The sequence below is a fragment of the Desulfovibrio intestinalis genome (assembly GCF_014202345.1).
GTDB classification, from domain to species: domain Bacteria; phylum Desulfobacterota; class Desulfovibrionia; order Desulfovibrionales; family Desulfovibrionaceae; genus Desulfovibrio; species Desulfovibrio intestinalis.
The window spans coordinates 115,344-171,893 of sequence record NZ_JACHGO010000003.1 but is presented as its reverse complement, the minus strand read 5'-3'; the positions used below and the strand labels follow the sequence as shown (position 1 = coordinate 171,893).

Here is a 56,550-nt window from a genome sequence, read left to right as displayed (position 1 = left end):
CCTGTTTACGCTGTTAAACACCGCAATATATGCTGTAGGTTTTGAAAATACATATTCGTAAAAATACTGTGCCCATAAGTGCAGATCGTCTATTGAGAATCGCATCTCCACAGGGCTACAGTTAACGATTACTTGGGTAAATGCGGTATGCTCTGGCAAAAGGCATATTCAATTTTAAATTGCAGGTACTGAAAAATGCTCCGGTCAATCAGAATAATACGCGATGCTACCCGTAAAATCGGCGCAAATGGCTTCACATACCGCCGCGCGGCCTGTCTTTTACAAAACGGGCTCAGGTAGAAACCATGCGAGCCTGTATCGTCTACTCATCCTGCACTGGCAATACCCGTAAAGTGGCGGAAGCCATGGCCGAAGCGTCCGGCCTGCCGTGCTATGCCTTGCGTCATGCCCCGGACCCGCAAGACTATGATTTGCTGGCTGTGGGCTTTTGGGTTCGCAAAGGCCTGCCCGACGCACGGGCCCAACGCTATATACAGAGCATTCATGGCAAAAACATCTTTTCTTTTGGCACTCTTGGCGCGTGGCCCCAGTCAGAACATGCCATGCGTTGCCAGCGCGCCGCCAGAGCGTTACTTGAAGAAGGCGGCAATACTGTGCTGGATGATTTTTTATGCCAGGGCAAGGTGAATCCCCAGGTTGTAGCGGCCTCGCAACGCAAGGGAACCCACCCGATGACCGCAGCCCGGCAAGAGCGGCTGCAAGAAGCCGCCCGCCATCCCGATGTAAACGATTTACAGGCGGCCAGCCAACGCTGGCTGAACTGCCTGACAGCGGCCCGCGCCGCCTTTCACCAATAAGGAGCTACTCATGCGCAGATCAAAAAGCGAATGTAACGAACCAGCCTTTTTTGACGAAGTATTCACCGCTGCCGACGAGCTGTTTCTCGCCATGCACGATGGTGATTATCCCTATGTGCTGCCCCTGAACTTTGTCCGTCAGGGGCAGGCTCTCTATCTTCACTGCGCCCTTGAAGGTCACAAGATGGACTGCATCCGGCAGAATCCCCGTGTGGCTTTTACCGTGGTTACGGATGTGACAATTCACCGCGAAAAATCCACCACCTATTTCAAGTCACTTTGCGGCAAGGGACAGGCCTGTATTGTTGAGGACGAAGCCGAAAAAGGCCGCGCCCTGGACGCCATTGCCCAGCGCTACGCCGCCCTGTGCCCACAACCAACCCCAACGGCCAGCATACAGCGCACAGCCGTTGTGCGCATAGACATAGAAGAATTGGTGGGCAAGCGTAGACTGCCTTCTGGAACAGCTTAAAAGGTGCCGTCACGAGCGCCGTTCCGGTTGTCTCTGCGTCGAACCTTACCCTTTGTTCCGGTCAGGCCCCCGAGGGCAACTCCCGTCATAAAAGGTCTGTTCCCCTGCAGTGACAAGGAAATGCAACTCGTGACGGCACCGTCCAGAGCAGATAACCTTTGAGATACACATATTCTCAAAGGTTACGAAGCGCCGGTTACTACGCCTGACCGCGCAAATGCGGACCGGGCTGTTGCAGCAGCGTTTACGCCTCTACGGCAGACGCTTGAGGGATGACAGCACGGCGGTAGAGGCAGCCCGGCAAATCGCAACGCACTGACGAATTATCATAACAATTTGTTTTTAAAGGAAGTCTGACATGGGCGGAACTTCCCGTCTTATCCCCTTGCCAAGTTTTCTGGCTTTCGTGCTGGCTGGCGCGCACTTCTGGCGTGCAGACTGGCCTTCACTGACCGTCGGCTGCGGCATAACGGCCCTGCTGGCCTGGACGCGGTTTGCCTGGGTGCGCCAACTATTGCTACTGACCCTGCCCCTGCTGGCTGCCCGCTGGATATGGACCACGGCGCAGTTCGTACAGATTCGGCAACTTTTGGAGCAGCCCTGGCAACGCCTTGCCGTCATCCTCTTGTCGGTTGCCCTGTTTACTGTTCTGACCGCCCTGCTTTTGCTCCGGCAAAAAACGCTTCAGTGGTATTGCCGCAAAGAAGACACAGCAAACGCGCAAACAGGGGCCATGATCGTATGTCTGGCCCTGCTGCTGCCCGTGTGGTTCATGAACCCGCAACTGCTGGTGCTGGAACGCTTCATTCCTCAGGGCGGCTTGGTACAGATCATACTGGCCGCCTTGTGGGCCGTACTGGCGGCAGGCTGGCTTGCCGGCCGTCAGCAGGCTCCCCGCGCCCGCATGCGCCTTTGGCGATTGTTCTCTCTGGTCTTTTTCGGCCAGTTGGTGTTGGGCCTTGCTGTTGAGAGCCGCTTTTTGCTCACAGGCAGTCTGCACTTGCCAGTGCCGGGCCTCATCGCGGCAGGGCCGATCTACCGGGGCGGCGGCTGGTTTATGCTTGGCCTTTTTGGCCTCTCTACCCTGCTTGTAGGCGCGGCCTGGTGCAGCCAGCTGTGCTACTTCGGCGTATGGGACGCCACAGCGGCGCAAAAATCCAAAAGCAGCCCGGCCCCGGTCTGGTTGCCCCGCCTGCGTCTGGCCATACTGGCCCTGACCTTGATCGCGGCCCTGGCACTGCGGTTTACGGGCGCGTCCACTGTAGCGGCCCTTTCATGCGGCCTTTTGCTCGGCTTGCTACTTCTGCCCTGCGCGCTCCTGATCAGCCGTGCCCGCGGGTATGCATCCTACTGCCGCGGCCTTTGCCCATTGGGCCTTCTGGGGCAATGGCTGGGGCGCATATCTCCCTGGCGCATACACCGCATTGGCCCGTGCTGCAGGTGCCACGCCTGTATCCGCGTATGCCGCCAAGGCGCAATGACTGAAAAAACGCTTGAAAGCGGCACACCCACAATGGCCTGCCATCTCTGCCGTGACTGCGCGAATGTATGCCCCAAGCAAGCTTTGGCAGTAACGTGGTTTGGGCGTGCATCAAGCGCGGCCTGGGCCGGAAGCGCTTTTACCGCCTTGCTGGCGGGCCTGCACGCGGCCTTTCTGTTCATGGCCCGCATCTGAACGCGGGAATGGTAAATAACAAGGATATGCAATGACACGCATTCTGAACCGCATTCGCACAAGCCAGGCTCAAGCCCGCGTGGGCTGGAATGAAATTTTCTGGGCGTGGTCGGGCAGTTGTCTTTCCATCGCCTGCCTTGCCCTGCTGGAAAAGGTCTGCGCGCAGGAGTGGAACCTGCCCCTGCTTATCGGTTCCTTCGGAGCGTCCGCCGTGCTGGCCTTCGGCGCGCCCCACAGCCCGTTGGCACAGCCGCGAAACCTTGTGGGTGGCCACGTTTTTTCCGCCTTTGTGGGGGTAAGCAGCCAGGCCATGCTGGGCGCAGAACCCGTGCTGGCTGCGGCTCTGGCCGTTTCCACCGCCATCGCCCTCATGCATATGACCCAGACCCTGCACCCTCCAGGTGGAGCCACGGCGCTTATTGCCGTTATTGGCGGCCCCGGCATTCACGACATGGGCTACTGGTATGTCTTGCTGCCCTGCGGCGCAGGAGCCGTATGTATGCTGGTGCTGGCCCTGGCCGCCAACAATCTTGCAGCCAGAAAAAAATATCCTGTTTTCTGGTGGTAAAGCATTCGTGTTTTGCCGTTGAACTACAAAATGCGTTTTCCGTTAAATAGCATCAGTAATACTGCCTCTGTAACAGAGGCGACCACACTTGCCACACCTCACCAAAAAGAGTAGCCATATATTTTTTCAGCATTTGGTGAGGTTGCAACACATGTCGAGCAATTCCCCCGCTTCCCCCCTGGCGGAGGGCCTGCGCCGCGCACTGCCCATTGTACTTGGGTACACGCCAGTGGGCTTCGCTTTTGGCGTTCTGGCAGTCAAAAACAACATTCCCCCGTCCCTGGCTGTGGCCATGTCCGTACTCATGTTTTCCGGGTCCGGCCAGTTTGTTTTTGCGGGCATGTGGGGCGCGGGCGCGGGCACGTTGTCCATTATGGCGGCAGTTTTTATAGTGAACCTGCGGTATTTGCTTCAATCAGCGGCGGAATCTCCATGGCTGGCAGGGCTGCCACAGTTTCAGCGCTTTTTGCTGGGCCTGGGCATCACGGACGAAACATTTGCCGTACACGTTACAGCCTTTCAAAACGGCTGGAAGCGCAATCTCACCACACTCTTTGTCTGCAATCAGACAACACAGCTCGCCTGGGTGGGCGGCTGCGCCATTGGCGCTTTTTGCGGCGAGCTTGTTACCGACGTCAAACCGCTCGGCCTGGATTACGCTCTCACGGCCATGTTTCTGGCCCTGCTGGTGCCGCAGTGCGTCAGCCGCCTGCATGTGCTGATCGCTCTCTTTACCATGACGCTTTCCATCGCCCTCAAGGTTTCGGGCATGAGCCAGTGGAACATCGCAGTGGCCACGGTGGCGGGCGCGAGCCTTGGCACGGCCCTGCTTTTGTACAGGGATAAAAAAGAAGCCGCGTATACCGGGCATAATAAAGCCAGCACGCCGCAATACGATCACACCGCTTCGAACGCAGACCAAAAGAATATTGAGCGGAACACGGCGCGGGATGAAAGCCAAAACAATTCAGGCATGCAGACCGAAACAGGCCGGATGACGGCAAATCCTGACGAGGCAAACTCATGACCGAAGCAGGCTGGCTCGATAACCACCTTGTTCTTATTTTGTGCATTGCGGGCAGCACCATCGTGACCCTGTTGCCTAAAATTCTGCCTGTGACCTTTCTGCGGGGCGACAATCTGCCCCCGGCACTGCGGCATTGGCTGTCATTCGTGCCGGTGGCCGTTATGGCCGCTCTGGTGGGTCCTGATGTTTTTATTTATGAAGGGCAGTTCAACCCCGGCCCGTCCAACCTCTTTCTTATGGCGGCCCTGCCCGCTCTTGTGGTGGCATGGTGGAGCAAAAATTACTTTCTGACCATTGTTGTGGGCATCGGGCTGGTGATACTGGCCCGCTACACGGGCCTGTACTGATGAACGCCAGCGGAACAAGCAACCCTTCGTCTGCGCAGCCTCCGGCTTTGCGCAAGCGCCGCAAGCCTGCCCCGGCTTTTGCCGCACCGCAGCACAGTGGCCGTCTGTTGGTTCGTCTGGCCCCTCATGACACCGCCATGTTTCGTTTTTTGCTCGAAGCCTATGACCACACAGCCTATTTTACAGTGCTGGAACCCAAAACTGCTTTGCTCAAAATTGTCTTTTCGCCGCACCTTGAAAAAGAAACGCGAACAGCTCTTGCCGAAATGGTCCAAAGTCTGCCCTTTAGCATTGAAGAGTGGCCCGTTGCCTGCCGCCCCCAGGAGTGCAAAAAGGCTTTGAGATAGCCGCGTTTTCTGTTATGACTGCCCTGTTGCGGGAGAACGGGCCCGGGGTGGCCCGGTCCCGTTTTTTCGCGCCCGCGCAGTGGGCGCTCCCTTGCACAATCCCCGGCAAACAGGCCGGTTATCAAGACGAAGGCGGACAAATGTCACCGACATACAAGAGAGTTTTGCTCAAACTGAGCGGCGAAGCCTTGGCGGGCACCAACAAAACTGGCATCAGCCCCGACACCGTGGCCGAAATCTGCCGTGAAATCGGCACGGTTCTCGCTATGGGCGTGGAGATGGCCCTGGTCATAGGCGGGGGCAATATCTTTCGCGGGCTTTCGGGTTCCGCCAAGGGTATGGAGCGCTCATCAGCCGACTATATGGGCATGCTGGCCACAGTGCTGAACGCTCTGGCCGTACAGGACATGCTGGAAAAGCAGGGCTATCCTACCCGCGTGCTTTCCGCCATCACCATGCAGGAAGTATGTGAACCCTTCATCCGCCGCCGTGCCCTGCGCCATATGGAAAAAGGCCGCGTGGTCATCTGCGCGGCAGGTACGGGCAATCCCTACTTCACCACCGACACCACGGCAGTGCTGCGCGGCATGGAACTGAAGTGCGATGCCATCATCAAGGCCACCAAGGTGGACGGCATCTATGACAAAGACCCTGCCAAGTATAGCGACGCCGTAAAATTTGAAACCATCACGTATGATGAAACCCTGGCCCGCCATCTTGGCGTTATGGACGCAACGGCCTTTGCCCTGGTACGCGACAACAATATACCCATCATTGTCTGCCGCATGTTCGGCGGCGACATCAGGCGTGCCGTCATGGGCGAACCCGTGGGCACCATAGTACGCAACGACTAGGCTTGCCGATCATAACAGGCTTATCTAGCAGTAAAAAATCTGCTGTCACGCAGCAATTGCTCCGCCACATTTTGCCCCGCAGGAGCCTTTCAATGAAAGACGCGGTGCAATGGTTGAAATGCCACAGAATATTCAGCGGCGTGGATGTGTAACCGTTCGTGCCGCAATGTCTGACATTTCAAAAGTCAGACGTACAGATCTTTCGCAAAGGGAGGCGCAGCGCCATCCCCACAGGAACAGGCCGCAGGCCGCAGCCCCAAGGAGAATATTTATGGATATCGACAGCATCCTTTTTGATGCCGAAGAACGCATGGAAAAAGCCCTTGCCGCTCTTGACCGCGAGTTTACCAAACTGCGTACGGGACGCGCCACCACCGCACTTGTGGACGGCATCAAGGCCGACTACTATGGTACCCCCACCCCCATCAGCCAGATGGCCTCGGTTGCCGTGCCCGACAGCCGCACCCTGACCATTCAGCCCTGGGACAAGGGCGGCATCGCCCTGATTGAAAAGGCCATTCTGAAGTCAGATCTGGGGCTTACCCCGGTTAACGACGGCAAGGTCATTCGCATTGTCATGCCCCCCCTTACCGAGGAACGCCGCAAGGAACTTGGCAAAGTGGCCCGCAAGTACAGCGAAGATGGCAAGGTGGCCGTGCGCAACGTACGCCGCGACGCCAACGACAGCCTGAAAAAGCTGGAAAAAGACAAGACCATTACCGAAGACGATCAGAAGCGCGCTACCGAAGACGTGCAGAAGCTCACGGACAAGTACGTGGCTGATGTGGACAAAAAATGCGCCGCCAAAGAAAAGGAAATTATGGAAATCTAGCCGTGAGCGGAAGTTTCCGCCACGGGCCGCCGCCTGCCACGCCCGAAAGGGCTCGGCAGGCGCGGCGCTGCCAGCCCGCGCGCATCTGGTTTGCAGACGTGCATCGGGCAAAACAACACCGCAGGGACACTTTTTGTACAGGCTGAAAGCATGACGCAACAAAGCACGCCCCCATCCGTCCAGCCCATAGCCAGAAATTCCGATACGGATCCCGAGCCTCAGGCCGGGCCGCAAACGGAACTTTCGCTGGAGCAGTTGCCCGTCCATCTTGCCATTATTATGGACGGCAACGGACGTTGGGCGCAGGCCCGCAACCTCCCGCGCGAGGCTGGACACAAGGCGGGCGCCGAAGCCGTGCGCGCGGTGGTGACAGAGTGCCGCAGAATAGGCATTCGCTACCTGACGCTCTACACCTTTTCCAGCGAAAACTGGAACCGCCCCAAAACGGAAATCAGCGCCCTGTTCACCCTGCTGCTTGATTTTTTGCGTCAGGAACTGCCCCGTCTTGAAGAGCAAGGCATTGCCCTCAAGGTGCTGGGCAATCTGGACGGTCTGCCCCTGGCGCAACGCACGGCTTTACGCCACGCCATAAAGCGCACCGCTGCCGGGCCGCATATGACTCTGAATCTGGCTCTCAATTATGGCTCACGGGCAGAGCTGATCCGCGCGGTTCAGTCTTTTCTGCGTGAAGGCGCACGCCCCGAGGACGTTACCGAGGAAAGCCTGGCCCAACGCCTCTACACAGCCGGACAACCCGACCCGGACCTGCTCATCCGCACCAGCGGCGAGCAACGCCTGAGCAACTATCTGCTTTACCAGTGCGCCTACAGTGAATTGTATTTCACCCCCACGCCCTGGCCCGACTTTGACGCCACGCAATTGCGTATGGCACTGGAAGCCTATGCCGCGCGATCGCGCCGTTTCGGCAAAACACAGGAGCAAATTGATGCCCATTGAACCCACCGCCAATCCCATCGACATCCGCCGCATTATAACAGGCGTGGCTCTTGCCGCAGTGCTGTTGCTGGTGCTCTGGCTGCGGGGCTGGCCCCTGCTGTTCGTCATTCTGCTGGTTTCCGCTCTGGGACTTTGGGAGTTTTTTTCACTGTTCTGGGGGCCCACCGGGCGCATTCCCAGCCGTGTTTGCGCCATTGCGCTGGGGTGGGGCATGCTGAGCCTTACCTGGATGCACCGGCCGCAAGACGCCCTTGTGTTTCTAGGCGCGGGTTTCGTGCTCTCAGCCATGAGCTTTCTCTTCAGGTGGGATGTGCTTGAAGAGGAAAACGCCTTTGTTTCCAGCGGCATTTTTATGGCAGGCCTGGCCTATGTGCCCCTGCTGCTGCTGCCGGCAACCTATCTTTCCACCACCAAGCTCATCTTTGTCATTGCTGCCGTTGCCGTGTCAGACACCGCAGCCTATTTCGTGGGCACACGCTTTGGGCACCACAAACTGTGGCCCCGCGTAAGCCCCAAAAAAAGCTCCGAAGGCGCGGTGGGCAGCCTTGTGGCCTGCGTTATATTCTGCGCCATTTACGGCGAAGTGTATGGCAAAACTGGCTGGTTTTCCTTTGCGCTTCTGGGTATCGCGGTCAACGCCTTTGCCCAGGTGGGCGACCTTTTTGAATCCGCTCTCAAGCGCTCGGTCAATGTAAAGGATTCAGGCCATCTGCTGCCCGGGCATGGCGGCGTTCTGGACAGGGCTGACAGTCTGCTGTTCGCCATGCCGATGGTGGCTGTTGTAGACCAGTGGTTTTTCTTCTTTTAAACGTCTTTGCCTGCGAGACTGCCCTTTCATGAATGGCCTTGGCCGCATTGAACGGCAGTCTCGCCCGGCTTTGCCAGCTCTAGCGGTATATGTTCGCCTTGGGGAAATGAAGCTGCCTTTCAGTTAAATGCCTCAAAACCTGCTGCCTCCCGCTGACGCGGCATGCCAGTACGAATATCTTGCCAGCCCCGCTGGAGCCGCAATAAAATTTGGCTTCCGGCGTGGGGCGAACAGTACTCTGAGGCGGCCCATAAACAGGGCCGCTTGAGTTTTCCAAGAGCAGACTTATTTTATTCACTGGTGCAAGCCGCCTGCCCATGCCCGCAGGATACAAACACGGCGATAACCCACAGGATGCAGACATGGCAGAACTCTGGCCGGGTCAAGGCGGCCCATCCACAGACTATATTTCCGGCTCGCCAAGCGCCACATGGAGCAACACTTGGCCGCGTGGTCTGGTAATACTCGGATCAACGGGCTCCATCGGACGCAGCGCCCTGGCCGTGGTTGAAAGCCATCCAGAAGCTTTTCGTATTGAAGGTCTGGCCTGCGCCCGGCAGGTGGAACGCCTGGCCGAACAGGCCGCCCGCTGGCGTCCGTCCCATCTGGCAGTGCTGGATGAAGAAGCCGCCGCCAGGTTGAAGCCCCTTCTGCCGCAGGGCTATGCGCCCACGATTTTAATAGGCCGTGAAGGCTATGCCCAACTGGCCGCCCTGCCCGAGGCTGGCACAGTACTTTCCGCCCAGGTGGGCGCAGCCGGACTGGACGGCACCCTGGCCGCCGCCCTGGCAGGCAAGGTCATTTGCCTTGCCAACAAGGAATCGCTGGTTCTGGCGGGCGACCTGGTGCGACGCGTCTGCGCCAGCACCGGAGCCGTCATTCTGCCCGTGGATTCTGAACACAATGCCATATTTCAGTGCCTGGCCGGACGCGGGCAGGAAGTAAGCCGCCTTATCCTTACGGCCAGCGGCGGGCCCTTTCGGGGGCGCAGCCGTGAAGACCTGCGCAACATAACCCCGGCGCAGGCGCTCAAGCATCCCAACTGGAGCATGGGCGCGAAAATTAGCATCGACTCCGCAACTCTTATGAACAAAGGCCTTGAAGTTATTGAGGCCTATCATTTGTATGGGGTGCCCGCCGAGCGCATCAAGGTGCTTGTACACCCGCAGTCGGTGATCCATTCGCTGGTGGAGTTTAAAGACGGAACCCAGCTTGCCCAGCTTGGCACGGCAGATATGCGCCTTGCCATTGCCAGCTGCCTGCTCTGGCCCCGCTGCCTGCCTGTTGGCGTGCCGCCCCTTGACCTTACGGCCACGGCTCTGACCTTTCACGAACCGGACACCGGCGTTTTTCCCTGTCTTGATCTGGCGCGCCAGTCTCTTGCCCAGCGCGGAGGCCGCTGCGTTGTTTTGAACGCGGCCAACGAGGCCGCTGTAGAGCTTTTCCTTGAAGGCGGCTGTGCCTTCCTTGACATTCCCCGGCTGATAGAAGCCGCTCTTAAGGCGCACGACGCCAGCGAGCCCGGCCATCAGTCTTTCTGTGCCCCGTTGAAGCAGGACGCGCCCGTGGCTTCTGACCACATGGCCGCCCTGAAAAACGAGGCCCATACCCTGGCGGAGCGCCTCACGCGCCTTGACCGCCAGAGCCGCGAGCTTGTACGCAATCTCGCCCGCGACGGAGAACCCGCATGCTGATTACCGTTATAGCTGTATCCCTTGTTCTTGGCGGCCTTATCTTTTTCCACGAGCTGGGGCATTTTGCCGTGGCCCGTAGCCTGGGCATGGGTGTTTCCACCTTTTCCCTCGGCTTTGGTCCCAAGATTCTCAAGCACAAATGGGGCAAGACGGAATATGCCCTGTCCCTGGTTCCTCTGGGCGGCTATGTCGCTCTGGTTGGCGAACAGGATGACAGCGAACTGCCCGAAGGCTTCACCAAAGAAGAAAGCTTTTCCTTGCGCCCTGCCTGGCAGCGCCTGCTTGTCGTCGCAGCCGGGCCTGTGGCCAACATGCTGTTGGCCTGGCTTTTGTGCTGGATACTGGCCTTTGGCTGGGGCACGCCCCAACTGCTGCCCCAGGTGGGAGGTCTGGTGGAAAACGGCCCTGCGGCCAAGGCTGGCGTACAGGCCGGCGACACCATCGTGAGCATTGACGGTCAGGCCATTAATGACTGGGGAGACATGACCCACGCCATTGCCCGCAGCGACGGTCAGCCACTCAGCATTGTTCTGCAACGTCCGGCCAAGATTGCCGCTACGGCCCCCGAAGGCGGGTCTCAGGCAGATCACGACACCGCCCCCGTGGATTCCGCTGGAGTGGCATCAGGTCATGGCAACGCGCCAGCCACCATGCTGACGGTTGAAATCACCCCCGAAATGTCTGTGCGCAAAACCATTTTTGGCGAAGATGAAAAAGCCTGGCTTGTGGGCATTCGCAATACAGGCGCGGTGCGGCTTGTGGAACACGGATTCTGGGGTTCGGCCAGTGCCGGAGCGGCCCAGGCTTCCGACATGCTTGCCCTCACATGGAAAAGTTTTGTAAAGCTTATAGAAAGGGTGGTTCCTCTTGATCAGGTGGGTGGCCCCATCATGATCATGCAGATGGTGAGCAAACAGGCTCATGAAGGTATTGCGGGAGTGCTGGCCCTGGCGGCGCTCATCAGCATCAACCTTGGGGTACTGAACCTCCTGCCCATCCCCGTGCTTGACGGCGGCCAGATCGTCTTTTGCCTGTGGGAAATGATCTTCCGCCGCCCCATCAACGCCAGGGTGCAGGAATACGCCATGCGGGCTGGTCTGGCCCTGCTGGTTGGCCTCATGCTGCTGGCCACCTACAATGACATCTGGCGCATCGTAAAGGGTGCGGGCTGGTTTGGGAGCGGGTCATGAGCGCATACTCCACCGGACTTGAGCTTATTCTCAATGCGGCTGAAGGCGTACTGCAGATTGTCGTTACCGACGACGAAAAGCCGCTTTGCTCCCAGCAGTGGCACAGAGCCGACCGCGCCACTGAAATTCTGGCTCCGGCGCTGGAAAACCTTTGCGCCGCACTGGACATAAAGCCCAACAGCTTTCGGCGCATGGCCTGCGTGCGCGGCCCCGGTTCCTTCACAGGCATACGCCTTGTGCTGGCAACAGCTGCGGCCCTGCGCAGAACAGGAAATGCCCAGGTGGCCGGGCTTGATTACATGCAAGCCCTTGCCACTACAGCAGTGCTGCGTGCCCAGCTTCTTTTCGGCACAACCATCTGGGTGCTCACCCATGCCCGACGCAACCTTGTGCACTGCCAGTCTTTTCTGTCATACGGGCCGATGATTCCTGCGCAGGCACTGGCCCCTGTGGACCTTTGCACCCCGCAAGAAGCCCTGGATCGCATCTTGGCCAGCCGCACGGCCCCCCTGCCCGCAGGAGTGCCCGAAGGCAGCCGCGTCGTATGGGTCTGCGGCAGCGGTCTTGAACGCAATGCCGCTGTTTTCAGCCCGCTGGATCTTCTGCGCCCGTCGCCAGACGGCACACAGCACCAAACCGATGGCGGCGCCCCGGTCACGACACTTGATGATCTCACAATTCCTGATATCAACGCCCTTTGCCTACTGGCCCGGCATGGTGATTATGCCGATGCGGACATAGAACCTCTTTATGTGCGCCCCTGCGATGCGGTGGAAAATCTGGCCCAATTGGCACCGCGTCTGGGCCTCACAGGCGAAGAGGCCACCACAACGCTGGAGCACATGCTGCAGCGCCCGCCCAAAAGCGACATCTAGCTCTTCCGATTTAGAACATTGTTACGTTAAACCGCCTTATGGGGAGGGGTCCTTTTGCCAAAGGGTCTCCGCCCCAACATCCCCTCCAAAAACTCCTGTTTTTATTCCTGTAAATTTCAGGAAGTTTCTTCATTTGAAGCGGGCATTTCACATACAAGGGGTTCAGACGTTACCCTGCTTCAGGCAAATCTGCACTTAAATTACAAGTAGTTATATAATTGCTATTTTACAGTTCAAGCCTGTCTGCGCCAGGCCTTTGCTCTTTGGCGAGATGGACGGTAAAAATCGCACGCAAGCGCGACGCAAACCATCAGCCGCGCACTTTCTTTGAATGTAAACCTGAGATTGCGGCCATCTTTTGATGGCATCATTTCAAAAAATCCACATAATTAGATGAAATATTAATGTATTCATAAAAACAGCGTTGCTTCATCGGCCAGTACCATACCAACATACCCCACCAGTTTGTTTTGTTGCCCGGTTGATGGTTCGGGTAGTTAGCCCGGTGCCATTTTATTAAAGCAGCATGCGGAACCATCCTGTTGCACGTGGCCCGCTTTACCAGAAAAAGTTAGGTATTTAGCCGTTCGGATTTCAACCCGTTTTGGGCGTCAATCGGATCTCCTAATTTCAACCGTATAGACGATAAATTAACCCGATATTGTCTTTTTAGTGTTTCTCTAGAAAAATATTGCTGCTAACTGTGTGTAATAAAAAATATTATCAGTTTGACACAGAAGTTTTTATTGCGGTATATTCTCCGCACCAAGAAAAGGCATCCCCTGACAGAGGCTGACAGGTTCAGTGCGCAAGGCGCATTTACCGTCATTGGAGGGTCTCCAGGGTCAGGACCACGGGCGTGGTCCGTTCGCACCGCGAACAGCCTCGAACAGTAACCAAGGAATGATCATGAAGTATTCACGCTGGCCTTCCATGCTGGCTGTTGCGGTTGCATGTATGTTGTTGACCGCCCCCATGAAAGCCGACGCGGCTTCAGCAAGCTCTCCTTCTGCCAATATCTCTTCCAGCTCTTCCTCGACTGACGCGTCAAAAGCTTCACGGAAATCCGAGTCGCGCTCTGCCAAGTCTGAGAAGTCGCAGAAATCTAAAAGTTCCGGCAAATCAGAAAAATCAGCAGTATCTGGCAAATCGTCCAAATCTGAGAAATCGTCCAAGTCTGCCAAAAGCAGCAAATCCTCAAAGTCTTCAAAAAAAGACCAGCAGGTTTCTGAGAACAGCACCGACAGCCGCGACATCTGGCTCAAGCGCGCTCAGGAAAGTGAAGTTTTCACGGGCAAAGCCTCCTGGTACGGACGCGATTTCCACGGCGGCTCCACTGCCAGTGGCCTCAACTACGACATGTATACCTTTACTGCCGCTCACCGCACCCTGCCTATGGGCACTGTTGTGCGCGTGACCGATCAGGAAAATGGCAAGAGTGTCATGGTTTGCGTAACGGACCGTGGCCCCTTTGTGCGCGGACGTATCATCGACCTTTCCTTTGCAGCCGCCCAGCAGCTCGATCTTAGCAGACGCGGCGTGGGCAAGGTAGAACTGGAAGTGGTCAGCGATGAAAGCGGCACGCCGCTGCATGCCGATCAGGCCTACTATGTGCGCTACAATGCGGCTATGGGCGATGAACGCATTGGCCCCTTCCGGGCATTTGCTGACGCCGCGGCCATGCATGAAGCCTTGCGCCAGGCTCACCCCGAAGCAGAAGTTGTGCTGGACCAATCCCGTTAGCGCAGCCTGACATAAAGGATGTAGCGCCAACGGCGCTCAGCTTGGCCCACCGACGCAATGCGGCCAGGATTCAGCCCAAAACCAAGTTTTGGATGGATGCCGACGGTGGATGAAAAACATCAACGCCAATCTGCTCCGGTACGGCTAACTTCGGCCCAACATTTTTTGGCATTGACGCGGCACAGCTCTGCCATTTCAGGGGGCAAACCTCTTCGGCCCATTTTTGACCGACGCCCCAAAAAACCAGAATAGCCCGCGTTTGCCAGCATACTTCTACGGCCCGCCCTGCATTGCAGGAGGCGGGCCGTATTTTATCTTTCATTCCAGCAGGCAACCCTTCGGAAAAGCAGAAGAACAATCATAACGAATGTTTTTTCCTAACCTCCTTGCCCCGCTTACCTTTCTTCGTTATTCAGGTGTCAGCGCACCTGCGCATAAAGAAGGATGTCATGGGTTTCTTTTTCAGTCTGCTGTCGTCGGCCACCTTCGGACTCATCCCCCTTTTCAGCCTGCCTCTCATGGCTCAGGGGCTGTCTCCCGCCACGGTGCTTTTTTACCGTTTTTTTATCGCCACCATAGTTCTGGGAATACTGCTTTTGCTGCGCGGCGAGCGCTTTCACACATCAGGCCGCAACTTGCTCAAACTGGCGGGCATGAGCCTCATGTATTCACTGGCTGCCCTGCTTTTCATGCAGGCTTTCAAGCATTTGCCCAGTGGTGTTGTGGCCACGCTGCACTTTTCCTATCCGGTCATGGTCATGCTCATCATGATAGCGTTTTTTCATGAGCGCTTCTCTACTGTCACAGCCATAGCCATTACTCTTGCCATTGCCGGGGTATATCTGCTGGGCAATGGCGAAGCCACAGGGGCCAACGGGGCGGGATTTGCAGGCATGAGCATGCTTGGCCTTACGCTGGCCCTTGTGTCGGCCTTGTGCAATTCGCTGTACATCACAAGCATCTATACTGCTGGCCTTACCAATATCACGGGCCTGATGCTGACCTTTTACGTTATGGCCTTTGGCGCGCTGTGTTCCCTGATCAATTCACTGGCTACCAATAGTTTCCAATTGCTGACCAGTTGGCGCGAATTGCTGTTAGCCGTGCTGCTGGCGTTGGTCACAGCAGTGCTTTCCAACTTCACCCTTATTCTGGCAGTGCAGCGCATTGGCTCAACCCTTGCCTCGGTTCTGGGTGTTATGGAACCCGTCACCGCTGTTATTGTAGGCATACTGGTTTTCAACGAACCGTTCAGCCTGCCTCTGGTTATGGGTATTGCTCTTATTGGTTCTTCCGTGGTGTTAATCATGCTGGGTGAGCATATTCGCCAGCTGATGACCAAACGGAAGGCCGCAAAACAAACCGGGGCTTCTTCAGATAAAACAGATTAACTTTGGGAACATATATTCTCAGAGGTTACGCCACGCCCGTTACGGCGTGTAACAGCGCAAATAACTGACGCAAACAAATTGCGCTTACACCTCCAACGGCGGGCGTCTGCTTACGCAACGACCTGAGCTCTTGAAAGGTAAAATGCCCTAGGGGGCTATTTCTAAATAATTCTTTTGCCCAACTGGCTGCGTCAAAAGGCTGTTTTTCGGCGCGTTACTACAAAACGAAGCCGCCTCCGGCATTCAAGGGTGTTCCCTGAATGCCAGAGGCGGCCATGCATACTTCAATAGTCTCGCAATATCAGACCAAGCCCGCCGTCTTTGCTTCTTCAAACCAGTTGCCAAAACTTTCCAGCGCCCGAGCCGAATAAAGGGCTTTGCGGTCTTTTTTGCGCGCTCTTTCTCCCAATTCCGGCATAAGGCCAAAATGGGCGTTGGACGGCTGAAACCGCTTCACTGGGGTGCTCAGGTGGTTGAGCAAAGCGCCAAGGGCGCTTTCAACCGGGGGCCGGGGCAAAGCAATGCCACGAGCACGCGCGTCCAGCAGCATGGCCAGCCACAATCCGCTGGCTGCGGATTCCACATAGCCCTCCACCCCGGTGATCTGCCCGGCAAGATAAACCCCCGGCATGGCCTTGAGCGACAGGTCTTCCGCCAGAATCTGCGGCGCATTCACATAAGTATTGCGGTGCATGCTGCCAAAACGCGCAAATTCCACATTCTCCAACCCAGGCACCAGACGGAACACACGCCCCTGCTCGCCCTGGGTCAGTTTTGTCTGGCAGCCCACAAGATTGCATGTGTCGCTGTTGGCATTTTCGGCGCGCAACTGCAAAATGGCCCAAGGGCGCCGCCCTGTACGCGGATCAACAAAGCCCACTGGCTTCAGAGGTCCAAAGGTCAATGTGCGGGGGCCACGCTCAGCCAGGGCTTCCACAGGCATGCAGCCTTCAAAATGCTTTTCCTGCTCAAATTCATGAGCAGCCACTTTCTGCGCGTCCAACAAGGCCTGATAAAAAATATCGTATTCTTCCCGGCTCATCGGACAGTTCAGGTAGTCGCCCTCGCCTTCGGCGTCACCGCTTTCCTGCCCATAGCGGGAAGCGCGAAAAACCACATCCATATTCAACGAATGCGTCCAGACAATGGGCGCAATGGCGTCATAGAAATAGCAGTGCTTCTCGCCCAGCACGCTGGCCAAAGAGGCTGAAAGCCCCTCTGAAGCCATAGGCCCAGCAGCCAGAATGATGGCGCGGCCTTCACCCTTGAAGGGTTCCAAGACCGCATCATCCAGAGACTGTACCTGATGGCGCACAAGGCGAATATTGCCCTCGGCCTCCACCATCTGGCTCATACGGCGGGCAAAGGCTTCGCGGTCAACGGCAAGGGCCTTGCCCGCTGGCACGCGGCAAGCGTCGGCAGCTTCCATAAAGCGGCTGCCCAAAGCGCGCATTTCAGCCTTGAGCAAGCCCACACCGGAAGTAACTTCGTCCGACCGCAATGAGTTGGAACATACCAGCTCCGCCAGGTCATCATTGACATGAGCCTGTGAGCGGTGATGGGGTTTCTGCTCAAACAGCACAACTTCATGTCCGCTGCGGGCCAACCGCAGGGCGCATTCACAACCAGCCAGGCCGCCCCCCACCAGGGCTATGGACAATTTCTGCATATGATCTCCTCTGCACGGCAGCTTCTTAGAAAACCCGATTTATGGCAAGTGCCGAGCAACTTGCTGCAACAACGGAACTTCTTGCACCAACCTGCGCGCAATTCGCAAAAAACTACACACGTAGATTATTTTTTTCACACAGGCAACTGCTCTTCCCTTTGATAGGCAAAAAACGTATTATTAAACGATTAGTCTAATGCAGGAAGATTCATGGCCAAACCGTCAAGCACATTCACAACTATCATCTGCATAGCGATGTTTCTCATCGCATTGCTCATAGTCGTGCGCGAATACACCTCGGAAACGACCGGGCATTTGTCGCAGGACATCACCACCCGGTTGGCCGAAGTAAGCCGCCGGGTTGCCGACGACTTTGACCGCAATATCGATAGTCAGCTCATTGAGCTACAGAATATCACCAGTTTTATGGCGCAGGAAGACTGCAGGCAGTTTAAAAAATGCGTTCTTTACTATGCGCCCCTGCTGCGTGCGGCAGGCCTTAAAAAATTCGCCCTTGTCGACCTGGATGGCAAAGGTTTTTGCTCAGACAAGGGCGAGGCATTTGACCTGACGAGCACTGGAAAAGAAGAACTGTTCTACCATGCGCTCAGTGGTTCCGCCGGCTTTGCCGCCATTTCCGACGGCAAGGGAAGCAAGATTGCCGTTGCCATTCCTCTTAGCCGAAATGGCAAGGTAGTGAGCATTCTTCTGGGCGAACTTGAAGACAGGGTCATGAAGAAAAACCTTGTCACCAGAGCGTTTGGCGACAGAACCTGCAATATGGTTTTTGACGACAAGGGCCGCATGCTGTTCTGGGCCGTTCCCCCAGGCAATGACATTGAAAAAGTGTTTCCGCAGATGGAAGAAAAAGGCTTGCCTCCGCCGCTGCGCGAATATCTGAAGACCGTATTCTCCGACACGCAAAGTCAGACAAGCCGGTTCATCAAAGACGACAAGCACGCCTACTACCTGACACACATTCCCCTTGAAAAATATGGCTGGCAAATTGTTTCCCTGTTGCCAGAAGAAGTCGTGAGCCACCTGGTGGACAGGCAGAACGCCATCACCTCCACATTGGCGTGGCGTATGTCTGTACTGGCCGGGCTGGTGCTGCTTTTCATCATTTTCATTCTGCAACGCTACAACCGTACCATCCGTCGCCAGCAGGAAGACTACCGCTCAATTATTTCAAGCATCTCTGGCGGCGTTATTAAGTTTGCCGGCCTGCACGGCAACTTTCAATTTATCAGCCCCAATTTTCTCAAAATGCTTGGCTACCGCAAGGAAGAATTCCTGCAGCGGTTTGGCATGAGCTTTGCCCATTCCATCTTTGAGGCGGATCGGGAAAGTGCGTTACGCACCATGCAGCAACAGCTGGATTCTGGCATTCCCATTGACGTGGAATACCGTACCCGCGCCAAAAACGGCAACCTCATCTGGCTGTACCACAAAGGTTCACTGGTGCAGGCCGGGCCGGGGCAAACCTATATCCAGAGCATTGTTTTCGACAGTACCCATAACAAGGAAGCCGCCCAAGCCAAGCGTATTTCCGACGAGCGCTACCAGTTTATTCTGGAGCAGCACGACATTATCATTTTCGAACAAAATCTCATAAGCGGCCATTTTTCCTGCTCCGCACGCTGGATCCAGACTTTTGGCAAGGTATTCAACATCCTTGAGCCGGATACGGACCTGAGTCTTATTCCTGTTCATGTGGACGACAGGGAACTGCTGGAAGATTTTCAGAAAAACGTCCATCACAATTTGCATGAAAGTAAGCTTTTTGTTGAATTGCGTTTGCGCGACACCAGCGGCCTGTACCACTGGTACCGCATCGAGGCGTCCAACCTCATCAGCGCTCAGGGCAAGCCCATATATATCATTGGCATTATTACCGACATCGACAAGCAGAAGCTGCTTGAACTGCGTCTGCGCACGCAGGCCACACGCGACAGCGCCACGGGCATGCACAACAAGCGCGCCACAGAACAGGCTATTTCACGTTTTCTTGGCATGCACAACAACCTCGGCCCTGACGTTTATGCAATGTTCATGATTGATTTTGATAATTTCAAAAGCATTAACGACAGGTTCGGTCATGCCGTGGGCGACAAGGCCATCTACCAGATGGCCCAGATAATCCGCCGCAACTTCCGCAGCACTGACATTGTAGGCCGTGTGGGCGGGGACGAATTTCTGGTTTTCTGCACAGAACCCATGCCCATGCAAAAGATACGTGAACGAGCCACAGTTCTTGTTCACCAACTGCACCTGCAATGCGGCAATCATGACGCAGAAGACGTGCCTCTGACCGCCAGCGTGGGCATTGCCTGCAACCCCAGTGACGGGCAAGACTTTACAGACCTGTACAAGCATGCCGACATGGCCACCTATGAGGCCAAGCGCCGTGGCCGCAACCAGTGCGTCTTTTATGCGGAACTGACCGTCAGCGAGCAGCAGAACGCCCGTGATTCGCTTTTGGCTGAAGAAAATAGAGACTGATGCCAACGGCGCTGCAACGCCCCGGCTCGCATGCTTTTTTCAAAATCACCGATTCTGCCAGCAATCAGAAAGGCCCGCTTGAAGCGGGCTTTTCTGATTAGCACAGAGCAACGTTGATAACGTACACTCTCAATATTTAACGCATCTTACCTTTGAAATACTTCGCATTTCAAAATTAGTCTGCTCTGGCACCAGTTACAGACGCTCTACCACCTTGTCGCCCATGCTCTTGCAACCCAGAAGATCCTTGCCGGGTTCCATAATGTCAGCGGTACGGTAGCCGTCAGCCAGCGCCTTGCGCACGGCTTTTTCAATAAGATCGGCCTCTTCAGCCATATCAAAGCCCAAACGCAGCATCATTGCAGCGGAAAGGATGGTTGCCAGAGGGTTGGCCACGTCCTGCCCGGCGATGTCCGGCGCGGACCCGTGAATGGGTTCGAACAGGCCCGGCCCTTCGGCACCTGTGGAAGCCGAAGGCAGCATTCCCAAAGAGCCTGTGATAACCGAGGCTTCGTCAGAAAGAATGTCGCCGAAGATATTGCCCGTAAGAATCACGTCGAACTGCGAGGGATCACGCACCAGCTGCATGGCGGCGTTATCCACGTACATGTGGCTCAGTTCCACGTCCGCGTATTCGCGGTGCATTTCCATGACAACTTCTTTCCACAGGCGTGAGCATTCCAACACGTTGCTTTTTTCTACCGAGCAGACCTTGTTACGGCGCTTGCGGGCCGTTTCAAAGGCAACCCAGGCAATACGCCGGATCTCTTCTTCATTATAAATCATTGTGTTGTAGCCTGTGCGCAGGCCGTCACGAGTTTCAATGCCGCGCGGTTCACCAAAATAGACGTCGCCCGTAAGTTCGCGCACCACCAGCAGGTCAAGGCCCTTGGCGGCGATATCAGACCGCAGCAGGCAAGCGCCAGCCAGTTCCGGCAACAGCATGGCCGGACGCAGATTGGCAAAAAGCCCCAGCTCTTTACGAATGCGCAACAAGCCCTTTTCAGGCCGCAGCTCGGGGGTCAGGTTGTCCCACTTGGGGCCACCCACTGCGCCCAGATAAATGGCGTCAGCGCCGCGGCATTTGCTCACGGTGGCTTCCGGCAGGGGGTCGCCAGCGCCGTCAATAGCCGCACCGCCGATCAGGGCGGTTTCAAAGGTAAATTCATGGCCGAACTTTTCAGCCGTGGCTTCCAGAACCTTAACGCCCTGAGCGATTATCTCCGGGCCAATGCCGTCACCAGGCAGCAGGCAGATGGACTTTTTCATGCAATATCCTTGTGGCAGTTTGTCGGCTGTTCTTTTCAGCCTTTTCTGACGCGGCTTTTTCCGAAAGGAGGCCCGCAGAACACAGGCCCCTCTCGGGTTATATCCCTCAAAAAATCGGCCTCCAGCCTGCCGCCAGAGCTATAAAAGGCACGGGGAAAATGAACGTAATCTGGTCTGCGTTTACGCGATTCTTTCTTTTACGTATTCCACAAGACCGCCCTTGTCCAAAATTTTGGCCATAGAGGCTGGCAATGGCGGGCAGGTGATCTCTTCACCGTTGGTCAGATTGCGGATAACGCCAGTGGCCGCATCAATTTCCAGCTCGTCGCCGTCATTGATTTTGTCAACCTCATCGCCAACTTCCATAAGCAGCAAGCCCATATTGAATGAGTTGCGGTAGAAGATGCGCGCAAAGCTGTGGCCAATGACCACGGGCATGCCCGCGCCCAAAATGGCAATGGGGGCGTGCTCACGCGAAGAACCGCAGCCAAAATTGCGCCCTGCGACCATAATATCGCCAACCTTGACGCGCTTGGCCCAGTCAGGTTCAAGACCGGACATGCAGTTTTCGCCAAGCTTTTTGGAGTCTGTGGTGACCAGAAAGCGGGCGGGAATAATGGCGTCCGTATCAATATGCTCGCCCACTTTGTGGGCCTTGCCTTTGTAGTTCATATGCTTGGTCCTTCTTACCCAATGCGGGACGTAGAAGAGTTTTCTTTTTTCCTTACAGCGTTAGCAGCGTTACGACACCCCGGCTCGACCACTGCCGCCTAGCTGGCGACGGTTCCATGCCACAAAGCGGGCGGCGTAAAGCGCGGCGGCCTACAGCTGGTCGGGGCCAGCCACAAATCCGGTTACGGCTGTGGCAGCGGCAACCAGGGGGCTGGCAAGATAGACTTCAGAATTCAGGCTGCCCATACGGCCCCTGAAGTTGCGGTTGGTAGTGGCCACCGCGCGTTCGCCGTCGCCCAAAATGCCCATATGGCCGCCCAGGCAGGGGCCGCATGTGCAGGGGCCAACAATGCAGCCCGCTTCCATAAATGTTTCAATAAGGCCTTCTTTGAGGCACTGCTTCCACACCGTGGGCGTAGAGGGCAAAACGATGCAGCGCACATTCTTGTCCACCTTGCGGCCACGCAAAATTTCGGCTGCGTCGCGCATGTCGCTGATGCGGCCGTTGGTGCAGGAACCGATGACCACTTGCTGTACCGCCGTATTGCGCACCTCGGAAACAGGCTTCACATTGGAAGGAATATGCGGACAGGCCACCACGGGCTCTTTGCCCGTAACGTCGATCTCCACCACGCGGTCATAGTGCGCACCGGGGTCGGCAGCCATATTTTCAAGCACGCCCGGACGCTTGTGTTCGGCACAGTAGGCGCGGGTTTTGGCGTCCACAGCGAAAAGGCCCACCTTTCCTCCGGCTTCAATGGCCATATTGGCCATGCTCAAACGGCCTTCAACAGAAAGATCGTCCACCACGGGCCCGCCAAATTCCAAAGCCTTGTACAGCGCACCGTCAACGCCAATGGCGCCGATGAGCATGAGCATAAGATCCTTGCCGCGCAGCCACTTGGGCATATTGCCCCTGATGTTCACGCGGATGGTGGGCGGAACCTTGAGCCAGGTTTCGCCAAGGGCCATGCCCGCTGCGATGTCGGTGGAGCCCATGCCTGTGGCAAAAGCGCCGATGCCGCCGTAGGTGCAGGTGTGGCTGTCTGCCCCAATAACGAGATCGCCGGGGCCAACCAGCCCCTGTTCGGGCAGCAGGGTGTGTTCCACGCCGCAATCGCCGCCTCCGTAGTAGTGTACGATGCCCTGTTCCTGGGCAAATTTACGGCTTATCAGCACCTGATTGGCGGAATCAATGTCCTTTTGCGGCGTAAAGTGGTCCATAACAAGAGCGATCTTGTTGCGGTCAAAAACCTTTTTCGCGCCCATGCCGTAGAAGGACTTGATAGCGAGAGGGCCGGTAATATCATTGGCAAGCACCATAGACACGCGGCACTGAACAATCTGTCCGTCCTGCTCCACGGCTTCGTCCGTATGAGCTTGCAAAATTTTCTGCGCAAGCGTTTGAGCCATGTTGAACTCCTTTCTATCCTGAAGCGATTCCACAGATAAGTGTTTTTGAAAGCGGCGCAGAAAAGCTGTCGTGTCAGCTTTCCAGACCACCGGTGTTTTTTGCGAAGCAACATTCAGCCAGGCAGACTCTGTCTGTCCCAACCGCCTTTGGGGCGGATGTGCCGACGTTAAAACATTTCTGCCCGGCAGGAGGCCAAAAACACGGCCTCCTGCCAGAAGCATTCAATCCCAAAGCATCTTCATGCTGAAACACTCTGACGGCTGCATGAGCAGACGCCAGCCCTGAAGACGTTAGCACTCCTTGGTGTGTAGCGAAGCGCCGTAACGAGCGTTCCTCAACCTTTGAGAATACGCATCCTCAAAGGTATTCTGCCCCGATCAGTTCAGGTCGTGCTGGCAGTGCAGCCGCGGCCCTTCCTTTTCCTTCTTGAAAAGATGGTTCAGCGCGTTGACGTAAGCTCTGGCGCTGGCCACAAAGATATCAGGATGCGTGCCGCGTCCCACTGCGCTGAACTCGCCCTCACGCAGGCGCACGGTCACTTCACCCAAAGCATCGGTACCGCCCGTAACTGCGTTGATGGCATACTGCTCAAGCTCTGGTTCACGCCCCACCATATCGGCAATGACGTTGAAAAGGGCGTCCACCGGACCAACGCCAAAACCTGCGCTGCTGCTTTCCATACCGTCAACATCCATAATGACGGCAGCCGTTGGCGGTACGCCGCCAGCGTCAGAGCTTTGCACGCTTACATGGCGCAAGCGGAAGCGGTCGGGCGTGCGGTATACTTCTTCCTGCACAAGCGCCATGAGGTCGTCGTCGTGCAGGGTTTTCTTGCGGTCAGCCAGCTGCTTCACAGCTTCAAACACAAGGTTGAGCTGCTCGTCTTCCAGCGTGTAGCCCATGCTCTCAAACTTGTTGCGCACGGCATTACGACCAGAGTGCTTGCCGATCACCAGGTTGCTTTCAGTACGGCCCACAGACTGCGGTGTCATGATTTCGTAGGTTTCGCGGTTCTTGAGCATGCCGTCCTGATGGATACCCGACTCATGCGCAAAGGCGTTGGCGCCCACAATGGCCTTGTTGTTGGGAATGGGCTGGCCAATGGTCATCGAAAGCAGGCGGCACGAAGGGTAAAGCTGCTCGGTGATAATGTTGTGATCCAAACCAAAGTAGTCGTGGCGCACGCGCAGATTCATGACAACTTCTTCAAGGGAAGCATTGCCCGCACGTTCGCCTATGCCATTGAGGGTCACTTCGGCCTGGCGCACGCCCACCTTGAAGGCCGCCAGCGTGTTGGCAACGGCAAGCCCAAGGTCGTTGTGGCAGTGCACGCTGAAGATGGCCTTGTCGCTATTGGGCGTGTTGCGGATCACATGATCAATAAGGGCCGCGTATTCGGCAGGCTGCGCATAGCCCACGGTGTCCGGCAAATTGACGGTGGTAGCCCCGGCATTGATGACAGCTTCCACAACCCGGCAGAGAAATTCCGGTTCGGAGCGCGAAAAATCTTCGCACGAAAACTCAACATTGCTGGTGTGCTGCACGCAACGCTTGACTCCCTCAACGGCCATTTTCAGAACGTCGGCGGGGTCTTTGCGCAGCTTGTGCTGCATATGCAGGGGGGAGGTGGAGAGAAAAATGTGGATGCGGGGATTTTTGGCAACCTTGATGGCATCCCAGCAGCGGTCAATATCGCCAGCCACGCAACGGGCAAGGCCCGCAACCTGGATGTCGCCAGCCTGCGCCGCAATACGCTGCACAGACTCAAAATCGCCGGGGCTGGAGGCGGGAAAGCCCGCTTCCATAATGTCCACGCCCAGCACTTCAAGCTGATGGGCCAGACGCAATTTTTCCTGTAAATTCATGGTCGCGCCGGGCGATTGTTCGCCATCACGCAAGGTGGTATCGAAAAAATAAACGCGGTTATTCATGACTATCTCCTCTGGGTATGACAAGTGGTATATTCTTGCATAACGGCCACCGGCAGGGCGGCGGTCCAGAGAGCGTCATTCCGCCCAATGGGCGGCGAACCGTTACGCAACCTTAATCGCTCTGAGGCGATAGGGCGCGTAGTAGCTGACGGTCGCGGCGGGGAAGGATGACAAAGGTGTAGACAAGGCCACCGGCAATGTAAACGGCGCAAAGCATGAAGCCCATGACGCGCGGGAAGGAAATGACGGTGGCAAGGATGAGCAGAAAAGCCAGCATGGTGCGGATGGGATGAGCACGCAGGAAGTCATACTCCTTGAAGGAGAAATAACGCACCCGGCTCACCATCAAAATGCCCACGCCCACGGCCAGCAAAAGGGCCATGTACGGCTTTGCAGGCTGAAACACGTCAGGGAACAAAGCGGCAAAAAATACAAAGGTCACAACGGTGCAGCCGCCAGCCGGAATGGGCAGACCGATAAAAAAGCGCTTGCCCGTTGCGGCAGTGCTGACATTGAACCGTGCCAACCGCAAAGCTCCGCAGGCGGCATAAATAAAAGCCGCTGCAATGCCCATGCGGTTGAGGTCATGCAGCTCCCACTGCCACAGCAACATGGCAGGGGCAAGGCCGAAGGCCACAAGGTCGGCAAGCGAGTCGTACTGAACGCCAAATTCACTGGCGGTGTTGGTAAGACGGGCCACCTTTCCATCAAGACCGTCCATAACGGCAGAAAGCAGAATAGCCATGCAGGCCGCTTCAAAGCGCCCTTGCCCGGCCCATACCATAGACAAAAAGCCAAGAAACATGCTCAACGTCGTGATCATGTTTGGCAGGAGGTATACTCCCTTGCGTGGCTTTTTAACTTCTGTGGTCATGCTTCACCATTATGGCCGTTTGGCCTTATGCAGCGAGACAAAAAAACCTATTCCTGTCCTGCGCGGGCAACAACACACTGCCCTGCAAAAACCTGCTGTCCCAACTGCGCTGCAGCAACATATCCTTCAGGAAGGTAAAGGTCAACTCGTGATCCGAAACGAATCATGCCATAGCGTTCACCGCGTTCAAGCGTATCGCCGATGGCAGTGCGGCAGACAATGCGCCGGGCCACAAGACCCGCAATCTGCACCATAGACCACTGTTTTCCGCCAGCATCACGCAGGCTGTAGGCGCAACGTTCGTTGTCCGTGGCAGCCTTGTCAAAGGCCGCGTTGACAAACTTGCCGGGGAAATAACGAATATCTTCCACCGTGCCCGCCACGGGCGAACGATTCACGTGCACGCTGAACACATTCATAAAAATGCTGATGCACAGGCGTTTTTCGCCACTGAAAGGATCGAGCTTTTCTTCAATGCGAATAACTTTGCCGTCGGCAGGGCTGATAGCAAGCCCCTCGCCCTGCGGCGTCACGCGCTCGGGATCACGGAAAAAATGCATGCTGAACCAGCACAGGGCCAGAAATACCAGGGCCAAAGGCCACCAGCCCAAGGCTGCGAACACAAGGGCCGAAAATCCGGTAAGGCCTATGCAGGGCCATCCTTCAGGGGTAATACCGCAGTGGGCGGGACGCATGGCATCTCCTGTATGTAGTGCGCGGGCTCGCCGCACCGTTACTTAATCAATGCAGCAGCATAGCCTGACACCGACCGCATGGCAAGCACAAGTGCGCCTGCCCGCCTTTGAAAAACCGCCTCTTGCCGTAAGCCGCGCACGAGACTATACTACAGTCATGAAGACTCCGTTCGCCCACCGTCCGTTCCGTTATGTCCTGCTGTGCAGCCTTGCCCTGGCAGGACTGCTCTCTGCATGCGGCCCCAAGGACATCGGCGCAGGCACCTCTTCTGATAATGAATCACGCCCTCTGGGCGTGAGCGCCGAAGACCAGATGCGCTACCCCATCATGGGAGCCAGCAGAACGCAACAATTGCTCTATCTGCAAAACCGCCCGGATGTTATGGCTAACACGCAACAGTGGCGTATGCAGCAGTTCAACCGGGCCCACGGCCTGGATAAGGACGTCAGCCCTGAAGACCCGGCATACAGAGCCGTGCCCAAACAACGCAGCCCCTTCAAGCAGTAGCTACCTATGGACCCCATTACCCATGCCGCCAGCGGCGCTGTAGCCATGCTGGCCATGCCAAACCGCCCCGCCACCCGATGGGCCGTTCCACTGGCTGCCATAGCCGCAGCTTCACCCGATATTGACGTCACCCTTTGCCATACGCCTCTGGAATTTCTGCTCCTGCACCGGGGCATCACGCATTCTCTGGCGGCGGCTCCGCTGCTGGGGCTGCTTCTGACGCTGCTGGCGCGCCCCATGTGGAAATCCGGCACGCCCGGCCACTGGAGTTTCCCCAAGGTCTGGCTGTTCATGGTCTGCATGGTGCTGCTGCACATCTGGCTGGATGTCGTCACCACCTACGGCACAATGATCTATCTGCCCTTTTCTTATGACAGGGTGCGGCTTAATGCCGTATATATTATTGACCTGCTGCTGACCCTGCCCCTGCTCTGGGCCGTGTTGCGCTGGCGGGCCAAACGCGGCCTCATGCGTTTGGCCCTGGCCTGGATATTTGTTTACCCGGCGCTGTGCATAGGCCTCAATGCCTGGCATACGGCCCAGACCGAAAGTCGCCTCGCCGCTGAAGGCCAAAATACGCAACAGACCGTGCGGCAGGTTGTGCTGCTGCCCGACGCTTTCGGCCCCCTGTTCTGGCGCACATTGTATGAAACGGACGGCCCCGAAGGCAGAATGGTCTACAGTCAGGGACTCAACGCCCTGGGACAGCCCCGCAACGCCGCAACAGCCCACAGAGCCGCACCGCCAGAACTTCTGGCAGAGCTGGCACGGCAGTCCGTTGCGGCGGAAGCATTTTTTGGTTTTACCCTGCTGCCAGTCATAAGTCCTCTGTCCGACGACTTTAAGCCTGCGGAAGCTCTTGCAGGGGCGGCGGCCCCTGCCCTGCCGGGGACTGGAGACGCGACAGCCGCAACGGGCGCAACGACCACTGCAGCCACAGCAGGCACAGTAACTGCAAACGCGGCGAGTTCGCCAGACAACACAAGCCCTGCAGATGCTGCAAACACGCCCGACGACGCACGCGCGCCAAGCGCCGCAGCCAGCGATACCCCTGCCAAAGATACGCGCTTTGCCTACGCCTTGTTTAACGACCTGCGCTTTGGCAGCGACCTGGCATTTGTGCGCGCCATCATAGCCAGCCGCCCCAATGCCGACGTTCCTTTCAAATATATGGCAGAGCTGGAACTCAGCACCCCCGGCGAGGCCGCGGCCCTTGTGGATGAAGGGCAAAACCCGGGCGAAGCACGCCTTGTGCGCGAACGCCTGCGCTTTTCGGACAGCGGCAAGGACTCGCACTGGCAAAGCCCGATGGTTCCCACGCCGCCCTCTTTTTGGGACTGGCTGATAGGCCTGCGCTAAAATTTTACCCGGCGGAGCGGCATTGCCGCACCACGACGCCCCGGCGCGCCACGCTGCCGTACGGCCCATGCCGGTATAACGCCTGAAATGCCGAGGTTTGTTATGGACAATAACTTTTCGCATCTGGACGGACAGGGCAATGTGACGATGGTGGACGTGGGCCACAAAGCCGCCACCGAGCGCGTCGCCATTGCCGAGGCCGTTGTGGAACTGAGCCCCGCCACCCTTGAACTGCTGCTCAAGGTGGCGCTGCCCAAGGGCGATGTGCTGACCTGCGCCAAGATTGGCGGCATTATGGCCGCGAAGCGGGTGGGCGATCTTATTCCCCTGTGCCATCCCCTCAATCTCAGCTATGCCGACATTCGCTTTGAAGTAAGCAAAATGCCGCCACGCATCCGCATTGAGGCAGAAACCCGCACCGTCGGCAGCACTGGCGTGGAAATGGAGGCTATTGTGGCCGCTCAAACCGCCGCCGCCGTCATTTACGACATGTGCAAAGCCGTGCAGCGTGACATAATTATCAGCCGGGTGCGTCTGCTGCACAAACGCGGCGGCAAAAGCGGCGATTTCAACGCACAGGAAATGGATTGATGACACTGCCTCATATCGACCCCGTTGCCTTGAGTATCGGCAACCTTCAGTTGCGCTGGTACGGCCTCATGTATCTCGCGGGCTTCGGCCTGGGCTGGTGGCTGGGGCGCTGGCGCGCATCCCGCCCCAATTCCGGCTGGCGCGCGTCTGATGTGGACGACCTGCTGACCTGCGTCATGATCGGCATTATTCTGGGCGGCCGCCTGGGCTATGTGCTGTTCTACGACCTGCCCGTTTATCTGTCCGACCCGATGGAGATACTGCGCATCTGGAACGGGGGCATGTCCTTTCACGGCGGGCTGCTCGGCGTGCTTGGGGCTTTTTGGTATTTTGCGCACTCCCGGCACCGCTCGTTTCTGGATATTTCGGACCTCGTGGCTCCCCTTATTCCGCCGGGCCTGTTCTTTGGCCGCTTGGGCAACTATATCAACGGCGAACTCTGGGGCAAAGTTACAGACAGCCCGTGGGGCGTCATTTTTCCCGGCGCTGGCCCCTACCCTCGGCACCCCAGCCAGTTGTACGAAGCCCTGCTTGAAGGCATCGTTCTTTTCACCGTGGTATGGATATACTCGCTGAAGCCTCGCAAGCGCGGCGCAGTGTCGGGCCTGTTTGCCCTGGGGTACGGCGTGTTTCGCTTTGCTGTGGAGTTTGTGCGCGTGCCCGACGCCCAGCTGGGCTATCTGGCCTTTGGCTGGCTGACAATGGGCCAGGTGCTTTGCCTGCCGCTCATTGCCGTGGGCCTGTGGCTGCTCTGCCGCTCCGCTCCCATAGCGCAGCCCGGCATGCATGTGATGCTGGATCGTCGAGGTTCCGGGCCGCAGTCCGGGGACTCTGGATCAGATTCTGAAAATGGCAGACAGCGCAAAAACAAAAAGAACAAGCATAAAAAATAAACAGCCCTGCTGCGGCTGCAACACAGATTCAATAATCCTGAAAGGGATTGCGAAGGCAAGAATGATTGATGGACGCCCATGTGGCCGTGAATAAAAACGGCTGCATGGGCTGCCGGGCGGAATAGGCCCATGCGGGTTTGTGAGCAACCGCGCAGGTTGACACTTGCCCGCTTTTTTGTGAAGCTGACCGCCGTTTATCCAAATATTTTTTTACGGAGATCACATGGCTAAAGAAGGTTCCATTGAAGTTGACGGCGTAGTGCAGGAAGCCCTGCCTAACGCCATGTTCCGCGTGGAACTGGAAAACGGCCACGAAGTGTTGGCCCATATTTCCGGTAAAATGCGCAAATTCTACATCCGCATCCTTCCCGGCGACCGCGTTAAGGTTGAACTTTCGCCCTACGACCTTACCCGTGGACGCATTACCTACCGCATGAAGTAGTAGCGGGCGCGGCGGCTTTTCTACCGCCACCTGACGTGGCTGAACCGCCCGTGGCCGCGCCCCCTCTTCTCTTTCGCAGCCAGTTGGCTGCCTTCGCTTTACGAAAGCCCCATCCAGGCAAGCAGGCTCAGGCACAGCAAGGCCCACAACCCGGCGACCACGTCGTCTATCATGACGCCGTAGCCTGCGGGCAGCCAGTTTTCAGAGGCCTTGACCGGCCAGGGCTTGGCGATGTCGAAAATGCGAAAGAGCACAAAGGCCGCCAGCACCATAAAGAAACTGGGATTGGGAAAGGGCAGCAGCACCAGCCACACGCCAACCAGTTCGTCAATGACCACTTCCCCGGGGTCTTTGCGCTCAAGCAGCACTTCTGCCCTGCTTGCCGCCACTGCGCCAAGAAAGAACAGCACTATCAGCAAGGCAAGCCGCAGCCAGAAATTCAGCGGCAAAAAAACATACGGAGCCAACAGGCAGGCTATGGCCGTGCCCCAGGTTCCGGGAGCCTTGGGGTCCAGCCCGGCCACGCCAAGTCGGCAGAAAGACAAGGTTATTTGGTCGATCAGGCGCATACATCCTCCAGTCGGAAGTTCGGCGAAAATTCAGATGTCTGCCAGCTGCACATTTTGACCCGCGGCAGAACATCATCAGCGGGCGATACAGATTACGCGAACCACACGATCCGCGCGTCAATGACGACAACCGGGCGGTAACAAGCGCAGCGGCAAACATTTTCGCATACCAAAACGGCACGCGTGGGCAGTCTATCCATTTTTTTTCTGCAAGACCAGAAAGGAACCGTGTGGAAAACTGCGTAAAGGACCTGCCCAGCGCCTCACTGTGTATGGGTGTAACCCCTGTGCATTGCCTAAGAAACCGCTTTGCCGTATAGGCATGGCATGGACAAAAACCGCAGCGAACTTTTTGGCCACTTCAGCTACGACGATGACCTCACCTATGAGGCTCTGCTGGAAGTGGAGGAAGCTCTTACTGCCGACATGACAAGCCTGCTGCTGCGGGCAGGGGCCACCCACCTGGACTTTACGCCGCAGGGTGATGCGCTCATGTTCCAGTGCGTTTTTGAAGCTCACAAGCTTTATGTATACCGCAAAATTGCCGCAGAAACAGTAATACTGCTGCCAAACGGTGTGCGGGGACGCCTGTTGTGTCTGGACAAGGACTTCAATTCCCTGCATATATACTGGCTGCGCACGGGGCAATGGCAAGAAGAGGAACGGCCTGTTCCCTTTGAGCCGCCACAGGGGCTTAAAATTTGGAAAACTGGCGGAACCGCCACAGATATGACGGAACCTCAGACAGACAACGCCCCGCCCTGCGAAGAAAATTAGCTGCCCTTCAGGCAGCATGCATGCAAAAATCACCTCTGCCCGGATGGTGGAATGGTAGACACAAGGGACTTAAAATCCCTGGGCCGCGAGGCTGTGCGGGTTCAAGTCCCGCTCCGGGTACCAAGTAATATCAAACAAATTCCCGGATTCGTCAAAAATGGCGAATCCGGGGATTTTCTTTTTTGGTCCACTTTTGGTCCACTTGGTCCAAGCGCAAGGAGCAAGCATGGTCGCAATTACAAATCGTGGACCACTCTAATGGAGAGTGCGGATACGCCGCAGAGGCTACGCAACCCTGCACGGCTTCCGCTGGCTGCTCAGTAGTGCTTACGCCATGGCTCTCTAGCATCACCAGCGCAAATTTTCCGAGTGTCCATTTTTGAAAACTGCGGCGGGGTAACACGCAGGCAAACTTGCGGCAAATAGAACTTCAGCAGTCAAGCGGTTCAAGACAATACGAACCGTATCCACCCATGCTCCGTGCCGGATGCGCCCGACACGGAGCAGATCAGTTACTGAAGGATGTAAGCGCTGACAATTTCGCCGTAGTATGCGATATGCGCATCCTTGTTGGCACCGACAAAGGAGCCGTCCACATCCTGCGGATAGCATCCAGGTAAAAACTTTTCGGCAAGGACCGAAAGGTCCTGCTTCTGCTGGTAAACGACCTTGCATTCCAGAGTAAGCGGGAGTTCCTTGAGGGCAGGCACCGAGATGGCCTCTGGCTCAACAAGCGTAAGTCCCGCTTCTTTTATTTTGTCCATATCCCTGCCACTTTTGGCGCCGCAGATGCCGATTATCTTCTTGCTATACGGCCCGAATGGCACATTAATGGTGAATTCGGGATTTTTATCAAGCTGCTCCCGCGTGAATCGGTGCTCACGAACAAAGGCAACAAATATTGGCGTTGACCATTCAATGCCCAAAGTACCCCAGCCAATTGTCATGCTGTTTACTTTGTCCCCTGCCTTGGTTGTGAGAAGGATACCCTTGGGAAGAGCCTCAAGAATTTCTTTGGCATACTCTGAAAAAATTATTTTCTTCCGTTCCATACGTAATATCATCCTTTTTGTTTATGATGATTGATGTCACCCGGATCTCCTATTCCCCGATAGATAACAACGAACTCTGCCGCAAGCAATAAATCAATGGCCACAAAAAAAACCGCCCAAAGGGCGGTTTTTGATGCTTTATTGTCTTCTCTTGAAGCGTTTAAGCTTCAAGAGAATTCCATAAGCGTATGGCCGAGGATTCGCTCACTGACCACCGTAGAGGCCCGTTACCGCACTGGCAGGTGATACGATAAAGATCGCGAGTGCGGCCAATGGGTCTTGAGGCTGCTATGCGCGTTGGAAGCATGCCACATCTTAGGCATGGCCTGACTGGAATGGGAGATTTTTCCATAGGGAATACACGGCGCTCTATATCAGTTATCACGAATACGTGCTGTCTTTAGTCTCATCCTTGTTTCGTCAATAACCATCTTTAGTTTCTTGTTAAATTCATCTTTTTTCACAATTGACGTACTTGCTCCAAACCATCTATGAACTTTAACCTCTTCTGAGGTTGGCGGCACACTATTAAGATAATTTGTCCAGTTAGACAAAACACGTTCAATCTCTTTCCTCTGTTTTCTCGTAATCTCAATATTAAATTTCATCGTCTCCCAATATGCCACAAATAAAGAACCTGCACAAGCTTATTAAAAAATTTTACTAAAAATAAAAGTCTTGATAGTATAACACCCTGCCAAACTTAGTAAATTGATATTTTTTGATGCGACACCCCTTCCATATCCATTGGCAGAGATCCGAAAAAAACAGGGCGACCACTTACGGGAGAAGGTGTGCCAGAGTGGCTGTTGTGGTTTCTTGCGGCTTTGGCCGTGCTGTTGCCGCTACGCAAATACGGCTCAACAAAGTTCTATGAAAACCAATTTATGAAAGCTTCACAGTGAAACATAGTTAAACGAGAGCCAGCGCAATGCGCTGAACAAACGGCTTGATGCTGGCCTAGACGGATTTGAGGGCAACCTTACCCACCCGCAAATATATTGGTCTGCCAAAAATATCACGCGTAACTACACGGCTGGAGATCAATAATATATTGCAAAAGGGAGCATTGATGGCGTTGCCGGCGATGGGCGGAAATGTGCGTATGAGTTGGGATGAGAAACTGGAGATCATCAAGTTTTTTGAGCAAGGCTAAGAACAGACTGTAAGGCCTTTTCCCCCTATGACTGAATTGTCTCGAACGGAGAATCTACTCATGGCCATTCCTTTTACTCGTTGGCTATGATGGCTGTCACGTTCCTTGCTCATACTCACGCCTACACTCACGCGGTGGCTGTCACAACATCATCTTTATTCTACTCTGGAGAGCGGCCAACCTCTTTTTTTAATTCAAAATGAAACCCCATCAATGAATCTGAAGGATTCTTGTCCCCAAGCGTTAAACGCACGAACTGGCACAGGTCAAACCCATTTTCAAAATCATCATAAGGGACCATATCAGAATTTAGGGCACAAATATATTGAAAATCGTGTTCTTCAGCTCTACTGCACGCATATTGTAAGGCATGGGCGCGTTGGCGAGAATCAACGCCATCATAAATCGTGCTGTCATGGATGAGAAAATCAATACCATTTTTTTCAGCTAAAAGTTCAACCAGCATCATGTCATAGCAGAAGATTTTCATCTTCCCCACTCCCTCGCTGTTGCTTCGAGAAATTTCGACATCAAACTCGTAACCATTCTCAGTGGTATTTATAATTAGGTTTCCAGGCTCGTCATACAAAGCAAGAGAGCCTTCATTGAAAAGGGCAACAGCTTGTTCCCAGTTTGGACGGCTCAATTCATAGTCGCGTTGAAGTTTCGTATCCAACTCAAGCTTTCTTGCTTTAATTTCTTTTTGCTCGTTGGAAATATTTTTCAATTCCGATAATTTTGTTTTAACTGTCTCAAGACGTTCTTGTTTTTCGACAACTCTAGTTTGCAAAAGCGAAAATTCTTCCAGAGCCCCGTGCGTTTGCAGAAGGCGCATAAGCTTTGCGCGCTCATCTGTCGAAGAATTAATATCATTCTCAATTTTTATAATTTTGTTTTTTATTTCTGCAAGCTCTGTTTGCAAAAATTTCTTTCTATTTTCTATAACGGAAGCATGAAACGTTTTTGCTTCACCCAGTGTCTTCTTTATTGACTCAGAAAAAAACATACCAGCTTCAGCATATAGCTTCTCAACACTATCTCCTTCAGGTGGAGTTTCGGTTGCAATGGATTCTTCATAGCGTGTCAGCTTTCGCCGCAGCACTAAAAGATTATTTGAACTATGATGGATTTTTGTTGTCAGAAGGTTGGCTCTGTCTTGCAGCTCTTTATACTGAGGAAGGACTTTAAATGTTTCGATAGCTTTATTTTCTTCTAAAATCGTTTTCTCAAGGCGCACTCGTTCTGCTTCTAATTCGCCTTGTGAAGAAACAATCCCAGCCTTAACAGCCGAACTTAGTGCCTTAAGGGCAGAAGACTTATCCCGAATTTCTTGTGCTTCAGAAGCGTGTTCCCAGTTTAACCCGAGCAAGTATGCATTATTAATTTGAAAATCAAATGTTTTTTGATTTCTGAAATGTGTAAATGGGTGCGAATAGGCGTCTACTCCACGCCGAATGAAATATGAAATTAAACTTCTAAACGAAGGTTTATACTTTGACCTGAGCCCATCGTGAAGGTTAAAGAGACACAGACCTAAAAGTTTTTTCCAGTCATCATTCTTATAAAATAACTCTCCACTATCAGCGTCTTTTTCTGCAAAGATCGGCAGATCGTCAGTGGCACCACTGACGATTATATAATTAGCTTTTTTTATAGATCTTTTTGCTGTTATGTTCTTGCCACAGATGGTAATGTCAATATAAAAGTCCCAATCCTCAATCTCTGCATAGGGTAGCCCGAGTTTTTTAACGTCAGCGCCAAGACAAAAGTGTATAATATTGATAAGAGTCGTTTTACCTGCCCCGTTCCGCGTGTCTTTCTCTCCAGAACCTTCCACGCGTTCCGCGATGATAACATTCAAGCCTTTTTGAAATTCAACAGCTTTGAATCGTTTGTCGCTTGCATATATTTTTTTGATCATGGCCCAACTCGTTTTATTTCATTGCCTTTAATATCAATGAGGCCAAGCAGAAACAAAAAATCCAGGGCAAGAATAAAGCGTTCAAATGTAGCGACAGCGTGACTTGCCTTTACATCTTCCCAAAGGCTAGAAATATTTTTCCGGCCCTCAATTCGCTGCAACAGAATCCCCCCCACACCAATAAGGGCTTCATCTTCTCTAAGATATTTGGATGGCATAATCATTTTTTAAATATCTCACACAAATGAAACAGGTGTGAAACTATGGCGAGCCTTGCGGCTTGTTGTTTGAAGTCGCTTACACCCGAATTTGCAAATGCGAGCATGTCCATAAAAAGTTCATCACCAGAGCTGACTTTACACAATTCCAAATATTCTTCCTTGAAACGATTTTTCAACCGTTCTGGGAATTCTGAGTCAAGCTGGGCCATGCTCACTAAGAACCTTTCCACTTCGGAACTACGGCTAAGCCCCATTAAAATATAAGAACGAGAGAGTTGCGTGAGTTTGTTTTTGGTAATTTTTAACTCTGGAGGAATTACATGAAAGTCCGTTGATCCGCAGAAGTTGCCTGAAGATAACGCTTTTGCCGCAACCTCAAGCTCCGCAAAAGAAACATTAGACATTTCTTCATCTAGCTGCTCCTCAACCCAACTCTCGTGCTCTTGTTTTATCTTGAGCAAAACCTCTGTCGAATATTTTTCGGGTTGGGTATCTACGATGTCGTGACAGGTTGGACAAAGTAAGACCCAGTTTACATAGCGGTCTAGCTTATCTTGCGGATAACTCTGATCTGCACGCGGTCCTGAGGGACTATGTGCAACAATATGGGCAATTTTACCTATCTGCTTAGCTTTGCCGGAAAAAGCATCCTCAAGAACTAGTACCTTCCGACATTTCGAAAAAGCGCAACGCGCGGCGGCTTTACCGTAAAGAATTTTGACGTCTTGCTGGGGATATTTCCTATTGTCTGCCATGTCTTGCCTTTATTGTTGGACGGTGCGCAGATGTTTGCTATGAATCCCACAAGCTAGAAGATTCCCCAGAGAAAATGCACTTTGTAGTGTCTTTTTTAACACACGTCCCCCTCCAAATAAAGAACAAAAAATGTGTCAAAATTGGCACACAGCTTAAAAAATTCAAACCCTCTCCACACTAGTGCCACTCAATGATAGAGCCATTCGGATGGCAATTGAGGTAAAGTCAATAGGATAAATTGAATTCTAAAGACCCTACCGAAGAAACCATATCCCACTCTATGCCCTCTCGGACTTGCCTTCATACAATTTGCCATAATCAAAGCATCCAAAATCTACCACCTCATAACCACACGCCTTCCCCGTGACAGTCCCCACACCTCTGCCTTGACCCTGACTATTTAGTATGTTTTCTTCTTTTTGGAGCTACTAACTCCGCCCAAGACGGTTTACCCACCCCGAAAGATAGTGGGCTTTCTTGCGCCTTGTTTTTGACACGGCGCGGTTTGCTGCATTGTATTCTCCGGGTGTGGGCAAAATACAAGACCTGGCAACAGGAAAATAGTCCGCTGCTCTTGGGCAGTTAGTAGCACCCGGAGTTCTTCTTTCTGAAGAAACTCCCATACTAAAAATCCAAGAGGTGTCTCATGTCCAATTTCCAGCAAGCCCATCCGCTGCCTTCCGGGCTGTCTTCCGGGCCGCCCTCCCCAGACCTTCACGCCATAGCCGCCATACTGCACGAGGCAGCGCAGACCCTGCACAGTTTCGGCAACACGCCAGAAGCTGACGTTGCGGATGTTGCGGATGCCCACGGCTACAATGAAGAATGCCCCGATCCCATTGAAAATGCCTATGCACGTGGCGAGTTTCACGACGAGCTTCGTTGCTTTCGCCTGCCACATTATATCGTTCGTCAGGAATACGCGTTGTTACAGCAGCACAAAAAGGAAAGCTTCTTTCAACTGCTGGACTCCGTTTACGACGACTTTCTCGCAACCATCCTGCTAATGCGCAATCTTGACGACGGCGCGCACTTCTCTGGTTTTCAGTTGCACCTGATAAGCAACAATCTTTCCCGCCCGCTGGACCTGCTCAGCTGCATCTGCTCTCAACTTGCAGACTTTGAACTGGTGCAGAAGACCATCGCGCCCGATTAGGGACCACCCTTAAGAAACGCCTTTCCCCTCGAACAAAAAGCGGCTTTTTTCATGACGGCGGCGTACTTTTTCCATACTCCACCGAAAGAAAAGGGCCGCTTGACGCCGTAATAAACAGCTACAAAAACCTATGCCCCCGCCTCTTCCTGACAGCCCTCGTCTCCAGCGGGCAGCACATGCATAACATCGCCGGGCTGCACAAGGCCGCCGTGCAAAACCTTGGCGAACACACCCTGCCGGGGCATGATGCAGTCGCCCATTGTGTGGTATATCTGGCAATGGCTGTGACATTCCTTGCCTATCTGCGATACTTCCATAAGAACCTCATTACAGGACAGGCGCGTGCCCACGGGCAACGCCGCGAAGTCGATTCCGTCCACAATAAGGTTCTCGCCAAAGCAGCCGTGCGCCACAATGGCCCCTCTGGCCCTGAAGTCCTCAATAGCCTGCCAGGACAACAAGCTGACCTGGCGGTGCCATTTTCCGGCGTGCGCGTCGCCCTCAATACCGTGATCCACCACAAGGGTGGCTGAGGGAACGGTTTTCTTGGCAGTGCCCTTTTTGGGGCTGGTGCAAATAGCCTTTATAATACCCATTGTGCTTTCCTCTGGTTGATGGCGGTTCTGCCAGCGTGTCGCCGGGCGTATCGGTTGCGCCTGCACGCGCCTGCCCGAGCGGGGTCTGGCACTTCGCTTGAAGGAATGTTCTTTAGATAATAGAAGAATTCTATCCCGTACCATGCGTATTCGCAATGCTCGCCAATACAAAGACGACCAAAAAGACGCTGCAATTCACAAACAAAGCATAAAATTAGGGAACTAGCCGGAAAAAATGCAGGAAAGTGCAAAAAACTGTTGACGGGCAGGGCGCGAGTGGCTATATAACCTCCTGCCTCATGTAGGAGCGTAGCTCAGGTGGCTAGAGCACTTCCTTGACACGGAAGGGGTCAACAGTTCAAGTCTGTTCGTTCCTACCAAAAGAAACTTTGGGGTTTATTCCCCTTAACGGCGGAAGGCCTTGGCCCCGCCCATAGCACAGGTTATCGAAAGATGGCCGAATGTCCGGTATCGGCGCAGTGGGGAGGTTTACCTCCCCATTTTGTTTTGGCTTTTTGTCTGGCCGGGCAGCGCCTCCGGCAACGCTAAGGAGTTTTTCATGGAAGTCCGTGTGGAAGGGCAAATGGTTGAGGGGCAGGCTGGCGACAGCATCGCCTCCGTGCTCCAGAAAGCCTTGAGCGGCAAAAAGTTCAAGGCCGTTGTGGCCGCCCGCGCACTTAACGGCGCGGAAGACCTGCTTGATCTCTCTTCTCCGGTTCCTGCCGGGTGCGACGGGCTTGAACCCGTGTACGCCGACTCGCCCGAAGGCTTGCAGATGATCCGCCACTCCACCGCCCACGTTATGGCGGCGGCAGTGAAAAAACTTTTCCCCAAGGCCAGGGTCACTATCGGCCCCTCCATCGATTCCGGCTTTTACTACGACTTTGACGTAGAAAAGCCCTTCTCCACTGAAGATTTTCCCGCCATTGAAGCTGAAATGCAGCGCATAGCCAACGAGCGTGCGCCTTTCACCCATGAAGTGCTGCCCAAGGCCGAGGCCGTGGCGCGTTTCAAGGCTATGGACGAAAACTATAAGGTTGAAATCATCGAGGGCATCGACGCTGAAACCGTGTCGGTCTACACCTGCGGTGATTTTGCCGACCTGTGCCGTGGCCCGCACGTGCCGCACACGGGTTTTGCCAAAGCCTCCAAGCTTATGAGCGTGGCTGGCGCCTACTGGCGCGGCGACGAAAAGAACCGCATGCTGTCGCGCATTTACGGCACAGCCTTTGCGGATGACAAAGCCCTTGCCGCCTACCTGAAGATGATGGAAGAAGCCAAACGCCGCGACCACCGCAAGCTGGGCCGCGAACTTTCGCTCTTCACCTTCAAGGAAGACGTGGCCCCCGGCATGGTGTTCTGGCTGCCCAAGGGCATGCTTGTGCGCACTATTCTTGAGGACTTCTGGCGCAAGGAACATCTCAAGCGCAATTACGACATCGTGCAGGGCCCACAGCTTCTGCGCGTTGAAACGTGGCAGAAATCCGGCCACTACGACCATTACCGCGAGAACATGTATTTCACGCAGATCGAGGAAGACGCTTACGGCGTCAAACCTATGAACTGCATCTCGCACATGCTTATCTACGGTAACGAACTGCACAGCTACCGCGACCTGCCGCAGCGCTACTTCGAGCTTGGCGTGGTACACCGCCACGAAAAGAGCGGCGTGCTGCACGGCCTGTTGCGTGTGCGCCAGTTCACGCAGGACGACGCCCATATCATTTGCGCGCCGGAACAGCTTGAAGGCGAAATCCTTGAAGTTATCCACCTTATCCGCGACCTGATGACCCTCTTTGGCTTTGAGTACAAGGTGGCTGTGTCCACCCGGCCCGAGAGCAGCATCGGCACGGACGAAGCGTGGGAAATGGCCACCAGCGCACTTGTGCAAGCGGTGGAAAAAGCCGGCCTGCCCTATACAATTAATGAAGGCGACGGTGCCTTTTACGGTCCCAAGATCGACGTGCGCCTGCTGGACTGCATTGGCCGCGAATGGCAATGTTCTACCATTCAGGTTGACTTCACCCTGCCCGAGCGCTTCGACCTCACCTATGTGGGTCAAGACGGCGAACGCCACCGTCCGGTTATGGTACACCGGGCTATCATGGGTTCGCTGGAGCGCTTCATCGGCATTCTGGTGGAGAACTTTGCCGGGGCTCTGCCCACATGGCTCGCGCCCGAACAGGCTCGCCTGCTTACAGTGACCGACGCCGGAGACGAAGCCGCCGCCACGATGTGTGACGAACTCAAGGCTTTGGGCATCCGTGCCCAGGCCGACACGCGCAACGAGAAACTGGGATTCAAGGTGCGCGAGGCTCAGCTGGCAAAGGTGCCGTACATTCTTGTTGTGGGAGAAAAAGAAGTGCAGGCGGGCGGCGCTAATGTGCGCCTGCGCAACGGGGATAACTTAGGGCTTAAGTCTGTGGCCGAAATCGCCGCGCTTATTCGCGCAGACGCCGAAGAGCCTTTCAAAAAAGGAGGGATGCGCTATAGCTTCGCCTAACATGAGATTCCGCCGCGACATGCCGCAAGACAGCGTGCGTCGCAACGAAACAATCCGCGCCCGTGAAGTGCGTGTGATCGCTGCCGATGGTGAGCAGCTTGGTATTCTGCAACGAAATGAGGCCATCGCCCTGGCTAAAGAAGCGGGCCTGGACCTCGTAGAAGTTTCTTCCAACTCGGAGCCGCCTGTTTGCCGCGTCATGGACTACGGCAAATTCAAGTACGAGCAGCAGAAGAAAAAGCAGGAAGCCAAAAAGCACCAGACCGTGGTGCAGATCAAGGAAATCAAGGTTCGCCCCAAAACGGACGACCACGATTACGAAACCAAGGTCCGCCACATCCGTCGCTTTCTTGAAGACGGTGACCGCTGTAAAATTACGGTATTCTTCAGGGGCCGCGAAATTGTGCATAAAGATCGCGGCATGGCCATTCTGGAACGTGTGGTGCAAGACCTTGCCGATATCGCCAAGGTTGATCAGGAGCCCCGTGCCGAAGGCCGTACCCTGCAGATGATGCTGGTGCCCAAAAAGTAGCTTTTGCTGCTTTGACACCTGACATTACCTCTTGCGCCTCGAGGCGCTTTGGGGCATTATGCCCTTCCCCTGGTGCGTCCTGTGACATGCCGGGTATATGCTTTCGTTAAGGAGTACGCCATGCCCAAGATTAAAACCAGGCGTTCCGCCGCCAAGCGTTTTTCGCAGACTGGCAGCGGCAAGTTCAAGCGTCGTCGCCAGAACCTGCGCCACATTCTCACCAAGAAGGCCGCCAGCCGCAAGATGCGTCTTGGTCAGTCCACCACCGTGGATCAGACCAACGAAAAAGCTGTGCGCCGCATGCTGCCCAACGGCTAAAGCCCCTGCGCTTTTGTTGGGCGGTCGGTCATTGTTGCACGCAGATGTTATGCGCTTTACAGCGTTCACTTGTGTTGCCATGTCTGCCCACCGCCAAGCGAAACTGCCCAACGCTTATATATCAAGCTGATGGGTACGGGATTTAAGCCTGTGGACTTTTGATAAATCCTATGACGCGAAAGCGTCGCGGCGCGTGCGGAGCCGCAACTGACGTTCAATCCGCTCCCCTCCCAGAGGGCACATGATACTTTACACCCCCCAACGGGCATTCCTCCGCCTGGTTGGGAGAAGGAGGTTACACCATGCGTGTCAAGAGAGGTCTTGCCGGTCATCGCCGTCACAAAAAATATTTGACAGCTGCCAAGGGTTTCCGTGGCGGCCGTAGTCGTTTGTACCGCACCGCCCGTGAGGCTGTGGAACGTTCGCTTCAGTACGCCTATGTGGGCCGCAAACTGCGTAAGCGCGACTTCCGCACCCTGTGGATCCTGCGTATCAACGCTGGCGCCCGCCTGAGCGGCCTGTCTTACAGCCGTTTCATGCACGGTCTGAAGACCGCTGGCATCGACCTGAACCGCAAGGTTCTCGCCGACCTGGCCGTCTACAAGAAGGACGACTTCGCCAAGATCGTGGATCTGGCCAAGGCCGCTCTGGCCAACTAGGCACAGAGCTGGCGCTCCCCGCGCCGGAGCAGGCCTCCAGGCCGCGCTAGCCAGAACGGTGTTATCCGCATGCTGGTTGGCTTGCGGGAGCAGGGTCATGCATGATATACGGGGCGTGGACGGTGCGATGCGCTGCCCACGCCCTTTGTTTTTCAATTTGCGTAATATTCAACGTCAGCGCCGCGCAGGCGGTATTGGGAATCCGTATGGATCTGATTTCTGCACTGGAAGGCCTGGTCCCTGAGCTTGAAAAAGGTCTGGATCAGGCTTCTTCATTGGATGAGCTGGAGGCCCTGCGGGTAGATTTTCTGGGCCGCAAGGGCAGGATCGCCCAAATCATGAGCCAGCTTCCCAAGCTGGAACCTGAGCAGCGCCCCGCCGTTGGACAGACGGCCAACAGCGTCAAAGAGCGCTGCAATGCGCTGTTTGAAGCCCGCAAAGAAGCTCTTGAAGCCGGGCGTGAAGCCGAAGCCCTCAAACGCTTCGACCCCTCTGTGCCCGGCCGCGCCCCCTGGAGCGGCACCCTGCACCCCACCACCCTGGTGATGGAAGAGATTTGCGAAATTTTCAACGGCCTTGGCTTCGAAATTGTGTCCGGCCCTGAAGTTGAAATCGACTATTACAACTTCGAGGCCCTGAACATGCCGCCGGAACATCCGGCCCGCGACATGCAGGACACTCTCTACATTACCGACAAGGTGCTCATGCGCACCCACACCTCGCCAGTGCAGGCCCGCACCATGCTGAACCGCAAGCCCCCGCTGGCTGTGGTGGCCCCCGGCAAGGTGTACCGGCGCGACAGCGACCTCACCCATACCCCCATGTTCCATCAGATCGAAGGGCTCATGGTGGGTGAAGGCATCAGCATGGCGCATTTGCGCGGCACCCTTACTGCTTTTGTACGCGCCATTTTCGGCGGCGACACCCAGGTGCGTTTTCGCCCCAGTTTCTTCCCCTTCACCGAACCTTCGGCTGAAGTGGACATAAGCTGCTGCATGTGCGGAGGCAAAGGCCACATTGGCGACGCTCCTTGCCGGGTGTGTAAAACCACGGGCTGGGTTGAAATTCTTGGCTGCGGCATGGTGGACCCGGCGGTTTTCGAGGCCGTAGGGTATGACCCCGAAGTCAGCGGCTTTGCCTTTGGCATGGGCGTGGAACGCGTGACCATGCTCAAGTACGGTATCGGCGACCTGCGCATGTTCTTTGAGAACGACACCCGTTTTCTGGGCCAGTTCGCCCGCTAGGACCGTATCATGCCCCTGTGCCACCATCACACTGTTCATGCCCTTGGGCAGCAAACCGCGCCAACGCGCGGGCTGGCTGGCCTCTGCTGCCGTGCCCCCGTGCTGGCTTGCGTGGTGGCGGCGTTTCTGGTGTGCGCTCCCGGCCTGTGGCCTGTGGCGGATTCCGGTGATATGGCGGGCATGGCCTGGGCCAAATCGGCCTCCAATGCGCGCGATTCCGGTCTTGAACCTCCTGGCGGCCCCAAGCCGATGGAAGGCTTGCCGGGCAGAAACGTAAGCCGCACCTCCGAAGGTGGCATGGGCTATACGGATGCTTACGGCAATACCATCACCGAGGCGCAGCCGGAAGAAAAAGCCCCGAGGCGCAGACCCGGACCCGGCGCATATGGCAACAGGGGCGTGCAGGAGCATGACCGCCCCCTGCCGGACCCGACGCCAAAGGACACAACACCAGCCTGGAGTTTTAACTAGGGCTGGCGGAACATAGAGCGCTTTAACTTTGAAAAAGTGTATATACTCTAGGTTGCTTGCGCCTTCGGGCCACAGATTTGTATTGAACACCACTATCAATGACGCCCAACGCGGCGGCCAGAGGCCCCGCGAAAACAGGACATGCTATGCTGCTCTCACTTTCATGGCTGCGTGATTTTACGCCTTACGAAGGCACGGCTGAAGCTCTGGGTGACCGTCTGACCATGCTCGGCCTTGAGCTGGAAGATATCCGGCGTCCCTATGATTCCATCCGCCCCATTGTAGTGGGGCTTGTGGTCGCCTGTGAGGATCATCCCGAATCCGATCACCTTCATGTCTGCAAGGTGGACGCCGGCCAGGGTGAACTGCTGGACATCGTCTGCGGCGCACCCAACGTGGCCGAAGGCCAAAAGGTGCCTGTGGCGCTTGTGGGCACCACCATGCCTGACGGCATGCTCATCAAGAAAGCCAAACTGCGCGGCGCGCCGTCTTTCGGCATGATCTGCTCAGAGCGTGAACTGGGGCTCACGGAAGACCATTCCGGCATTATGGTGCTGCCTGAAAGCTTTGTGGTGGGCAAGCCTCTGGTGGACCAGCTCACGCTGGACCATGAGGTTTTGGACATTTCCATTACGCCCAACAGGGCAGACTGCCTTTCGGTGCTGGGTCTGGCCCGCGAAACGGCGCTGGCCTTCAATCTGCCCCTGAATATTCCGGCCATGCCCCTTCAGATTGATGAAAGCGCCCCCCAGCGCCTTGTGCCTCTCGACATCAAGGACCCCGATCTCTGCTGGCTGTATTCAGGCCGCGTCATCACGGGCGTCGAAATTGGCCCCTCGCCCATGCAGCTGCGCCACCGCCTGAACTCAGTAGGCGTGCGCCCCATATCCAATATTGTGGACGTGACCAACTACATCCTGTTCGAATGCGGTCAGCCGCTGCATTCCTTTGATCTGGACAAGCTTGAAGGTGGCCGCATCGAAGTCAGCCGCGCGCAGGAAGGCGAAAAATTCACTACGCTGGACGGGCAGGAACGCACGCTCACCGCGCAGGATCTCTGCATCCGTGACGGCGGCCGCGCCGTTGGTCTGGCTGGTGTTATGGGCGGCCTCAATACGGAAATTACCGAAGCCAGCTCCAATGTTTTTCTTGAAAGCGCCGTGTTTCGTCCCGGCACGATCCGCAAAACTTCGCGCCGCCTTGGTCTTTCGTCCGAGGCTTCCTACCGCTTTGAGCGCGGCATCGACCAGCAGCGCACCGTCTGGGCGCTGGACCGCGCCTGCGCAATGATGGCAGCCATGAGCGGCGGCACGGTGCAGCCGGGGCTTTCCATTTCCGAACCGCGCCCCTTCAAGGCCGCAAACATAGATTTTCGTCCGGCCCGCGCCGATGCCCTGCTGGGCGTCCACCTGACCCCGGAATTTGACGAAAAAGTGCTCACGGGCATGGGCTGCGCGGTGGATACCTCTTCAAGCGTGTGGCGCGTGAGCCAGCCTTCCTGGCGGCCCGACCTCACCCGCGAGGCCGATCTGGTGGAAGAAGTAGGCCGCGTGCACGGTCTGGATACCATTGCGCCCGAACTGCCCTCGGTGGCCCGCAATCTTGACCGCGCAGGCGAACCGGAATCACGGTTCAGCTTCTGGTCGCGTCTCAAGCACTGGGGAGCGGGCCTTGGCCTGAACGAAGCCGTCAACTACAGCTTTGTGGGCCACAAGGATATGGACCATCTTGGCCTCCCGCGTGAAGGCCGCATATCCATCATGAATCCCCTTTCGGCAGAACAGGACGCCCTGCGCACCGCGCTGGCTCCCGGTCTGCTCTACGACCTGCGCAACAACCTCGCCCAGGGCATTCAGGGGCTGCGTCTTTTTGAACTGGCCAATATCTTTGAAGCCGACGCCACCTCCGAAACCACGGCGCGCGAAACAGGCATGCTTGGCGTGCTGCTCTACGGTGCACGCTTTGACACCGCCTGGCCCCAGCCGGAAGGTGATCTGGACTATACGGACATCAAGGGCATTGTGGAAAACCTGCTGCGCTTCCTGCACCTGCCCGCGCCGGAATGCACCTTGGCGGAAGGGCATCCCTTCCTCCTGCCCTGCGTTCAGGTGACGGTCAATGGCCGCGCCGTTGGCGTCATGGGCCGGGTAAAACCCGCTATGGCCGAAGAATTCCACGCCCGTAAAGAAGTATGGCTCGCCGAACTGAACCTCGAAGTTCTGCGCGAACTGCATGACGCAGCGCAGGTGCGCTTCCGCCCCCTGCCCGTGTATCCGCCGGTTCGGCGCGACATCACGGTCATGGCCGGACAGGGGCTTACCGTCAGCGCCATTGTGGCTCATGTGCGCGGCCTTGGCCTGCCCTTGCTGGAAGATATGGTGCTGGTTGACTGCTTTGAACCCAAAGCAGCCGAAGGACAGAAAGCCGTGCGCAACCTTACCTTCCGCCTGACCTTCCGCCACGCTGACCGTACCCTCAAGGATGCGGAAGTGGACAAGGAAAGGGAAAAAGTGGCACAGTCGCTGGTAGCGGCTCTGGGCGTCAAAATCTAGAGCATACGCCAGTTGGGAGCAAACGCTGCCAACTGGCGAAGGTTGCTGCGCTTACCTGCGCCGCCGGGGCATATTGCAATGTTTCCGGCGCTTGGTGCTGGACATGCCGGGCATTGCAACATCTTAGAGCATTTCAATTTTAAAATGCTCAGGTGGCTGCGTGAGCAGATGCCCGCTGTGGAGGCGTAAGCGCTATTTATTTGCGCGGTTAGACGCCGTAATGAGCGTGTATTGGACTTTGAAAATACACATTTTCAAAGTTCATCTGCTCTAAAGGTTGAGATGCTTTTAAACGTTCTTGCCTACGCAGGCCGGAATTAAAAATGCTCTGGAGGACGTCCGGAGGGCCCATGCAGGACCACAACGACGAAAAAACCTACCGCATCGGTGAAGTTGCGGAACTGCTCAACCTCAAAACCCATGTGCTGCGCTTCTGGGAAACGGAATTTCCCCAGTTGGCGCCCTTGCGCACGGGCAAGGGGCAGCGTCTGTACACCGAAGAGCATGTGGGCCTTTTGCGGCGCATACAGCAACTGCTGCACGAACAGGGTATGACCATCGAAGGCGCGCGCCGAGTGCTGCAAGGCAGCGCTGTGCTGGATGAAAGCCTGCCCGAACGTGTGGCCGCAGTGCCTGACCCGGATTTCATGCGTATGCTCAAACGTGAACTGACAGCGGTGCGCCGCCTGCTCAGCAACGAATAACGCCGCTGTACGGCACAGTATGAAAACCGGGCTGCGTTTGCGGGGCTGCACGGCGGCGTGATACCGTTAAGCAAACCGGGCAAAGCCGGGCAGGCAAGGCAAAAGACACGCATATGATGTAATGCCTTGCGTTCGTGGTGAAATTAAAATTTCAAGCAATGGCGCGTGAAGCGCCACCTGCCAAACAGCAGGCCATTGATACAGAAAGCTGCCACGCAGGCCGCACCCGGCCGCAGAATTTTTATCACCGCCTGCTGCTTTGAAAGGCAGACGGTCAAACTACGGATGCAGGAATCACCAGGGTTCCCTTTCGTAAAACAGCAGAACAAAACGCATGATTCTATCACCATCGCTGCTTTCCGCCGATTTTTCACGTCTGGCTGAAGAGCTGCAAGCTCTTGAAGCTGCCGGGGTAACCTGGTTGCACCTTGATGTGATGGACGGCGCTTATGTGCCCAATATCACCTTTGGTCCCCCGCTGATCAAGGCTCTCAGGCCTGGCAGCGGGCTTTTTTTTGACGTGCACCTTATGGTGGAAGACCCGTCCCGCTACATCCGCGATTTCAAAAACGCCGGCGCGGATATGCTGGTCATCCATGCAGAGGCCGACCGCCACCCGCAGCGCACGCTTTCCGCCATACGCGAAATGGGCTGCAAGGCTGGCGTGGCGCTGAATCCTGGCACAGACCTTGGCGCCATACGCTGGCTCGTCAACGATATGGACATGCTGCTTATCATGAGCGTCAACCCCGGGTTTTCGGGTCAGGCGTTCATACCTGCCACTTTTGACAAGATCCGCGCTGCCCGGCGCCTGCTGGACGCCTGTGGCCGCGCGGATGTGCTTATTCAGGTGGACGGCGGCGTGTGCCCCGAAAATACGGCCCAACTGGTAGAAGCCGGGGCCGACGTGCTTGTTTCAGGTTCGGCCTTTTTTGGGCACAAACCCTACGACGCACGTCTGGCTGCCTTCATGAAGCCCCTGGCCGGACGCGAAATTCGCCCCACCGTTCGGGCTGCCGCTCTGCGTCAGCCTTCAGCAGATCCCCATACCAAGCAAAAATAGAGGAATGATCATGCCCACCCGCAGACAGTGCGCCAACGCTATCCGCGCCCTTGCTATGGACGCCGTTGAAAAAGCCCGCTCCGGCCACCCCGGCGCTCCCCTTGGCATGGCCGATATGGCCGAAGCCCTTTGGCGGCACGGATTCAGGCACAACCCTGCCAATCCCCTGTGGTTCAACCGCGACCGCTTTATCCTGTCCAACGGGCATGCCTCCATGCTGCTTTACGCTCTGCTGCACCTCACGGGCTACGACCTGCCCATGGAAGAAATTCGCAATTTCCGCCAGTGGGGAGCAAAAACAGCCGGGCATCCCGAGTACGAACCCCACATGGGCATTGAAATGACCACCGGCCCCCTGGGTCAGGGCATTTCCTCCGCCGTGGGCCTGGCCCTTGCCGAAAGCATGCTGGCGGCCCAGTTCAATACGCCCGAATACAAGGTTGTGGACCATCACACCTACGTCTTTGTGGGCGACGGTTGCCTTATGGAAGGCGTTTCTCATGAAGCCTGCTCGCTGGCAGGCACCTGGGGTCTGGGCAAGCTTATTGTCATGTACGACTCCAACGGCATTTCCATCGACGGCAAGATCGACGCATGGTTTGACGAAGACGTGGCCGCCCGCTACCGCGCCTACAGCTGGCAGGTCATCGGCCCTGTGGACGGGCACGATGCCTCTGCGCTGGACAAGGCTCTGGCCGAGGCCAAAGCCGATCCGTCCCGCCCCAGCCTCATCATCTGCCAGACCCACATCGGCTTTGGTTCGCCCAAGGCCGACTCGGCCTCAAGCCACGGCTCCCCTCTGGGCGAAGACGGCGTGGCCGCCACGCGCGACGCTCTTGGCTGGCACGAAGCGCCCTTTACGGTTCCGCAAGACATCTACACTGCCTGGAATGCCCACGATGCCGGCAAGGCCTCTGAAGCAGCCTGGAGCAAGCTTTTTGACGCCTACGCCAAAGCCCATCCCGAATTGGCCGCCGAACTGACCCGCCGCATGCAGGGCAAACTGCCTGCCAACTGGGCAGAAATCGCCACAGGCGCGCTGCAGGAAGCCGTCAGCAAGGGCGAAAGCACGGCAACCCGCGTGGCCTCCAAAAAAACGCTGGAATACCTTGTACCCCGCCTGCCTGAACTGGCTGGCGGCTCCGCCGACCTCACGGGCTCTGTGGGCACCCTCACCAGCTCTTCGGTGCATATGGATGTGAAGGAGCACACAGGCAATTACATTTCCTACGGCGTGCGCGAATTCGGCATGAGCGCCATCATGAACGGCCTGGCTTTGCACGGCGGCTTCATTCCCTATGCCGGAACATTTCTGGCTTTTGCCGATCAGGCCAAAAACGCCCTGCGTCTTGCGGCTATTATGGGCATCCGCGTGGTATGGGTGCTGACGCACGACTCCATCGGCGTGGGCGAAGACGGCCCCACGCACCAGCCTGTGGAACAGCTTGGCATGCTGCGCCTTATGCCCAATTTCCACCTCTGGCGTCCCTGCGACACGGTGGAGACCGCCGTGGCCTGGATCAGCGCGCTTGAAGACGCCCACACGCCTTCCGGCCTTTCCCTTTCACGCCAGAACCTGCCCTTCTGCCAGCGCAACCAGGAACAGGTAGCGGCCATCGCCCGCGGTGGCTATGTGCTGCGCGACTGCGAAGGCACGCCTGAAATCATTATCATGGCCACTGGCTCTGAAGTGGGCCTGGCCCTTGAAACTGCCGACCAGCTCACCGCCGATGGCCGCAAGGCCCGCGTGGTGTCCATGCCCTGCGCTGAAGTTTTTGACGCCCAAAGCGCCGAATACAAAGAAAGCGTGCTGCCCCGCGCCGTGCGCGCGCGCCTAGCCATTGAAGCCGCCGCCGCAGACTGGTGGAGCAAATATGTGGGTCTGGACGGAGCCGTCATCGGCATGGAAGGCTTCGGTGCATCGGCCCCGGGCAAAGTGGTTTTCGAACGCCTGGGCTTTACTGTCGCCAATGCTCTGGAAAAAGCTCACGCCCTTATGGGCAAAAACTGACGGCGTTTAGCGCAGGGGCCGGGGGTTTCATCCCGCCCCCGCGCCAACCCGGGCTGGGCCTGCCAAGGCCTGACCTTACATAAAAAATATCCGCTGCAAGTCCAGCAAAGGGAGCGTGCAATGCCCATAAAGAAGATGCAGGATCTGGATCTCACAGGCAAAACCGTTGTCATTCGCGAAGACCTCAATGTGCCAATGAAGGACGGCGTCATCACCAATGACAAGCGCATCCGCGCGGCCTTGCCCACCATCAGGCTGGCGCTGCAAAAAGGCGCGGGCGTTATTCTTCTTTCACACCTGGGCCGCCCCACTGAAGGACAGTACGACGCGCAGTTCTCTCTGGCCCCTGTTGCCGAAAGCCTTGCAAAACAGCTGGGGCAACCTGTGGCGCTTGCCAAAACTCTGGAAGAAGCCAAGGTGCAACCCGGTCAGGTGACCCTGCTGGAAAATGTGCGCTTTCTTCCTGGTGAAAAGAAAAATGATCCCCAGCTGGCTGAAAAACTGGCAGGCCTTGGCGATGTCTATGTGATGGACGCCTTTGGCGCTGCCCATCGGGCCCATGCCTCCACTGAGGGCGCCATTCGCGTGGCCAAGGTAGCCTGCGCCGGGCCTCTGCTTCAGGCAGAACTGGAAGCCTTTGACAAGGTACTTGATAACCCCGCCCGCCCCCTGATTGCCATCATTGGCGGAGCCAAGGTTTCCACCAAGCTCAACCTGCTTGAAAACCTGCTGAACAAGGTTGACGTGCTCATCGTGGGCGGCGGCATTGCCAACACGTTTCTGGCTGCGGCTGGCTATATGGTAGGGAAGTCCCTGTACGAAGAAGATCTTGTGCCCGAAGCCAAAAAAGTTATGGAACTGGCCAAGACCCTCAACAAGGAACTTCCCCTGCCCGTTGACGTAATCACCGCCGAGGAGCTTGCCCCCGGCCAGCGTGCCATGCTGCATGCCGTGGGCGACGTGCCGGGCGACCAGATGATACTGGACATCGGCCCCGAAACCCTGAACCTGTATGAAAAATACCTGGCCAAAGCCGCCACCGTGGTGTGGAACGGCCCCGTGGGCGCTTTTGAAATCGACCCCTTTGGCGACGGAACCAAGGCGCTGGCCGAATATCTGGGCGACTCCAAGGCTTTTGTGGTTGTTGGTGGCGGCGACAGTGTGGCCGCTGTTGAAAAGTACGGTCTGGCTGACCGTATGGGCTATATCTCTACTGGCGGCGGCGCTTCGCTGGAGCTGCTGGAGGGCAAAAAGCTGCCTTCCGTAGCTGCTCTGGAAGACCGGGCCTAGGAGGCTCAATGAAAAATACCGTGTTGGGCAGGTTGATCCTGCTTACTCTGCTGACTTTCACCCTGTGCGAGCCTGTTGCCATTATGGCTCAGGAAGCCTGGGAGGAACATCCTGCTGATGCAGCAGCGCAGGCCGACAAATGGGGCTTCAACGCCGGCGCTGGTGCAACGCTGCGCACTTCGGAATACAAAGGCATCGATTCATTGGGGTCGCCGCTGCCCCTGATCGGTTATGAAGGCAAGTGGTTGTATTTGCGTGGCTTGAGCGGCGGCGTGCATGTTTATAGAGACCGCTATCAGGAATTCAACGTACAGGTCTCCTACCTGCCGCAAAGTTTCTATGCGTCCTGGAGCGACAACGACAGGATGAAGCGTCTGGATGACCGTTATTCTTCGTTGATGGCCGGGTTGAACTACACATTGCGCACGCAGTACGGTCAAGCTTCCGCCACGGTGTCCACCGATGTGCTGGGCGTAAACAACGGCGTCATGGCCGATGTTTCATACGCCTATCCCGTGCGGTTCGAGAATGTCATGATCACCCCCGCCGTGGGTGTGCAGTGGACGGACAGCAACTATAACGACTATTACTACAGCATCAGCTCCAGCGAATCCCGCTCCAGCGGCTTTAAGGAATACAGCCCTGAAAGCGCCTTTTCGCCCTACGCCGGGCTGACCATGCGGATGCTTCTTACCGAAGACTGGAGCATCATTGCCAGTGCCAAGGCGTTGTTTCTCGGCAATGAAATTACCGACAGCCCAATGGTGGAACGCACCACAACGTATTCCTTCAGCGCGGGCCTGTTGTACGCCTTTTAAGCATTTTCCAGGTTAGTCTGCCCAAGGCCGCCTGGCTTTGAGTTACCTACTTGCGCTCTCCTGAACCAGTATTTCTGGCTACGGAGAGCGCAAACTTTTTCCGCCCGTATTTTGCCTCAAGCCAACAGCAATAGCCACGAATGCCGCCTGTATGCAAAAGGGGGTGCGCATGCAAAAAATTGTGCGCTCGGCTAACAATCCCCTGCCCTTCTGCTCTTTCACCCTATGCCACTCAGACATGACGGCTTTTCCTGCGCCAATCCCTTAAAGCGTTTCATGCGCATCAGCTCTGGGGCAATGAACATCGCAGCACACATTCTTGAGATTCAAGGCACGCTCGGTACAGCGTTTTTCAGTGCAAAGAACTGGCGCTCAAGCCTCAACGGCTGGCGGCTGGCAGAGTATTTCGATGGTTAAACGCCCTAGGGGCTGTGCTCTCTGGCGCGCACAAAAAACGGCAATCCGGCGATAAAATCGCAAAACTGCTGCACAACTGTGCTCTGTGAACGGCTTTTGAGCACCGTGCGAACCACAGGCAGGGTAGGCAAACCGTAACTGCCATCAACAATGCAAAAACGCTCGTCGATATCCCATCCCGGCAAGACAGTAACTCCAAATCCCGCCAGCAAGGAGCTGCACAAACTTTCATAAGATGCACTTACATAGGCAAAGTTGTAGGCAAGGCCTGCCTGATCCAGTGCATCCACAGCAGCGGTGCGCCAGGGGCTTCCCGCCGAGTAGGTGAGCAAAGGAATTTCCCCGGCATGGTTCACGACTTTCTGCGCATTGCACAGCCACAGCAATGGCTGGCGGCAGAGTTCCTGAAACATTCCTTGCGGCAGCGTGCCGTCATCAAACCTGTACTGGTTGATAAGGGCCACATCCAGACTTCCCTCGGCCAGCATCTGTTCAAGATCGCTGGACATGTCTGATATGATGCCTATTTGCAAACCCGGATTCAGGGCCAGCAGGCGGGCAACGGCTCCTTGCAGTTCGACCGCGCTGAAGCTGGGCGGAATGCCAACCTGAATGCGCCCCTTAAGCTCTGGCCTTCTGCCTGCCTGAATAACGTGCTCCAACCGCAAGAGAACATCGACAATTTCCGGCAGAATGCGCTCGCCCTCGGGCGTGAGGCCCGCTACATGGCCATGACTGCGATACAGCAGTGTGCAGTTAAGCTGCGCTTCCAGCCTTTTCACGGCCTGGGTGACTGCCGACTGGCTGCGGCACAGCTTCACGCCCGCCTTTTGAAAACTGCGGCAGTGGGCAACAACTGTAAAGGCACGCAGATGCTCAAGCGTAATGGCCCGGCTTTGCGACAGGGTCGACACGTCTGGAAGCATAGTCACCTCAATATTATCTAAACTTATTATGATATGCTAAATATTAATTTTACAAATTATCAAGTGGAAAATACTGTTCACCAACCTTGATTTTATCGCCTGGGCAGGCAAAGGCTCTTGAAAAAACCAATTCTGTCTATTCGCGTTTTGCCTTCTGAGGGTAGGCCTCGCACAACTTTGCAAAGCTTGGCGGACTTGTCCAGATTCAGCAAGGCAGACAAAAGATCTGCTGCCGCCCGACGAAACGGCAGCTCACGACTATATAGGCAACTGCAGGGAGCAACGGTATTTGTATTTATGGCTGCCAGTGCCCGCTGCCAGTATCCGCTGATCGCTGTCCTCTGCCCAATGTCCGGCACAGTAACATCTAAAACGGCTCAAGCCGCCGGAATCATCTTTCATATGCATGCCGCAGGCAATACGACAGTCTTATGCCGACCAAAACCCTCACGGCATGCGCTCTGGCAGGAATACAACATGCTTCAGAACAACGACGGACAAAATAGTACTCAGAACACCGCTGTATATCCTCAGCCCGGCAATGCAGCGGAGAAAAGCCTGCGCCCGGCACAGGCTGTGGCCCACACCAAAGGGCAGCGCTGGGAACGCTATGCGGTGGGAGTGCTTTTCAGCGTCATATGGAGTTCAGCTTTCATAGCGGGCAAGGTCACAGTTATGGAAATGGGGCCGTTTACCACCCTGTTCTACCGTTTTGTACTGACAGTGCTGGTGCTTCTGCCTCTGTGCGGGAAAAAGCTGTTGGGGCCCAAGGGCAAACAGGCCATGCTGGCCGGAATACTTCTTGGCCTGCTCAATAACGTCGCGTACCTGGGCCTGAATTTTTCAGCTCTGCAAAGGCTGCCCCCCTCATGGGTCGTCATTGTGGTTTCCTGTGCTCCATTCATGACAATGACAATGGCAGCCTTGCGTGGGCAGGAATCTTTCGACAAGGGAAAGCTGCTGGGCTTTGCCATCGCCTTTACGGGCGTGGTCATTATGGTCGGCATTACGGGTCTGCACGCTGGCGCGGCCCTTGGCCTTGTTATGACGGTTGGCGCTACACTGGCCTTTTCGGCAGGCGCGGTGCTGTTTCGCGGCAAGTATGACGACCTGCCCCTGCTTCCCGTGAATTTCTGGATGTCCGTCTGCGCCATGCTCTGCTTCGCCCCCGCTGCCTTCATGACGGAGGCCAGCCCCCTGCAGCTCACATGGCACGCGCAAATCGCGCTGATATGGCTGGTGGTGGTCAGTCTGACAGGCATGGCCTTGTGGCTGCTGCTCATACGCACGCAAGGCCCGTCTATGGCAGCTTCGTATAATCTGCTCAACCCGCTTTCAGGGCTGGCGCTTTCTGCCCTGATTCTGGGTACTGACATTGGTGTTCAGGATGCCGCCGGGGCTGCGGCCATTGTTGCGGGACTGTATGTGGCGCTGCGGCCACGACAAGGCAAAATAAAGGCGTGACAGGCATGATCCAGAGCATTTTAACTTTGAAAAGTTTAAATGCTCTAACGCCGCACAAGCGTGCAGCGCGCCGCAACGCGGCGTGGATTCTGCCGAAAATCGCATTTTTCGGCAGAATGACAACTTTGAAATGCAATGCATTTCAAAGTTAATCTAATCTAGTCACGCTTTGCGCCAGGGCAGGGTTTGCTTGCTTTTCCGGCTGGAGGAGATAGACTGTTATTGAAATTTGTTTTCAATCACTTCGTGTTTCCAAACCAGGAGGAATCCATGAGCAAGTTACGGATAGCCCAATATGGTTGCGGGAAAATGTCTCGATATTCAATGCGCTATGTCTACGAAAAAGGCGCGGAAATTGTAGCCGCCTTTGACGTGAACCCAGCTGTTATGGGCCAGGATATCGGCTCCATAATGGGCTGCGAAAACAAGGGCGTCATTGTTCAGGACGCATCACAGGCGTGCAAGGTGCTTGCGGAACTCAAGCCCGACGCCTGCCTTGTTACCACCATGAGCCTTTTGCGCGACCTCAAAGAGCCCCTCATGGCCTGCGCGCGAAGCGGCGTTAACGCCATCACCATATGCGAAGAGGCCATTTATCCCATCAATTCTTCACCAGCCCTCACCCGCGAGATAGACGAGCTGGCAAAAAAGACCGGCTGCACCATATGCGGCACGGGATATCAGGATGTTTTCTGGGGCAACCTCATTACCACTCTGGCCGGGGCCATGCACACCATCAGAAAAATCCGCGGCAGGTCCAGCTATAATGTGGAAGATTACGGCATCGCGCTGGCCAAGGCGCACGGCGCTGGCCTTGACCTGGAAGCCTTTGAAAAAGACATCGCCTCGGCTGACAATATCCCCGAATCCGAGCGCAAGGCTCTTATAGAAAAGGGCGAATTTCTGCCCTCCTATATGTGGAACGTCAACGGCTGGCTGGCGGCCCGCCTGGGCCTT

54 protein-coding genes and 2 tRNA genes (1 of these 56 cut by a window edge) are annotated in these 56,550 nt (G+C 55.8%); 40 read left to right on the top strand and 16 right to left on the bottom strand.

What is annotated here, in order from left to right; translation table 11 throughout:
• The first annotated feature begins 305 nt into the window (after positions 1-305).
• The 14 genes from HNQ38_RS05955 to tsaB all read left to right on the top strand — a co-directional run bounded on the left by HNQ38_RS05955 (position 306) and on the right by tsaB (position 12,464).
• The gene (locus tag HNQ38_RS05955) at positions 306-818 is read left to right on the top strand and encodes a flavodoxin family protein (protein WP_183718508.1); all 513 of its coding nucleotides are present in this window, start codon (positions 306-308) and stop codon (positions 816-818) included.
• A gap of 10 nt (positions 819-828) precedes the next feature.
• Positions 829-1,290 carry a pyridoxamine 5'-phosphate oxidase family protein gene (locus tag HNQ38_RS05950; protein WP_183718507.1) on the top strand — a complete coding sequence of 154 codons (462 nt, stop codon included), beginning with the start codon at positions 829-831 and terminating at the stop codon, positions 1,288-1,290.
• Between the two features lie 358 nt (positions 1,291-1,648).
• The gene (locus tag HNQ38_RS05945) at positions 1,649-2,965 is read left to right on the top strand and encodes a ferredoxin family protein (RefSeq protein WP_183718506.1); all 1,317 of its coding nucleotides are present in this window, start codon (positions 1,649-1,651) and stop codon (positions 2,963-2,965) included.
• A 31-nt stretch (positions 2,966-2,996) separates the two neighbouring features.
• Complete coding sequence (locus HNQ38_RS05940; protein ID WP_183718505.1) at positions 2,997-3,533, top strand: HPP family protein; 537 nt, start codon at positions 2,997-2,999, stop codon at positions 3,531-3,533.
• Between the two features lie 151 nt (positions 3,534-3,684).
• On the top strand, positions 3,685-4,560 hold the full coding sequence (locus HNQ38_RS05935; RefSeq protein ID WP_246388016.1) for an AzlC family ABC transporter permease: 876 nt from the start codon (positions 3,685-3,687) through the stop codon (positions 4,558-4,560).
• Positions 4,557-4,907 (top strand): AzlD domain-containing protein, encoded by a 351-nt coding sequence (locus tag HNQ38_RS05930; protein ID WP_183718504.1) that lies wholly within the window; start codon positions 4,557-4,559, stop codon positions 4,905-4,907. The genes HNQ38_RS05935 and HNQ38_RS05930 overlap by 4 nt, the downstream gene beginning before the upstream one ends.
• The gene (locus HNQ38_RS05925) at positions 4,907-5,254 is read left to right on the top strand and encodes a DUF4911 domain-containing protein (protein WP_183718503.1); all 348 of its coding nucleotides are present in this window, start codon (positions 4,907-4,909) and stop codon (positions 5,252-5,254) included. The genes HNQ38_RS05930 and HNQ38_RS05925 overlap by 1 nt, the downstream gene beginning before the upstream one ends.
• A gap of 140 nt (positions 5,255-5,394) precedes the next feature.
• Entirely contained in the window at positions 5,395-6,108 is a 714-nt protein-coding gene (gene pyrH, locus HNQ38_RS05920) for a UMP kinase (RefSeq protein ID WP_183718502.1), read from the top strand.
• 271 nt (positions 6,109-6,379) lie between these two features.
• On the top strand, positions 6,380-6,940 hold the full coding sequence (gene frr / locus HNQ38_RS05915; protein WP_183718501.1) for a ribosome recycling factor: 561 nt from the start codon (positions 6,380-6,382) through the stop codon (positions 6,938-6,940).
• Positions 6,941-7,090: 150 nt separating this feature from the next.
• Positions 7,091-7,897, top strand: coding sequence for an undecaprenyl pyrophosphate synthase (gene uppS / locus HNQ38_RS05910; protein WP_281377812.1), 807 nt, complete (start codon positions 7,091-7,093; stop codon positions 7,895-7,897).
• Positions 7,887-8,705: a phosphatidate cytidylyltransferase gene (locus HNQ38_RS05905; RefSeq protein ID WP_183718500.1), complete on the top strand. Its 819-nt coding sequence runs from the start codon at positions 7,887-7,889 to the stop codon at positions 8,703-8,705. Before uppS ends, HNQ38_RS05905 begins: the two co-directional genes overlap by 11 nt.
• Before the next feature lie 362 nt (positions 8,706-9,067).
• Positions 9,068-10,399 (top strand): 1-deoxy-D-xylulose-5-phosphate reductoisomerase, encoded by a 1,332-nt coding sequence (dxr, locus tag HNQ38_RS05900; protein WP_183718499.1) that lies wholly within the window; start codon positions 9,068-9,070, stop codon positions 10,397-10,399.
• On the top strand, positions 10,393-11,589 hold the full coding sequence (locus HNQ38_RS05895; RefSeq protein WP_183718498.1) for a M50 family metallopeptidase: 1,197 nt from the start codon (positions 10,393-10,395) through the stop codon (positions 11,587-11,589). Before dxr ends, HNQ38_RS05895 begins: the two co-directional genes overlap by 7 nt.
• Complete coding sequence (gene tsaB, locus HNQ38_RS05890; protein ID WP_183718497.1) at positions 11,586-12,464, top strand: tRNA (adenosine(37)-N6)-threonylcarbamoyltransferase complex dimerization subunit type 1 TsaB; 879 nt, start codon at positions 11,586-11,588, stop codon at positions 12,462-12,464. Before HNQ38_RS05895 ends, tsaB begins: the two co-directional genes overlap by 4 nt.
• An 845-nt stretch (positions 12,465-13,309) precedes the next feature.
• Here tsaB and HNQ38_RS14165 read toward each other — a convergent pair.
• A complete protein-coding gene (locus tag HNQ38_RS14165; RefSeq protein ID WP_246388039.1) occupies positions 13,310-13,729 on the bottom strand; it encodes a hypothetical protein in 420 nt (139 codons plus the stop codon).
• On the opposite strand from HNQ38_RS14165, the gene HNQ38_RS14160 reads away from it, so the two are divergent.
• Positions 13,719-14,207 carry a septal ring lytic transglycosylase RlpA family protein gene (locus HNQ38_RS14160; RefSeq protein ID WP_343060120.1) on the top strand — a complete coding sequence of 163 codons (489 nt, stop codon included), beginning with the start codon at positions 13,719-13,721 and terminating at the stop codon, positions 14,205-14,207. The genes HNQ38_RS14165 and HNQ38_RS14160 overlap by 11 nt on opposite strands.
• A 449-nt stretch (positions 14,208-14,656) precedes the next feature.
• The gene (locus HNQ38_RS05880; RefSeq protein ID WP_183718495.1) at positions 14,657-15,598 is read left to right on the top strand and encodes an EamA family transporter; all 942 of its coding nucleotides are present in this window, start codon (positions 14,657-14,659) and stop codon (positions 15,596-15,598) included.
• A 301-nt stretch (positions 15,599-15,899) separates the two neighbouring features.
• Here the strand turns inward: HNQ38_RS05880 and trmFO are convergent, their stop codons facing one another.
• Positions 15,900-17,267, bottom strand: a complete 1,368-nt coding sequence (gene trmFO / locus HNQ38_RS05875) for a methylenetetrahydrofolate--tRNA-(uracil(54)-C(5))-methyltransferase (FADH(2)-oxidizing) TrmFO (RefSeq protein WP_183718494.1) — start codon at positions 17,265-17,267, stop codon at positions 15,900-15,902.
• A gap of 210 nt (positions 17,268-17,477) precedes the next feature.
• On the opposite strand from trmFO, the gene HNQ38_RS05870 reads away from it, so the two are divergent.
• A complete protein-coding gene (locus HNQ38_RS05870) occupies positions 17,478-19,769 on the top strand; it encodes a sensor domain-containing diguanylate cyclase (RefSeq protein ID WP_183718493.1) in 2,292 nt (763 codons plus the stop codon).
• A 195-nt stretch (positions 19,770-19,964) separates the two neighbouring features.
• Here the strand turns inward: HNQ38_RS05870 and leuB are convergent, their stop codons facing one another.
• From leuB to HNQ38_RS05840, 6 genes are all read right to left on the bottom strand, one after another.
• Complete coding sequence (leuB, locus tag HNQ38_RS05865) at positions 19,965-21,038, bottom strand: 3-isopropylmalate dehydrogenase (protein WP_183718492.1); 1,074 nt, start codon at positions 21,036-21,038, stop codon at positions 19,965-19,967.
• A 180-nt stretch (positions 21,039-21,218) separates the two neighbouring features.
• On the bottom strand, positions 21,219-21,710 hold the full coding sequence (locus tag HNQ38_RS05860; RefSeq protein ID WP_183718491.1) for a 3-isopropylmalate dehydratase small subunit: 492 nt from the start codon (positions 21,708-21,710) through the stop codon (positions 21,219-21,221).
• A 150-nt stretch (positions 21,711-21,860) separates the two neighbouring features.
• A complete protein-coding gene (locus HNQ38_RS05855) occupies positions 21,861-23,123 on the bottom strand; it encodes a 3-isopropylmalate dehydratase large subunit (protein WP_183718490.1) in 1,263 nt (420 codons plus the stop codon).
• Positions 23,124-23,501: 378 nt separating this feature from the next.
• On the bottom strand, positions 23,502-25,055 hold the full coding sequence (locus tag HNQ38_RS05850) for a 2-isopropylmalate synthase (RefSeq protein ID WP_183718489.1): 1,554 nt from the start codon (positions 25,053-25,055) through the stop codon (positions 23,502-23,504).
• Positions 25,056-25,167: 112 nt separating this feature from the next.
• Positions 25,168-25,929 (bottom strand): CDP-diacylglycerol--serine O-phosphatidyltransferase, encoded by a 762-nt coding sequence (gene pssA, locus HNQ38_RS05845; RefSeq protein ID WP_183718488.1) that lies wholly within the window; start codon positions 25,927-25,929, stop codon positions 25,168-25,170.
• A 47-nt stretch (positions 25,930-25,976) separates the two neighbouring features.
• Positions 25,977-26,624, bottom strand: coding sequence for a phosphatidylserine decarboxylase family protein (locus tag HNQ38_RS05840; RefSeq protein ID WP_183718487.1), 648 nt, complete (start codon positions 26,622-26,624; stop codon positions 25,977-25,979).
• Between the two features lie 157 nt (positions 26,625-26,781).
• On the opposite strand from HNQ38_RS05840, the gene HNQ38_RS05835 reads away from it, so the two are divergent.
• From HNQ38_RS05835 to infA, 5 genes are all read left to right on the top strand, one after another.
• The gene (locus HNQ38_RS05835; protein WP_246388015.1) at positions 26,782-27,132 is read left to right on the top strand and encodes a chemotaxis protein; all 351 of its coding nucleotides are present in this window, start codon (positions 26,782-26,784) and stop codon (positions 27,130-27,132) included.
• Between the two features lie 6 nt (positions 27,133-27,138).
• Positions 27,139-28,491 (top strand): metal-dependent hydrolase, encoded by a 1,353-nt coding sequence (locus HNQ38_RS14155; protein ID WP_246388014.1) that lies wholly within the window; start codon positions 27,139-27,141, stop codon positions 28,489-28,491.
• Positions 28,492-28,593: 102 nt separating this feature from the next.
• Positions 28,594-29,082: a cyclic pyranopterin monophosphate synthase MoaC gene (gene moaC, locus HNQ38_RS05825; protein WP_183718486.1), complete on the top strand. Its 489-nt coding sequence runs from the start codon at positions 28,594-28,596 to the stop codon at positions 29,080-29,082.
• Positions 29,079-29,975, top strand: coding sequence for a prolipoprotein diacylglyceryl transferase (gene lgt / locus HNQ38_RS05820; protein WP_183718485.1), 897 nt, complete (start codon positions 29,079-29,081; stop codon positions 29,973-29,975). Before moaC ends, lgt begins: the two co-directional genes overlap by 4 nt.
• Positions 29,976-30,198: 223 nt before the next feature.
• Entirely contained in the window at positions 30,199-30,417 is a 219-nt protein-coding gene (gene infA / locus HNQ38_RS05815) for a translation initiation factor IF-1 (protein ID WP_006008898.1), read from the top strand.
• Positions 30,418-30,515: 98 nt separating this feature from the next.
• On the opposite strand, the gene HNQ38_RS05810 is transcribed toward infA, so the two are convergent.
• Positions 30,516-30,986 (bottom strand): phosphatidylglycerophosphatase A family protein, encoded by a 471-nt coding sequence (locus HNQ38_RS05810; RefSeq protein ID WP_183718484.1) that lies wholly within the window; start codon positions 30,984-30,986, stop codon positions 30,516-30,518.
• 327 nt (positions 30,987-31,313) lie between these two features.
• On the opposite strand from HNQ38_RS05810, the gene HNQ38_RS05805 reads away from it, so the two are divergent.
• Both HNQ38_RS05805 and HNQ38_RS05800 read left to right on the top strand, forming a co-directional pair.
• Positions 31,314-31,763: a hypothetical protein gene (locus HNQ38_RS05805; protein ID WP_183718483.1), complete on the top strand. Its 450-nt coding sequence runs from the start codon at positions 31,314-31,316 to the stop codon at positions 31,761-31,763.
• A gap of 37 nt (positions 31,764-31,800) precedes the next feature.
• Positions 31,801-31,886, top strand: a tRNA-Leu gene (locus tag HNQ38_RS05800).
• A 389-nt stretch (positions 31,887-32,275) separates the two neighbouring features.
• On the opposite strand, the gene HNQ38_RS05795 is transcribed toward HNQ38_RS05800, so the two are convergent.
• The 5 genes from HNQ38_RS05795 to HNQ38_RS05775 all read right to left on the bottom strand — a co-directional run bounded on the left by HNQ38_RS05795 (position 32,276) and on the right by HNQ38_RS05775 (position 36,868).
• Positions 32,276-32,815 (bottom strand): flavin reductase family protein, encoded by a 540-nt coding sequence (locus HNQ38_RS05795; RefSeq protein ID WP_183718482.1) that lies wholly within the window; start codon positions 32,813-32,815, stop codon positions 32,276-32,278.
• A gap of 374 nt (positions 32,816-33,189) precedes the next feature.
• On the bottom strand, positions 33,190-33,423 hold the full coding sequence (locus HNQ38_RS05790; protein ID WP_183718481.1) for a hypothetical protein: 234 nt from the start codon (positions 33,421-33,423) through the stop codon (positions 33,190-33,192).
• Positions 33,424-34,131: 708 nt separating this feature from the next.
• Positions 34,132-35,892, bottom strand: a complete 1,761-nt coding sequence (locus tag HNQ38_RS05785; protein WP_183718480.1) for a DUF2326 domain-containing protein — start codon at positions 35,890-35,892, stop codon at positions 34,132-34,134.
• The gene (locus HNQ38_RS05780; protein WP_183718479.1) at positions 35,889-36,116 is read right to left on the bottom strand and encodes an ABC-three component system middle component 6; all 228 of its coding nucleotides are present in this window, start codon (positions 36,114-36,116) and stop codon (positions 35,889-35,891) included. Before HNQ38_RS05780 ends, HNQ38_RS05785 begins: the two co-directional genes overlap by 4 nt.
• Entirely contained in the window at positions 36,113-36,868 is a 756-nt protein-coding gene (locus HNQ38_RS05775; RefSeq protein ID WP_183718478.1) for an HNH endonuclease, read from the bottom strand. Before HNQ38_RS05775 ends, HNQ38_RS05780 begins: the two co-directional genes overlap by 4 nt.
• Before the next feature lie 647 nt (positions 36,869-37,515).
• Here HNQ38_RS05775 and HNQ38_RS05770 point away from each other — a divergent pair.
• On the top strand, positions 37,516-38,025 hold the full coding sequence (locus tag HNQ38_RS05770; RefSeq protein WP_183718477.1) for a hypothetical protein: 510 nt from the start codon (positions 37,516-37,518) through the stop codon (positions 38,023-38,025).
• A gap of 128 nt (positions 38,026-38,153) precedes the next feature.
• Here HNQ38_RS05770 and HNQ38_RS05765 read toward each other — a convergent pair whose 3' ends face one another.
• The gene (locus tag HNQ38_RS05765; protein WP_183718476.1) at positions 38,154-38,621 is read right to left on the bottom strand and encodes an MOSC domain-containing protein; all 468 of its coding nucleotides are present in this window, start codon (positions 38,619-38,621) and stop codon (positions 38,154-38,156) included.
• A gap of 303 nt (positions 38,622-38,924) precedes the next feature.
• Between HNQ38_RS05765 and HNQ38_RS05760 the strand changes: the two genes are divergently transcribed.
• From HNQ38_RS05760 to HNQ38_RS05700, 13 genes are all read left to right on the top strand, one after another.
• Positions 38,925-39,001, top strand: a tRNA-Val gene (locus HNQ38_RS05760).
• Positions 39,002-39,180: 179 nt separating this feature from the next.
• Positions 39,181-41,124: a threonine--tRNA ligase gene (thrS, locus tag HNQ38_RS05755; protein ID WP_183718475.1), complete on the top strand. Its 1,944-nt coding sequence runs from the start codon at positions 39,181-39,183 to the stop codon at positions 41,122-41,124.
• Between the two features lies 1 nt (position 41,125).
• Complete coding sequence (gene infC, locus HNQ38_RS05750) at positions 41,126-41,656, top strand: translation initiation factor IF-3 (RefSeq protein WP_183718474.1); 531 nt, start codon at positions 41,126-41,128, stop codon at positions 41,654-41,656.
• A 120-nt stretch (positions 41,657-41,776) separates the two neighbouring features.
• Positions 41,777-41,974, top strand: coding sequence for a 50S ribosomal protein L35 (gene rpmI / locus HNQ38_RS05745; protein WP_179980804.1), 198 nt, complete (start codon positions 41,777-41,779; stop codon positions 41,972-41,974).
• Positions 41,975-42,276: 302 nt separating this feature from the next.
• Complete coding sequence (gene rplT / locus HNQ38_RS05740) at positions 42,277-42,633, top strand: 50S ribosomal protein L20 (protein WP_183718473.1); 357 nt, start codon at positions 42,277-42,279, stop codon at positions 42,631-42,633.
• A 206-nt stretch (positions 42,634-42,839) separates the two neighbouring features.
• Positions 42,840-43,877 carry a phenylalanine--tRNA ligase subunit alpha gene (gene pheS, locus HNQ38_RS05735; protein WP_183718472.1) on the top strand — a complete coding sequence of 346 codons (1,038 nt, stop codon included), beginning with the start codon at positions 42,840-42,842 and terminating at the stop codon, positions 43,875-43,877.
• A gap of 9 nt (positions 43,878-43,886) precedes the next feature.
• Positions 43,887-44,348, top strand: a complete 462-nt coding sequence (locus tag HNQ38_RS05730) for a translation initiation factor IF-2 (RefSeq protein WP_183718471.1) — start codon at positions 43,887-43,889, stop codon at positions 44,346-44,348.
• A 146-nt stretch (positions 44,349-44,494) separates the two neighbouring features.
• A complete protein-coding gene (gene pheT, locus HNQ38_RS05725) occupies positions 44,495-46,900 on the top strand; it encodes a phenylalanine--tRNA ligase subunit beta (RefSeq protein ID WP_183718470.1) in 2,406 nt (801 codons plus the stop codon).
• A gap of 350 nt (positions 46,901-47,250) precedes the next feature.
• The gene (locus HNQ38_RS05720; RefSeq protein ID WP_183718469.1) at positions 47,251-47,604 is read left to right on the top strand and encodes a MerR family transcriptional regulator; all 354 of its coding nucleotides are present in this window, start codon (positions 47,251-47,253) and stop codon (positions 47,602-47,604) included.
• Between the two features lie 334 nt (positions 47,605-47,938).
• On the top strand, positions 47,939-48,667 hold the full coding sequence (rpe, locus tag HNQ38_RS05715) for a ribulose-phosphate 3-epimerase (RefSeq protein ID WP_183718468.1): 729 nt from the start codon (positions 47,939-47,941) through the stop codon (positions 48,665-48,667).
• A 10-nt stretch (positions 48,668-48,677) separates the two neighbouring features.
• Positions 48,678-50,678 (top strand): transketolase, encoded by a 2,001-nt coding sequence (gene tkt, locus HNQ38_RS05710; RefSeq protein ID WP_246388013.1) that lies wholly within the window; start codon positions 48,678-48,680, stop codon positions 50,676-50,678.
• Between the two features lie 120 nt (positions 50,679-50,798).
• Positions 50,799-51,968, top strand: coding sequence for a phosphoglycerate kinase (locus tag HNQ38_RS05705; RefSeq protein ID WP_183718466.1), 1,170 nt, complete (start codon positions 50,799-50,801; stop codon positions 51,966-51,968).
• Between the two features lie 8 nt (positions 51,969-51,976).
• The gene (locus HNQ38_RS05700; RefSeq protein ID WP_183718465.1) at positions 51,977-52,786 is read left to right on the top strand and encodes a MipA/OmpV family protein; all 810 of its coding nucleotides are present in this window, start codon (positions 51,977-51,979) and stop codon (positions 52,784-52,786) included.
• Positions 52,787-53,208: 422 nt separating this feature from the next.
• On the opposite strand, the gene HNQ38_RS05695 is transcribed toward HNQ38_RS05700, so the two are convergent.
• Entirely contained in the window at positions 53,209-54,129 is a 921-nt protein-coding gene (locus tag HNQ38_RS05695) for a LysR family transcriptional regulator (RefSeq protein ID WP_183718464.1), read from the bottom strand.
• 477 nt (positions 54,130-54,606) lie between these two features.
• Here HNQ38_RS05695 and HNQ38_RS05690 point away from each other — a divergent pair, with 477 nt between their 5' ends.
• Together HNQ38_RS05690 and HNQ38_RS05685 are read left to right on the top strand one after the other, a co-directional pair.
• On the top strand, positions 54,607-55,593 hold the full coding sequence (locus HNQ38_RS05690) for a DMT family transporter (protein WP_183718463.1): 987 nt from the start codon (positions 54,607-54,609) through the stop codon (positions 55,591-55,593).
• Between the two features lie 270 nt (positions 55,594-55,863).
• Positions 55,864-56,550: the 5' portion of an NAD(P)H-dependent amine dehydrogenase family protein gene (locus HNQ38_RS05685; RefSeq protein WP_183718462.1), read on the top strand. The gene runs 390 nt beyond the window's last position; the window shows 687 of its 1,077 coding nt (coding positions 1-687); the start codon lies at positions 55,864-55,866; its stop codon lies off the right edge, out of view.

What these genes read in the sequence shown, in the direction of transcription:
- rplT (WP_183718473.1), top strand. Translation starts at nt 42,277, where the DNA reads ATGCGTGTCAAGAGAGGTCTTGCCGGTCATCGCCGTCACAAAAAATAT.
- HNQ38_RS05925 (WP_183718503.1), top strand. Translation starts at nt 4,907, where the DNA reads ATGAACGCCAGCGGAACAAGCAACCCTTCGTCTGCGCAGCCTCCGGCT.
- HNQ38_RS05695 (WP_183718464.1), bottom strand. Translation starts at nt 54,129, where the DNA reads ATGCTTCCAGACGTGTCGACCCTGTCGCAAAGCCGGGCCATTACGCTT.
- tkt (WP_246388013.1), top strand. Translation starts at nt 48,678, where the DNA reads ATGCCCACCCGCAGACAGTGCGCCAACGCTATCCGCGCCCTTGCTATG.
- HNQ38_RS05770 (WP_183718477.1), top strand. Translation starts at nt 37,516, where the DNA reads ATGTCCAATTTCCAGCAAGCCCATCCGCTGCCTTCCGGGCTGTCTTCC.
- HNQ38_RS05930 (WP_183718504.1), top strand. Translation starts at nt 4,557, where the DNA reads ATGACCGAAGCAGGCTGGCTCGATAACCACCTTGTTCTTATTTTGTGC.
- HNQ38_RS05840 (WP_183718487.1), bottom strand. Translation starts at nt 26,624, where the DNA reads ATGCGTCCCGCCCACTGCGGTATTACCCCTGAAGGATGGCCCTGCATA.
- moaC (WP_183718486.1), top strand. Translation starts at nt 28,594, where the DNA reads ATGGACAATAACTTTTCGCATCTGGACGGACAGGGCAATGTGACGATG.
- HNQ38_RS05765 (WP_183718476.1), bottom strand. Translation starts at nt 38,621, where the DNA reads ATGGGTATTATAAAGGCTATTTGCACCAGCCCCAAAAAGGGCACTGCC.
- tsaB (WP_183718497.1), top strand. Translation starts at nt 11,586, where the DNA reads ATGAGCGCATACTCCACCGGACTTGAGCTTATTCTCAATGCGGCTGAA.
- dxr (WP_183718499.1), top strand. Translation starts at nt 9,068, where the DNA reads ATGGCAGAACTCTGGCCGGGTCAAGGCGGCCCATCCACAGACTATATT.
- rpmI (WP_179980804.1), top strand. Translation starts at nt 41,777, where the DNA reads ATGCCCAAGATTAAAACCAGGCGTTCCGCCGCCAAGCGTTTTTCGCAG.
- HNQ38_RS05805 (WP_183718483.1), top strand. Translation starts at nt 31,314, where the DNA reads ATGGACAAAAACCGCAGCGAACTTTTTGGCCACTTCAGCTACGACGAT.
- HNQ38_RS05780 (WP_183718479.1), bottom strand. Translation starts at nt 36,116, where the DNA reads ATGATTATGCCATCCAAATATCTTAGAGAAGATGAAGCCCTTATTGGT.
- infA (WP_006008898.1), top strand. Translation starts at nt 30,199, where the DNA reads ATGGCTAAAGAAGGTTCCATTGAAGTTGACGGCGTAGTGCAGGAAGCC.
- HNQ38_RS05940 (WP_183718505.1), top strand. Translation starts at nt 2,997, where the DNA reads ATGACACGCATTCTGAACCGCATTCGCACAAGCCAGGCTCAAGCCCGC.
- HNQ38_RS05785 (WP_183718480.1), bottom strand. Translation starts at nt 35,892, where the DNA reads ATGATCAAAAAAATATATGCAAGCGACAAACGATTCAAAGCTGTTGAA.
- HNQ38_RS05720 (WP_183718469.1), top strand. Translation starts at nt 47,251, where the DNA reads ATGCAGGACCACAACGACGAAAAAACCTACCGCATCGGTGAAGTTGCG.
- HNQ38_RS05850 (WP_183718489.1), bottom strand. Translation starts at nt 25,055, where the DNA reads ATGAATAACCGCGTTTATTTTTTCGATACCACCTTGCGTGATGGCGAA.
- pssA (WP_183718488.1), bottom strand. Translation starts at nt 25,929, where the DNA reads ATGACCACAGAAGTTAAAAAGCCACGCAAGGGAGTATACCTCCTGCCA.
- HNQ38_RS05935 (WP_246388016.1), top strand. Translation starts at nt 3,685, where the DNA reads ATGTCGAGCAATTCCCCCGCTTCCCCCCTGGCGGAGGGCCTGCGCCGC.
- rpe (WP_183718468.1), top strand. Translation starts at nt 47,939, where the DNA reads ATGATTCTATCACCATCGCTGCTTTCCGCCGATTTTTCACGTCTGGCT.
- HNQ38_RS05950 (WP_183718507.1), top strand. Translation starts at nt 829, where the DNA reads ATGCGCAGATCAAAAAGCGAATGTAACGAACCAGCCTTTTTTGACGAA.
- HNQ38_RS05790 (WP_183718481.1), bottom strand. Translation starts at nt 33,423, where the DNA reads ATGAAATTTAATATTGAGATTACGAGAAAACAGAGGAAAGAGATTGAA.
- HNQ38_RS05700 (WP_183718465.1), top strand. Translation starts at nt 51,977, where the DNA reads ATGAAAAATACCGTGTTGGGCAGGTTGATCCTGCTTACTCTGCTGACT.
- HNQ38_RS05835 (WP_246388015.1), top strand. Translation starts at nt 26,782, where the DNA reads ATGAAGACTCCGTTCGCCCACCGTCCGTTCCGTTATGTCCTGCTGTGC.
- HNQ38_RS05775 (WP_183718478.1), bottom strand. Translation starts at nt 36,868, where the DNA reads ATGGCAGACAATAGGAAATATCCCCAGCAAGACGTCAAAATTCTTTAC.
- uppS (WP_281377812.1), top strand. Translation starts at nt 7,091, where the DNA reads ATGACGCAACAAAGCACGCCCCCATCCGTCCAGCCCATAGCCAGAAAT.
- HNQ38_RS05730 (WP_183718471.1), top strand. Translation starts at nt 43,887, where the DNA reads ATGCCCCTGTGCCACCATCACACTGTTCATGCCCTTGGGCAGCAAACC.
- HNQ38_RS05795 (WP_183718482.1), bottom strand. Translation starts at nt 32,815, where the DNA reads ATGGAACGGAAGAAAATAATTTTTTCAGAGTATGCCAAAGAAATTCTT.
- HNQ38_RS05905 (WP_183718500.1), top strand. Translation starts at nt 7,887, where the DNA reads ATGCCCATTGAACCCACCGCCAATCCCATCGACATCCGCCGCATTATA.
- HNQ38_RS05705 (WP_183718466.1), top strand. Translation starts at nt 50,799, where the DNA reads ATGCCCATAAAGAAGATGCAGGATCTGGATCTCACAGGCAAAACCGTT.
- HNQ38_RS05945 (WP_183718506.1), top strand. Translation starts at nt 1,649, where the DNA reads ATGGGCGGAACTTCCCGTCTTATCCCCTTGCCAAGTTTTCTGGCTTTC.
- HNQ38_RS05690 (WP_183718463.1), top strand. Translation starts at nt 54,607, where the DNA reads ATGCTTCAGAACAACGACGGACAAAATAGTACTCAGAACACCGCTGTA.
- infC (WP_183718474.1), top strand. Translation starts at nt 41,126, where the DNA reads ATGAGATTCCGCCGCGACATGCCGCAAGACAGCGTGCGTCGCAACGAA.
- HNQ38_RS05895 (WP_183718498.1), top strand. Translation starts at nt 10,393, where the DNA reads ATGCTGATTACCGTTATAGCTGTATCCCTTGTTCTTGGCGGCCTTATC.
- frr (WP_183718501.1), top strand. Translation starts at nt 6,380, where the DNA reads ATGGATATCGACAGCATCCTTTTTGATGCCGAAGAACGCATGGAAAAA.
- pheT (WP_183718470.1), top strand. Translation starts at nt 44,495, where the DNA reads ATGCTGCTCTCACTTTCATGGCTGCGTGATTTTACGCCTTACGAAGGC.
- pyrH (WP_183718502.1), top strand. Translation starts at nt 5,395, where the DNA reads ATGTCACCGACATACAAGAGAGTTTTGCTCAAACTGAGCGGCGAAGCC.
- thrS (WP_183718475.1), top strand. Translation starts at nt 39,181, where the DNA reads ATGGAAGTCCGTGTGGAAGGGCAAATGGTTGAGGGGCAGGCTGGCGAC.
- HNQ38_RS05860 (WP_183718491.1), bottom strand. Translation starts at nt 21,710, where the DNA reads ATGAACTACAAAGGCAAGGCCCACAAAGTGGGCGAGCATATTGATACG.
- HNQ38_RS14155 (WP_246388014.1), top strand. Translation starts at nt 27,139, where the DNA reads ATGGACCCCATTACCCATGCCGCCAGCGGCGCTGTAGCCATGCTGGCC.
- pheS (WP_183718472.1), top strand. Translation starts at nt 42,840, where the DNA reads ATGGATCTGATTTCTGCACTGGAAGGCCTGGTCCCTGAGCTTGAAAAA.
- leuB (WP_183718492.1), bottom strand. Translation starts at nt 21,038, where the DNA reads ATGAAAAAGTCCATCTGCCTGCTGCCTGGTGACGGCATTGGCCCGGAG.
- HNQ38_RS05855 (WP_183718490.1), bottom strand. Translation starts at nt 23,123, where the DNA reads ATGGCTCAAACGCTTGCGCAGAAAATTTTGCAAGCTCATACGGACGAA.
- HNQ38_RS05880 (WP_183718495.1), top strand. Translation starts at nt 14,657, where the DNA reads ATGGGTTTCTTTTTCAGTCTGCTGTCGTCGGCCACCTTCGGACTCATC.
- HNQ38_RS05810 (WP_183718484.1), bottom strand. Translation starts at nt 30,986, where the DNA reads ATGCGCCTGATCGACCAAATAACCTTGTCTTTCTGCCGACTTGGCGTG.
- trmFO (WP_183718494.1), bottom strand. Translation starts at nt 17,267, where the DNA reads ATGCAGAAATTGTCCATAGCCCTGGTGGGGGGCGGCCTGGCTGGTTGT.
- HNQ38_RS05955 (WP_183718508.1), top strand. Translation starts at nt 306, where the DNA reads ATGCGAGCCTGTATCGTCTACTCATCCTGCACTGGCAATACCCGTAAA.
- HNQ38_RS05870 (WP_183718493.1), top strand. Translation starts at nt 17,478, where the DNA reads ATGGCCAAACCGTCAAGCACATTCACAACTATCATCTGCATAGCGATG.